This window comes from Xylanibacter rarus, from assembly GCF_001275135.1.
Classification (GTDB): domain Bacteria; phylum Bacteroidota; class Bacteroidia; order Bacteroidales; family Bacteroidaceae; genus Prevotella; species Prevotella rara.
Window position 1 is genome coordinate 1 of record NZ_LFQU01000018.1, and the last position, 57,671, is coordinate 57,671.

55 protein-coding genes, 1 tRNA gene and 1 pseudogene (1 of these 57 running past the window's edge) are annotated in these 57,671 nt (G+C 46.9%); 41 read left to right on the forward strand and 16 right to left on the reverse strand.

The features are described 5' to 3' along the window. Nucleotides 1–82: 82 nt before the first annotated feature. Nucleotides 83–155 (reverse strand) — tRNA-Lys (locus ACU52_RS09510). Nucleotides 156–571: 416 nt separating this feature from the next. Here ACU52_RS09510 and ACU52_RS09515 point away from each other — a divergent pair. Further along, nucleotides 572–1,990, forward strand: coding sequence for a glycoside hydrolase family 28 protein (locus tag ACU52_RS09515; RefSeq protein WP_021854776.1), 1,419 nt, complete (start codon nucleotides 572–574; stop codon nucleotides 1,988–1,990). Nucleotides 1,991–2,419: 429 nt separating this feature from the next. Here the strand turns inward: ACU52_RS09515 and ACU52_RS09520 are convergent, their stop codons facing one another. Continuing rightward, nucleotides 2,420–3,820, reverse strand: coding sequence for an undecaprenyl-phosphate glucose phosphotransferase (locus ACU52_RS09520; RefSeq protein WP_082335238.1), 1,401 nt, complete (start codon nucleotides 3,818–3,820; stop codon nucleotides 2,420–2,422). Nucleotides 3,821–4,056: 236 nt separating this feature from the next. Here ACU52_RS09520 and ACU52_RS09530 point away from each other — a divergent pair, with 236 nt between their 5' ends. Further along, complete coding sequence (locus ACU52_RS09530) at nucleotides 4,057–5,400, forward strand: NAD(P)-dependent oxidoreductase (RefSeq protein ID WP_021854780.1); 1,344 nt, start codon at nucleotides 4,057–4,059, stop codon at nucleotides 5,398–5,400. A gap of 154 nt (nucleotides 5,401–5,554) precedes the next feature. Here ACU52_RS09530 and ACU52_RS09535 read toward each other — a convergent pair whose 3' ends face one another. Further along, a complete protein-coding gene (locus ACU52_RS09535; RefSeq protein WP_053398676.1) occupies nucleotides 5,555–6,001 on the reverse strand; it encodes a DUF4186 domain-containing protein in 447 nt (148 codons plus the stop codon). 300 nt (nucleotides 6,002–6,301) lie between these two features. Here ACU52_RS09535 and ACU52_RS09540 point away from each other — a divergent pair, with 300 nt between their 5' ends. Continuing rightward, nucleotides 6,302–7,177 (forward strand): mechanosensitive ion channel family protein, encoded by an 876-nt coding sequence (locus ACU52_RS09540; protein WP_021854783.1) that lies wholly within the window; start codon nucleotides 6,302–6,304, stop codon nucleotides 7,175–7,177. Between the two features lie 300 nt (nucleotides 7,178–7,477). On the opposite strand, the gene ACU52_RS09545 is transcribed toward ACU52_RS09540, so the two are convergent. Next, nucleotides 7,478–7,660 (reverse strand): hypothetical protein, encoded by a 183-nt coding sequence (locus tag ACU52_RS09545; protein ID WP_053398644.1) that lies wholly within the window; start codon nucleotides 7,658–7,660, stop codon nucleotides 7,478–7,480. 176 nt (nucleotides 7,661–7,836) lie between these two features. On the opposite strand from ACU52_RS09545, the gene ACU52_RS09550 reads away from it, so the two are divergent. The 3 genes from ACU52_RS09550 to ftsH all read left to right on the forward strand — a co-directional run bounded on the left by ACU52_RS09550 (nucleotide 7,837) and on the right by ftsH (nucleotide 13,067). Next, complete coding sequence (locus ACU52_RS09550; RefSeq protein ID WP_053398645.1) at nucleotides 7,837–8,232, forward strand: MarR family winged helix-turn-helix transcriptional regulator; 396 nt, start codon at nucleotides 7,837–7,839, stop codon at nucleotides 8,230–8,232. Between the two features lie 15 nt (nucleotides 8,233–8,247). Beyond that, a complete protein-coding gene (locus tag ACU52_RS09555; protein WP_053398646.1) occupies nucleotides 8,248–10,704 on the forward strand; it encodes an FAD-dependent oxidoreductase in 2,457 nt (818 codons plus the stop codon). A 494-nt stretch (nucleotides 10,705–11,198) separates the two neighbouring features. Further along, nucleotides 11,199–13,067, forward strand: a complete 1,869-nt coding sequence (gene ftsH, locus ACU52_RS09560; RefSeq protein WP_053398647.1) for an ATP-dependent zinc metalloprotease FtsH — start codon at nucleotides 11,199–11,201, stop codon at nucleotides 13,065–13,067. Between the two features lie 6 nt (nucleotides 13,068–13,073). Here the strand turns inward: ftsH and ACU52_RS09565 are convergent, their stop codons facing one another. Continuing rightward, a complete protein-coding gene (locus ACU52_RS09565; protein WP_053398648.1) occupies nucleotides 13,074–13,907 on the reverse strand; it encodes an AraC family transcriptional regulator in 834 nt (277 codons plus the stop codon). Between the two features lie 371 nt (nucleotides 13,908–14,278). Here ACU52_RS09565 and ACU52_RS09570 point away from each other — a divergent pair, with 371 nt between their 5' ends. Then, a complete protein-coding gene (locus ACU52_RS09570; protein ID WP_053398649.1) occupies nucleotides 14,279–15,316 on the forward strand; it encodes a sugar kinase in 1,038 nt (345 codons plus the stop codon). Nucleotides 15,317–15,704: 388 nt separating this feature from the next. Then, entirely contained in the window at nucleotides 15,705–16,319 is a 615-nt protein-coding gene (locus tag ACU52_RS09575; RefSeq protein ID WP_053398650.1) for a TetR/AcrR family transcriptional regulator, read from the forward strand. Between the two features lie 498 nt (nucleotides 16,320–16,817). Here ACU52_RS09575 and fucP read toward each other — a convergent pair whose 3' ends face one another. The 3 genes from fucP to ACU52_RS09590 form a co-directional block, all read right to left on the reverse strand. Then, on the reverse strand, nucleotides 16,818–18,134 hold the full coding sequence (gene fucP, locus ACU52_RS09580) for an L-fucose:H+ symporter permease (RefSeq protein WP_021854792.1): 1,317 nt from the start codon (nucleotides 18,132–18,134) through the stop codon (nucleotides 16,818–16,820). Nucleotides 18,135–18,497: 363 nt separating this feature from the next. After that, entirely contained in the window at nucleotides 18,498–19,175 is a 678-nt protein-coding gene (locus tag ACU52_RS09585) for an AlkZ-related protein (RefSeq protein WP_053398651.1), read from the reverse strand. Further along, nucleotides 19,172–19,888 (reverse strand): DUF169 domain-containing protein, encoded by a 717-nt coding sequence (locus ACU52_RS09590; protein ID WP_053398677.1) that lies wholly within the window; start codon nucleotides 19,886–19,888, stop codon nucleotides 19,172–19,174. The genes ACU52_RS09585 and ACU52_RS09590 overlap by 4 nt, the downstream gene beginning before the upstream one ends. A 271-nt stretch (nucleotides 19,889–20,159) precedes the next feature. Here ACU52_RS09590 and ACU52_RS09595 point away from each other — a divergent pair, with 271 nt between their 5' ends. The 5 genes and pseudogenes from ACU52_RS09595 (at nucleotide 20,160) to ACU52_RS09610 (ending at nucleotide 22,486) form a co-directional block, all read left to right on the forward strand. Next, nucleotides 20,160–20,597: a hypothetical protein gene (locus ACU52_RS09595; protein WP_053398652.1), complete on the forward strand. Its 438-nt coding sequence runs from the start codon at nucleotides 20,160–20,162 to the stop codon at nucleotides 20,595–20,597. Between the two features lie 21 nt (nucleotides 20,598–20,618). Next, on the forward strand, nucleotides 20,619–21,044 hold the full coding sequence (locus ACU52_RS14770; protein ID WP_082335239.1) for a DUF2867 domain-containing protein: 426 nt from the start codon (nucleotides 20,619–20,621) through the stop codon (nucleotides 21,042–21,044). Continuing rightward, a pseudogene (locus tag ACU52_RS09600) lies at nucleotides 21,017–21,257 on the forward strand (TraQ conjugal transfer family protein); the annotation flags it as partial. The gene ACU52_RS14770 and the pseudogene ACU52_RS09600, both read left to right, overlap by 28 nt. Nucleotides 21,258–21,363: 106 nt before the next feature. Beyond that, a complete protein-coding gene (locus tag ACU52_RS09605; RefSeq protein ID WP_053398653.1) occupies nucleotides 21,364–21,762 on the forward strand; it encodes a hypothetical protein in 399 nt (132 codons plus the stop codon). Then, nucleotides 21,755–22,486, forward strand: coding sequence for a hypothetical protein (locus tag ACU52_RS09610; protein ID WP_053398654.1), 732 nt, complete (start codon nucleotides 21,755–21,757; stop codon nucleotides 22,484–22,486). The genes ACU52_RS09605 and ACU52_RS09610 overlap by 8 nt, the downstream gene beginning before the upstream one ends. Before the next feature lie 128 nt (nucleotides 22,487–22,614). Here the strand turns inward: ACU52_RS09610 and ACU52_RS09615 are convergent, their stop codons facing one another. The 3 genes from ACU52_RS09615 to ACU52_RS09625 all read right to left on the reverse strand — a co-directional run bounded on the left by ACU52_RS09615 (nucleotide 22,615) and on the right by ACU52_RS09625 (nucleotide 24,621). After that, nucleotides 22,615–22,890 carry a hypothetical protein gene (locus tag ACU52_RS09615; protein ID WP_053398655.1) on the reverse strand — a complete coding sequence of 92 codons (276 nt, stop codon included), beginning with the start codon at nucleotides 22,888–22,890 and terminating at the stop codon, nucleotides 22,615–22,617. Between the two features lie 2 nt (nucleotides 22,891–22,892). Further along, on the reverse strand, nucleotides 22,893–23,528 hold the full coding sequence (locus tag ACU52_RS09620) for a hypothetical protein (RefSeq protein ID WP_053398656.1): 636 nt from the start codon (nucleotides 23,526–23,528) through the stop codon (nucleotides 22,893–22,895). A gap of 637 nt (nucleotides 23,529–24,165) precedes the next feature. Then, a complete protein-coding gene (locus ACU52_RS09625; RefSeq protein WP_053398657.1) occupies nucleotides 24,166–24,621 on the reverse strand; it encodes a GNAT family N-acetyltransferase in 456 nt (151 codons plus the stop codon). 425 nt (nucleotides 24,622–25,046) lie between these two features. Here ACU52_RS09625 and ACU52_RS09630 point away from each other — a divergent pair, with 425 nt between their 5' ends. The 11 genes from ACU52_RS09630 to ACU52_RS09685 all read left to right on the forward strand — a co-directional run bounded on the left by ACU52_RS09630 (nucleotide 25,047) and on the right by ACU52_RS09685 (nucleotide 34,631). Beyond that, complete coding sequence (locus tag ACU52_RS09630; protein WP_004309995.1) at nucleotides 25,047–25,661, forward strand: TetR/AcrR family transcriptional regulator; 615 nt, start codon at nucleotides 25,047–25,049, stop codon at nucleotides 25,659–25,661. Between the two features lie 97 nt (nucleotides 25,662–25,758). Further along, nucleotides 25,759–26,865, forward strand: coding sequence for a tyrosine-type recombinase/integrase (locus ACU52_RS09635; protein WP_004309994.1), 1,107 nt, complete (start codon nucleotides 25,759–25,761; stop codon nucleotides 26,863–26,865). A 77-nt stretch (nucleotides 26,866–26,942) separates the two neighbouring features. Then, on the forward strand, nucleotides 26,943–27,533 hold the full coding sequence (locus ACU52_RS09640) for a T6SS immunity protein Tdi1 domain-containing protein (RefSeq protein ID WP_004309992.1): 591 nt from the start codon (nucleotides 26,943–26,945) through the stop codon (nucleotides 27,531–27,533). Between the two features lie 81 nt (nucleotides 27,534–27,614). Beyond that, complete coding sequence (locus ACU52_RS09645; protein ID WP_032535954.1) at nucleotides 27,615–27,947, forward strand: hypothetical protein; 333 nt, start codon at nucleotides 27,615–27,617, stop codon at nucleotides 27,945–27,947. A 79-nt stretch (nucleotides 27,948–28,026) separates the two neighbouring features. Beyond that, nucleotides 28,027–28,419, forward strand: a complete 393-nt coding sequence (locus tag ACU52_RS15900; RefSeq protein WP_010803471.1) for a hypothetical protein — start codon at nucleotides 28,027–28,029, stop codon at nucleotides 28,417–28,419. Between the two features lie 524 nt (nucleotides 28,420–28,943). Then, nucleotides 28,944–29,402, forward strand: coding sequence for a hypothetical protein (locus tag ACU52_RS09660; RefSeq protein WP_004309989.1), 459 nt, complete (start codon nucleotides 28,944–28,946; stop codon nucleotides 29,400–29,402). Nucleotides 29,403–29,430: 28 nt separating this feature from the next. Beyond that, nucleotides 29,431–30,273, forward strand: a complete 843-nt coding sequence (locus ACU52_RS09665; protein ID WP_053398678.1) for a helix-turn-helix domain-containing protein — start codon at nucleotides 29,431–29,433, stop codon at nucleotides 30,271–30,273. 31 nt (nucleotides 30,274–30,304) lie between these two features. Then, entirely contained in the window at nucleotides 30,305–31,207 is a 903-nt protein-coding gene (locus tag ACU52_RS09670) for an RteC domain-containing protein (protein WP_004309987.1), read from the forward strand. A gap of 104 nt (nucleotides 31,208–31,311) precedes the next feature. Continuing rightward, nucleotides 31,312–31,671: a helix-turn-helix domain-containing protein gene (locus tag ACU52_RS09675; RefSeq protein ID WP_004309986.1), complete on the forward strand. Its 360-nt coding sequence runs from the start codon at nucleotides 31,312–31,314 to the stop codon at nucleotides 31,669–31,671. Then, a complete protein-coding gene (locus tag ACU52_RS09680) occupies nucleotides 31,634–33,706 on the forward strand; it encodes a bifunctional DNA primase/helicase (protein WP_053398658.1) in 2,073 nt (690 codons plus the stop codon). The genes ACU52_RS09675 and ACU52_RS09680 overlap by 38 nt, the downstream gene beginning before the upstream one ends. A gap of 406 nt (nucleotides 33,707–34,112) precedes the next feature. Further along, a complete protein-coding gene (locus ACU52_RS09685) occupies nucleotides 34,113–34,631 on the forward strand; it encodes a dihydrofolate reductase family protein (protein ID WP_004309984.1) in 519 nt (172 codons plus the stop codon). 96 nt (nucleotides 34,632–34,727) lie between these two features. On the opposite strand, the gene ACU52_RS09690 is transcribed toward ACU52_RS09685, so the two are convergent. Beyond that, nucleotides 34,728–36,815: a type IA DNA topoisomerase gene (locus tag ACU52_RS09690; protein ID WP_004309983.1), complete on the reverse strand. Its 2,088-nt coding sequence runs from the start codon at nucleotides 36,813–36,815 to the stop codon at nucleotides 34,728–34,730. A gap of 25 nt (nucleotides 36,816–36,840) precedes the next feature. Next, on the reverse strand, nucleotides 36,841–38,157 hold the full coding sequence (locus tag ACU52_RS09695; protein WP_004309982.1) for a DUF3945 domain-containing protein: 1,317 nt from the start codon (nucleotides 38,155–38,157) through the stop codon (nucleotides 36,841–36,843). A gap of 944 nt (nucleotides 38,158–39,101) precedes the next feature. On the opposite strand from ACU52_RS09695, the gene ACU52_RS09705 reads away from it, so the two are divergent. The 4 genes from ACU52_RS09705 to ACU52_RS09730 all read left to right on the forward strand — a co-directional run bounded on the left by ACU52_RS09705 (nucleotide 39,102) and on the right by ACU52_RS09730 (nucleotide 42,967). Continuing rightward, the gene (locus tag ACU52_RS09705; protein WP_004309980.1) at nucleotides 39,102–39,728 is read left to right on the forward strand and encodes a Crp/Fnr family transcriptional regulator; all 627 of its coding nucleotides are present in this window, start codon (nucleotides 39,102–39,104) and stop codon (nucleotides 39,726–39,728) included. 154 nt (nucleotides 39,729–39,882) lie between these two features. Continuing rightward, the gene (locus ACU52_RS09710; protein WP_004309979.1) at nucleotides 39,883–40,293 is read left to right on the forward strand and encodes a hypothetical protein; all 411 of its coding nucleotides are present in this window, start codon (nucleotides 39,883–39,885) and stop codon (nucleotides 40,291–40,293) included. Between the two features lie 946 nt (nucleotides 40,294–41,239). Continuing rightward, nucleotides 41,240–41,941, forward strand: coding sequence for a DUF6088 family protein (locus ACU52_RS09725; protein WP_004309978.1), 702 nt, complete (start codon nucleotides 41,240–41,242; stop codon nucleotides 41,939–41,941). A 9-nt stretch (nucleotides 41,942–41,950) separates the two neighbouring features. Continuing rightward, nucleotides 41,951–42,967, forward strand: coding sequence for a nucleotidyl transferase AbiEii/AbiGii toxin family protein (locus tag ACU52_RS09730; RefSeq protein WP_004309977.1), 1,017 nt, complete (start codon nucleotides 41,951–41,953; stop codon nucleotides 42,965–42,967). A 43-nt stretch (nucleotides 42,968–43,010) separates the two neighbouring features. On the opposite strand, the gene mobC is transcribed toward ACU52_RS09730, so the two are convergent. The 3 genes from mobC to mobA are packed head-to-tail and all read right to left on the reverse strand — an operon-like array spanning nucleotide 43,011 to nucleotide 46,714. Further along, complete coding sequence (gene mobC, locus ACU52_RS09735) at nucleotides 43,011–45,020, reverse strand: conjugal transfer protein MobC (protein ID WP_007478174.1); 2,010 nt, start codon at nucleotides 45,018–45,020, stop codon at nucleotides 43,011–43,013. An 18-nt stretch (nucleotides 45,021–45,038) separates the two neighbouring features. Then, complete coding sequence (gene mobB / locus ACU52_RS09740) at nucleotides 45,039–46,307, reverse strand: conjugal transfer protein MobB (protein ID WP_007566686.1); 1,269 nt, start codon at nucleotides 46,305–46,307, stop codon at nucleotides 45,039–45,041. Next, nucleotides 46,292–46,714, reverse strand: a complete 423-nt coding sequence (mobA, locus tag ACU52_RS09745; protein ID WP_004309974.1) for a conjugal transfer protein MobA — start codon at nucleotides 46,712–46,714, stop codon at nucleotides 46,292–46,294. The genes mobB and mobA overlap by 16 nt, the downstream gene beginning before the upstream one ends. A 561-nt stretch (nucleotides 46,715–47,275) precedes the next feature. Here mobA and ACU52_RS09750 point away from each other — a divergent pair. From ACU52_RS09750 to ACU52_RS09810, 13 genes are all read left to right on the forward strand, one after another. Beyond that, nucleotides 47,276–48,058, forward strand: coding sequence for a ParA family protein (locus tag ACU52_RS09750; protein ID WP_028728951.1), 783 nt, complete (start codon nucleotides 47,276–47,278; stop codon nucleotides 48,056–48,058). Between the two features lies 1 nt (nucleotide 48,059). Next, nucleotides 48,060–48,488 (forward strand): DUF3408 domain-containing protein, encoded by a 429-nt coding sequence (locus tag ACU52_RS09755; RefSeq protein ID WP_007478184.1) that lies wholly within the window; start codon nucleotides 48,060–48,062, stop codon nucleotides 48,486–48,488. Between the two features lie 2 nt (nucleotides 48,489–48,490). Next, nucleotides 48,491–49,120 (forward strand): hypothetical protein, encoded by a 630-nt coding sequence (locus ACU52_RS09760; RefSeq protein ID WP_007478186.1) that lies wholly within the window; start codon nucleotides 48,491–48,493, stop codon nucleotides 49,118–49,120. Between the two features lie 170 nt (nucleotides 49,121–49,290). Beyond that, nucleotides 49,291–49,587, forward strand: coding sequence for a DUF4134 domain-containing protein (locus ACU52_RS09765; protein ID WP_004308755.1), 297 nt, complete (start codon nucleotides 49,291–49,293; stop codon nucleotides 49,585–49,587). Nucleotides 49,588–49,597: 10 nt separating this feature from the next. Next, complete coding sequence (locus ACU52_RS09770) at nucleotides 49,598–49,960, forward strand: DUF4133 domain-containing protein (RefSeq protein WP_053398659.1); 363 nt, start codon at nucleotides 49,598–49,600, stop codon at nucleotides 49,958–49,960. Further along, entirely contained in the window at nucleotides 49,957–52,470 is a 2,514-nt protein-coding gene (locus ACU52_RS09775) for a TraG family conjugative transposon ATPase (RefSeq protein ID WP_007566701.1), read from the forward strand. The genes ACU52_RS09770 and ACU52_RS09775 overlap by 4 nt, the downstream gene beginning before the upstream one ends. A gap of 11 nt (nucleotides 52,471–52,481) precedes the next feature. Beyond that, nucleotides 52,482–53,108 (forward strand): DUF4141 domain-containing protein, encoded by a 627-nt coding sequence (locus tag ACU52_RS09780; protein ID WP_007566703.1) that lies wholly within the window; start codon nucleotides 52,482–52,484, stop codon nucleotides 53,106–53,108. Nucleotides 53,109–53,127: 19 nt separating this feature from the next. Continuing rightward, on the forward strand, nucleotides 53,128–54,123 hold the full coding sequence (traJ, locus tag ACU52_RS09785) for a conjugative transposon protein TraJ (RefSeq protein ID WP_007845741.1): 996 nt from the start codon (nucleotides 53,128–53,130) through the stop codon (nucleotides 54,121–54,123). A gap of 20 nt (nucleotides 54,124–54,143) precedes the next feature. Beyond that, nucleotides 54,144–54,767, forward strand: a complete 624-nt coding sequence (gene traK / locus ACU52_RS09790; protein ID WP_004308760.1) for a conjugative transposon protein TraK — start codon at nucleotides 54,144–54,146, stop codon at nucleotides 54,765–54,767. Nucleotides 54,768–54,771: 4 nt separating this feature from the next. Further along, a complete protein-coding gene (locus ACU52_RS09795) occupies nucleotides 54,772–55,068 on the forward strand; it encodes a TraL conjugative transposon family protein (protein WP_007845742.1) in 297 nt (98 codons plus the stop codon). After that, nucleotides 55,046–56,377: a conjugative transposon protein TraM gene (gene traM, locus ACU52_RS09800; RefSeq protein ID WP_016662216.1), complete on the forward strand. Its 1,332-nt coding sequence runs from the start codon at nucleotides 55,046–55,048 to the stop codon at nucleotides 56,375–56,377. Before ACU52_RS09795 ends, traM begins: the two co-directional genes overlap by 23 nt. Before the next feature lie 33 nt (nucleotides 56,378–56,410). Next, nucleotides 56,411–57,346: a conjugative transposon protein TraN gene (traN, locus tag ACU52_RS09805; protein WP_053398660.1), complete on the forward strand. Its 936-nt coding sequence runs from the start codon at nucleotides 56,411–56,413 to the stop codon at nucleotides 57,344–57,346. Nucleotides 57,347–57,349: 3 nt separating this feature from the next. Beyond that, nucleotides 57,350–57,671 carry the 5' portion of a conjugal transfer protein TraO gene (locus tag ACU52_RS09810; protein ID WP_007845747.1) on the forward strand. The gene runs 260 nt beyond the window's last position, so the window shows 322 of its 582 coding nt (coding positions 1–322); the start codon lies at nucleotides 57,350–57,352; the stop codon falls past the right edge of the window.

The window sequence follows — 57,671 nt, forward strand, 5'->3', positions numbered from 1 at the left end:
ACTATTTATCGGATTAGCCGTTTTTAAACAAAAACACAATATGCACAAACAAAAAAAAGAGACACTCGAAAGTGTCTCTTTGTACGCCTGCAGGGGCTCGAACCCTGGACCCTCTGATTAAGAGTCAGATGCTCTACCAACTGAGCTACAAGCGCGTCCCTAACAACTGATTGGTGTTTGTTTCTCAATTGCGAGTGCAAAGGTAGGCATTATTTTTGTTACCACCAAATTTTTCAGCAACTTTTTTTACAAAAATTTTATTTTTGCCCAAAATCTCCCTATTTTGCCCATAATTTACCCGTAAAAACACATGGACAATATTTTATGTAAAATTTAAAAACACATAAAATTATCATGTTAGAATATTTATTATTTGGAAATGTCTCCAACTTGCATTACATTTGCAAAAAATTTACCGCAAACTATAAAAATAATCAAACGACATCAACGTATATACATAATTATTTGAACAGCCCATACATGAACGGGGACAAAACACCCGGACATGAACATATTAAATAAATTGGAATATTAAATACTAAAGTAAAAATAAACTTATTAACTAATCAAAATGAAAAAAGTTTTATCTCTATGCGTAGCATTTATGCTTGCATTAAACTTTGCCCAGGCAAGTGACTACGACACTTATTACCAAAACCTTCCGGTTGAAATGCCTAAAGCAACTGCACCGGTCATACCGGCAAACACCGTTAATCTTAAAGACTTCGGAGGCGTAGGAGACGGCGTAACTCTTAATACAGAAGCTTTCAGAAAAGCAATAAGCGCACTGAACAAGCAGGGAGGAGGCCATCTTGTGGTGCCTGCCGGAATATGGCTGACGGGAATGATTTCGCTTAAGGACAACATTGATCTGCACATAGAGAAAAACGCCATAATAATGGCTTCACCCGAAAAGAGTCTGTTTATAAAAGAAGAAAACGGCAAGAAAGACGACAAATGCACTCCACTGATAAGCGCAAGCAAGCGTAAGAACATCAGCATAACCGGCGAAGGCGTAATCGACGGCAACGGCGCATTCTGGCGTCCTGTAAAGCGTTCTAAAGTAAGCGACGCCGAGTGGAAAGAGTTTCTCTATATGGGAGGCACAGAGACAGAAGGAGGCAAACTGTGGTTTCCGTTCAACCTCAAGCATTACGAAAACATAGCAGCCACACCCGAGGCACAGGAAAAGATGCGCACACACCTCATCAGAATAACTGACTGCGAGAATGTGCTCGTAAAAGACGTTACACTTCAGAACTCGCCCAAATTCCACCTCATCCCTACACGCTGCAACAACGTGATAGTTGACAACGTTACAATAAGATGCCCGTGGAACGCCCAGAACGGCGACGCTCTCGACATCAGCAGCTGCAAGAATGTCCTGATTGTCAACAACACCATCGACGCCGGAGACGACGGAATATGCATGAAGGCGGGAGCCGGAGAGTCTGGTCTCAAATATGGACCATGTGAGAACATTCTCATTGAGAACAATGCGGTGTTCCATGCTCATGGCGGTTTTGTCATAGGCTCCGAATTCACCGGAGGCATAAAGAACATTGTTGTACGCAACAACCGCTTCAGCGGCACTGACACAGGTCTGCGCTTCAAGAGCGGCATAGGACGCGGCGGAAAGGTTGAAGGGCTGTATATCAGCGACATCTTCATGACGGACATCAAAGATGAAGCCATTGTATTTGAGTGCACTTATATCGACAAGAAATACAGCGTAAAAGAAGACAAGGCTGAAACAGCCACCTACACCGACGCACCTTTTGCACCTGACTTTGGAGACATACATATATCAAACGTCGTATGCCGAAACACAAAAACAGCCATTTCGGCACACGGACTACCGGGCTTGAAGTGCGTACATGACGTTACAATAGACAACTGTACATTCTTCTACACGAAAAAAGATAAGGACTTTGACAATAACGTTGACGTAAAAATCACGAACACAAAGTTCCTTACCTATGATAAATAATAAATAGAGGGTTAAATTTTGCAAGGGAGAAAGCGGTGTAAAAACTGTTTTCTCCTTTTTTATTAACGCAGATCTGCTAAAAATGTAAGCACCAAGATTAAGCAGGAAACGACAACAGTACTATTATTTCGGAATTATATCTCCATACGCAAAAAACAATCACAGAAAGACAACCATAAAACATGATAATCAAGAATATGGACACAGCGTCATAGCTACAATCAGGTATAATTTATCCAAACGCATTATCCCTCATCTCCAAACAAGAAAAATCCGCGAGAAGGACGCCACTGCTCCACAGACAAACGAATTTATCACATCTATCATAAAATCAAGATACATCTAATACTTCAACAACAAACGGGGATGCGTCCCAAATCGACATCCCCGTTTATATATAGCCTAAATGCAATCAGCACTACTATCCTTCTAATAAGCCTTTTCATCACCATGAATGGCATCAGAAACGGTTTTTAATATTATCTGAATATCGAGCCAGAAACTCCAGTGCTCAATATACCAAATATCCTTTTCCACACGACGCTTCATGTCATCCACAGTCTTTGTCTCTCCCCTCTCACCATGAGTCTGAGCCCATCCTGTTATACCGGGCTTTACGTAATGGCGTATCATATAGTCTGATATAAGTTGGGAATAATAGTCGGTGTGAGCAAGCATATGCGGACGCGGACCGACAATGCTCATGTTTCCTTTAAGTACATTTATAAACTGAGGCAGCTCATCAATGTTGGTATGACGCATCAGCAAGCCCCATTTAGTCACTCTCGGGTCATCCTTGACAGCCTGTACTTTATCAGAATCCTTGTTTACCTTCATGCTCCTGAACTTATAGCACACGAAGTCCTTTCCGTCATATCCGGTACGTTTCTGCTTAAAGAACAACGGTCCGGGCATCGTTATCTTTGACACTATCGCCACAATTATCAATATTATCGGGAACAATGTGCATATAAACAGCAGCGAAACCACAAAGTCGAATACACGTTTCTGTATCCTGTTGCGCATATCCTTCAGCGGTTCGTTATACTGCGACATGACATAAATGTCGCCAAACTCCATAACCTTCGCACTGCGGAATTCTCCGTAAGATATGGTAGGCACATAATATGTTCTGATCATATGCTTTTCACAAAGCCTCATCAGAGCCTTATATTCTTTCAGTTTATCCGGCATTACGCCGATATAGAGTTCGTCAACATGATTATTCTCTATAAAAGGCAGCAGTTCGCTCTCCTCTCCCAGATAAGCAAGTTCCTCACCTGTAGAGCTGTTTGTCATTGAGTCAGAATCTGTTTTGATAAAATATCCCAAAAGATTGTATCCGTTCCAGACGTTAGTCATCACGTCAGCAATTTTCTGTTCCATTTGTCCTGTACCAAGTATTATGGTATCAACTCTGTTCCGGCCAACACTTCGCTTATGCTTAATGTATGTTCTAAGTAAAAGTCGCTCAATACTTGTAACAAGAAAAACAAGTAGAGATATTTCGATACAATAAGCAAGCCCCGGTACGGAAAATCCCATGATACCCAACACTGCCGCATACAGCACTATGAATATAGCTGATGTACGTGAAGTATTGCTGAGCACTTTTGCCGGCTGAGCCTGTCTGTGATGCAGGCTTATGGTAACAATCTGCAATGCAACAACATATGAGACATTTGCCATTAACAAATCAGCCACAAATTCTCCGCTCGTATCTGCTCCTGAAAACAGCGTGAACAACAAGAATACTACATTAAATGTAAGCCAGTCGATAACTGACAAGAGAATACCTAATTTAAATGTTTTGTCAAATGCAGAGATCATAGTCTAATATTGTTTTTATATAAAATATACGTCTTTCGCCGATTTACACAACCACCATATAAGACGCAAATAAATAATATTTACCAAAAAAATTGCACGCAAAGATACTAAATTTTATTTTGTAAAAACATTTTATGATGACTTTTTTCATTTTCGTCACACTATTTTTTTATTTAAGTCAAAAATTACACTATCTTTGCAAATAATTTTACAATACTCAAACTACTTTAAAGCAAATGGAAGAACAAAAAGAGTTATTTCACGAGGTAAACGAGAGCTATACCATGCTCGAAGCCATAAACGAAGCCAAGCGCTGTCTTCACTGCAAAGTTCCGCAGTGCAAGAAAGGATGCCCCATAAGCCACGACATTCCCGACTGGATTCACGAGCTTTCGAAAGGTAATCTCGGTAACGCCATGAAGATAATCAACGACAAGAGTAACCTGCCGGCTGTATGCGGACGTGTATGCCCGCACGAGAAGCAGTGCGAGGGACATTGCGTACTGAGCAAGAAAGGACAGGCGATACATATTGGCAAGCTGGAAAGATTCATAGCCGACTTCGACGGCGGCATGGGCCTGATACGCGAGAACCTGCAGCCAAAGACACGCGGACGCATAGCCGTAATCGGTTCTGGACCAGCCGGACTTACCATTGCCGGCGACCTGGCACGCAAAGGTTTCAACGTTGAGATATTCGAGATGGAACCCGAACCAGGCGGCGTTCTCATGTTCGGCATCCCTGAATACCGACTGCCGAAGGAGATAGTAAGACGCGAAATCAAAAAGATTGAAGAACTTGGAGTGGTGTTCCACTGCAACACCACTGTTGGAACCGACATAAACATCGACCAGCTCTTTGAACGTGGCTTCGACGCCATATTCATGGGCACTGGTACAGTAAAGCCGAAGAAACCGGATATTCCCGGACGAAACCTCAAAGGCGTACGTCAGGCTGTATACTTCTTAAGAAAGGTGAGTCTATACAACGAAGGAAACATTGCGCGCGAAGACGTGCCCATACAAGAAGGCGACCGTGTGTTTGTCATCGGCTGCGGCAACACAGCCATGGACGGTGCCCGCACGGCCATCCGCATGGGTGCAAAGGATGTCGAGATTGTTTATCACCGCACGGTGAACGAGATGAGCGCCCTTCGCTCCGAATACGAAGAAGCTGTCGAAGAGGGTGTCAAGTTTAACTGGCAGTCAAAGATTGTGGAGATTCTCGACAAGGACGGCATTCTCAACGGCGTAGTCATAGAGCACAACGGCGAGCGCCGCACAGAAAAGGCCGACAAGGTGCTCATGGCCATCGGCTCCGTGCCCGCCAGCCGCGTAGTGTCGACCACCAAGGGCATTGAGGTTGACGAAAGCGGATACGTGCTAACACGCGAGACTCCATGCGGAATGACGAGCCGCAAGGGTGTGTTTGCGGGAGGCGACGTTGTAAACCGCCCCTCGACCGTCGTACTTGCCATGCGCGACGCCAAAAACGTTGCCGACGGCATAGCTCAGTATGTAGACGCCATCAAGCTCCTCGAGGCAATAAACGCCAAGGACTGGGCCGGCGACAAGAACTAAGACAATAGTTAATGCCTTATAAGTTTTTTGAGGTTTAGGGATAACATCATGCAGACAGCCTGTCTGCACTTAAACGTTTCGTAGCGGAACGTTATATCGAAAATGACGGCATAAAGCACACCGCAGAAAATCTTCCGGTGTAGTCTTTATGCCGTTATAATTGTCTGGATATCCAGGTCAGCAGCAAAGCCACTACATACTCCTGCTCAGCGGCCTTAAGTTCACGCCCCGACTCAATGCCGTGCCATTTTGACAGGCAGCCCCGGCAGCAGCATCCTGTTGCGTGTTGTGCCACGAACACGGGATGTCCTTTCATCGGTGTCTGCTTTCCGTCGTTTGGTATAACGGCCGGTGCAAGTCTTTTTCTTATTATGTCAGCTGCATGCATGCCAATGCGCCCAAGTCCCTTCTCCGTTACATAATCCTTCATCTCATCATTCAGCCGGAAGCGCCGCCTGAAGTCCGACTTCGCCAACCGCCCGAACACTTCATCAAAATTGTATTTACTCAGGTCTATGGCCGGCATGCAAGGCTCAAAATCGTCATCGCCAAACAGACTTCCTTCCACAGGCTTTCTTCCATTATTAGTACGTTTTCTCATTTCAAATGTTTTTCTGCCGACAGCCATCTACATCACATTCTGCCGGCAAGCACAAAGATACGACAAAAAATCAGAATATCCTCTAACCTGCAAGACATAAAGCTACGCGAAATGGCCGTGCTGCATAAAATGTGTAAATAAAGGTAGCACATTTTATGCATATTATTTCATCTTTTATATTTTTATTTCTTATCTTTGCATATACCAAGCTTCAACATGCAGTCGGGGCCACATATCCGGCAGCAATGTGCAAAGGCTGGACATGACACATCATTATAAATAAAACTAAATCATAACGCCATGAATATCAATGAAATGCTAAACATGGAAGTCTTCGGACTGTCAATCCGCTGGATTGTCGTGTTCTTAATCAAGGGTTTCTTAATTTACGTGTTCGTGCGCATACTCAATGCGTTCATCAAGTATCTGTTCAACCGTTCGCAGAGAAAGCGCGGCCGCATTGTCTTCGACGAGACAAAGATAAGCTTTATACGCCAGATAATCACCACCGCCGTATACATCATAGGTGTGGCTGCATTTCTGTCGCTCATTCCGGGCATGGAGAAGGTCAGCAACTCAATCCTCGCCAGTGCCGGTATCATGGCCATGGCCGTCGGCCTTGCTTCTCAGGAGGCCTTGTCTAACATCGTAGGCGGACTGTTCATCATCTTTTCGCGTCCGTTTAAGGTGGGCGACTTTATCCAGGTTGACAACGTCATCGTTGGAACAGTCAAGGAGATTACGCTCCGCCATACGGTAATACAGAACGCCGAAAACCGCATGATTCTCATTCCGAACAACAAGATCAACTCAAGCACCATCGTCAATTCGTCTTATGGCGAAACCACCACGTGCTCTTTTATAGAAGTCGGCGTGTCTTACACCACTGACCTCGGCCATGCCATCGACGTGATGAGAGACGAGATTATGAAGCACCCGATGCTCATAGACCATCGCACCGACGAGGAGAAAGCCAACAATGTGCCGCAGGTTGTCATACGCGTTATCAATCTTGGCGACTCTGCCATAACGCTGCGTGCATGGGCGTGGGCGTCTACCACGGGCAACGCCTTTGCCATGAAGTGCGACCTGCTGAGGGCTATCAAGGAGCGTTTCGACGTCGAGAAGATAGAGATTCCGTATCCTTACTATAACCAGATTATCATGAAGGCATAATGGCCATGCCCTTGCGGTATGATGCGGACAAGACGCGCCGCACCAGTAGGCAATCAAACAAATAAAATTTTTCTTTAAAAACTCATAACTCGTCACATTCGTATGTAAGTCATTTATTTTCAAACACATACAGTGTGACGAGTTGTTTTTCCAACTCATCACACAACTCTTCTTCCTGCCTTATTTCTGATATGTATCCTTTTGCATCCTGAAAGACGGCATATTACAATGCAAAAGGACACCTTTCACAATCCGTTTTGCGGTCTTTCATCCGTGGCGTCGTTTTCATAGCCATTATACCTATTCATGCAGCCTAATGCATAACCTTCGTCCATGCTCATATCCGCATGCCTCAAGCATCTTTATGCCCAGCTTCTGCTGACTTGAACGCACAACACAATTGCCTGCCCTACTGCTCACTGGCAATATCACCGCATGGCTCATGACATACACACGTCCGCCTATTACAGATTTATTTTCCATTGGAAAGTGTTAAAAGACAGGCCTTTTAGCAAATAAATGTTACAAAACAAATTATTTTCTATCGGAAATTATCTTTATAACAAACAAATATCTATATTTGCAATGTTTTCCAATGGAAATAATATAAGGATTAAAAAATCTTTCACCATAATATGTAACGGCAAAATAATATCGACATGAACAACAACTGCATCTGCAAGATAAGAAAGATATACCGCTGTATAAGCGAGTTTGAACTACAGCTACAGAAGGCCTTCGGCCTCAACTTCAACGAGGCCATGCTGCTCTGCGTGCTGTCTGAAAAAGAGAAGATGCTTTCGGGCGAGATAGCCGACGAACTTCAACTCTCGCGCTCAAACGCATCCAAGGTGATTGCATCGCTCGAGAAGGAGGCTTACATAAGGCGCAACGTGTGCCCACACGACAGCCGCTGCATGAGTTTCCACCTCACCAAGAAGGGCCGCGAACTTATCGACCGCATACACTGCTCGCAGTTTTCGCTGCCCGAAGAGCTGCGCCTGATAGCCGAAAGCATGACCGAAAAAGAAATAACAACAAACAATAATAATTAAAACAAGCACACTGACATGAGACACATCATCATTGGCGGAGTTGCCGGTGGAGCCACCGCAGCCGCACGCATTCGCAGGGCCGACGAAAAGGCCGAGATAATATTGGTTGAAAAGGGGCCGCACATTTCATATGCCAACTGCGGACTGCCCTACTACATCGGCGGCACTATTGCCGACAAGAACAAGCTGTTTGTGCAGACACCCGAGTCGTTCGGACGCCGCTTCAACGTCGACGTGCGCGTCAACACCGAGGCCATAAGCATCGACACTAAGGCCAAGACCGTAACGCTGCGCCGCCCCGACGGCTCTGTTATTGACGAGCATTACGACCGCCTGCTGCTCTCGCCCGGCTCGTCGCCCGTCAGACCTCCGTTCCCCGGCATCGACACCGAGGGCATATTCACCCTGCGCAACGTTGAAGACACATTCCGCATAAAAGACTATCTTACGCAGCACAGCGTAAAGAGCGCCGTTGTTGTAGGCGGAGGATTCATCGGACTCGAGATGGCAGAGAATCTCAGTCATGCCGGTGCCCGCGTGTCTATTGTCGAGATGGCTCCGCAGGTAATGGCACCGGTCGACTTCAGCATAGCTTCTCATGTCCACCGCGAACTGCTCAGTCAGGGTGTTTCGCTTCATCTCAACACAGCCGTTGAGCGCTTCGAGAAGGACAACGGACGCATACGCGTGTTCTTCAAGTCGGGCAAGAGCATTGTAACCGACCTCGTGCTGCTCTCCATCGGCGTAAGCCCCAATACGGCGCTTGCCAAGAGTGCCGGCATAGAGCTTGGCGCGCGTGGCATCAAGGTAGACAAATATCTCGAGACATCGGCCAAGGGCGTATATGCCGTAGGCGATGCCATAGAATATCCGCATCCAGAATATGGCGAGCCGTGGCTCAACTATCTTGCCGGACCGGCTAACCGTCAGGGACGCATCGTGGCCGACAACATGGTGTTTAGCAATACAACCGAATATGAAGGAGCCATCGGTACGTCTATTGCTAAAGTGTTTGATGTAGTTGTAGGTTCTACGGGCCTTCCTGCAAAGCGCCTGAAGCAACTCGGCATCAAATATCAGAGCAGCACTACAACAAGCATGTCTCATGCCGAATATTACCCCGGTGCGTTCTTCATCACCACCAAGCTCACCTTCAATCCTGAAGACGGCACGCTCTACGGCGCGCAGTGCGTAGGACACGAAGGCGTAGACAAGCGCATCGACCAGCTGGCCATAATCATCAAACACAAGGGCACCATCTACGACCTTATCCGCCTTGAGCAGGCTTATGCTCCTCCGTTCTCGTCGGCCAAGGATCCGATAGCCATTGCTGGCTACACCGCCGCCAACATCATATCCGGCAAGATGCCTGTTATCTACTGGCGCGACATCGACGGTCTCGACCGCAGCAAGGTTCAGATTATCGACACCCGTACACCTTCCGAATTCAGCCTCGGCACAATCAGCGGGGCCGTCAACATTCCCGTAGACGACATCCGCGAGCGCATGGGCGAGATAGACAAGAGCAAGCCCGTAGTAACGTTCTGCGCCGTAGGTCTCAGAGGCTACATCGCCGCACGCATACTTATGGCCAACGGCTACGAAGTGCGCAACCTTTCGGGCGGCTACAAGACTTATCAGCTGGCCACACAAGACCTTCAGTGTGCCGACGGCAACGATGACAACGACGATTCTTCTTGTTCGTGCAGTTGCACTCCGGGCAGTCAATGCAGCGACAGCCGTGCAACGCTTACCATTGATGCCTGCGGACTGCAGTGCCCCGGTCCGATACTTAAGCTGAAACAGGCCACCGACGACATGCAGCCCGGTGAGACTATAGAGGTAAAGGCCACCGACCCCGGTTTCCCGTCAGACGCAAAGGCGTGGTGTAAGTCAACGGGCAACGCCTTCCTTTCGGCTTCGTGCACCGACGGCTGTCACACCGTCCTCATCAGGAAGCAGCAAGCTGACGACAAGCCTGCCGCCGCATGCGCTCCTGCCGGCAAGAACAAGACCCTTATATGCTTCAGCGATAACCTCGACCGCGCCATAGCCACATTCATTCTTGCCAACGGCGCAGCCGCCACAGGCAGCAAAGTGTCTATCTTCTTCACCTTCTGGGGCCTCAACGTCATAAAGAAGAAGCACGGCCCGGCCGTAAAGAAGACTCTCACCGAGAAGATGTTTGCCCACATGCTCCCCAAGAGCAGCAACAGTCTTGCCCTGTCAAAGATGAACATGATGGGCATGGGCAGCAAAATGATACGCGGAATAATGAAAAAGAAGAATATCGACTCACTCGAGTCGCTCATCCGTCAGGCAATGGACAACGGCGTCGAGTTTATAGCATGCCAGATGACAATGGACATGATGGGCATAAAGAAGGAGGAACTGCTCGACGGCGTAACCGTGGGCGGCGTAGCCTCTTACATGCAGAAGGCTGAAGAAGCAGGCGTCAACCTCTTCATCTAGACATAACAACAGCATCCGGGGCCACGCCGGCCGTAGCCCTGAATGCACTGTAACATCATATCATCCGAAGCTAACAGCACAAGGCAACATGCCTCAGCCACGTCCGGCTCTGTCAGCTTCGGATTTTTTATGTCATCAAGACATGCCTTATAACCTAACAACGTCGGCCATATGTCCGCATTTGTCTTACTTTTAAAAGTACATTTATATTCTCAACACACTCTCTGTTTTCTATTTTCATCTTGCCATTTACCACTTATCTAAACAACCCGACACAGTTTCGAGAAAACAGGCTGCAAAACATTCCACATAAAACTACAATCCTTATTGATTCCAATATCTGGTTTTGGTTTAACACTCAACAAATTCCAGACATACATCAACAAACCTTCATACGCCTCATTTATGTGAAATATTGCACATTTTTTATTCTTTTCCGGTAACGGTTCATGCAGCGCATGTATTTATCTTTGCAACCGGAAAAAACAGTTTTTATGAAGAAGACAAACACTCAGAACCAGAAAAAGACAAATCCATACTACGGACTTCTGTGGGGCTTTCTGCTTGTGCTGTTTCTCAACGGCCTTATATTCCCTAAATTCGGACGTGGCCGCATAATCGAAACCGACTACGGCACTTTTGTCGGAAAGGTGGACAGCGGAAAGGTGAAGGACGTTATGATTAAGAGCAGCCACATCTACTTCACGGCGAAAGAAACCGACGGCAAGACAATAACTTATCAGACAGGTGAGATTAACGACCCAAAATTGGTAGACAGGCTGCTGTCTGCCAAGAGTCCTAACAAGTCGGGCAAGATTTCTTTCAATGAAATTATACCTCAGGAAAACTCCCCTCTGCTCAACTTCCTGCTCATGTGGATTCTCCCCGGCATCATATTCTATCTCATATGGCGACAGGCCGCCAGAAGCATCAGAAGCAGGATGGGCGACGGCGGCAACTTCATGTCGTTCGGCAACGGAGGAGCCAAGATATATGCCGATGCTGACATAAAGACAACTTTCGCTGATGTTGCCGGACAAGACGAGGCAAAAGACACTCTGAAGGAAATCGTCGATTTTCTTCATAATCCGCGTAAATATGTCGAAATCGGAGCATCGCTGCCCAAAGGAGCGCTGCTTGTAGGACCTCCCGGAACAGGCAAGACACTCATAGCACGTGCTGTGGCCGGTGAGGCAAAAGTGCCTTTCTTCGCCATATCCGGATCAGAGTTTGTTCAGATGTTCGTAGGCATGGGTGCAGCAAAGGTGCGAGATCTGTTCAAGCAGGCCAACGAGAAGGCACCATGCATAATATTCATTGACGAGATTGACGCTATAGGAAAAAGACGCGACAGCGGTTTCTCGAGCAACGACGAGCGCGAACAGACTCTCAACCAGCTGCTTACGGAAATGGACGGATTCGACGGAAAGCGGGGTGTGGTAATCCTTGCTGCCACCAACAGGCCCGAAACTCTCGACAAGGCGCTGCTGCGTCCGGGCCGCTTCGACCGGCGCATACAGATGGAATTGCCCGACCTTGAAGGCAGGAAGGCCATACTTAAGGTGCATCTGGCTAATGTAAGACACGAGGAAATAGACCTCGACATTGTTGCAAGAGCCACTGCCGGCTCGTCAGGTGCCGAACTGGCAAACATCGTCAACGAGGCTGCACTGCGTGCCGTGCGCATGGGCCGCAAGCGTGTAACAACGTCTGATCTTGAAGAAAGCGTAGAAACAGTAATTGCCGGAGCACAGAAGAAGAACAAGGTGATATCTGCCGACGAAAAGAAAATCATAGCTTATCATGAAATAGGACATGCGCTGGTGGCTGCAATGCAGACAAACTCGGCTCCGGTTCACAAAATAACGATAATACCGCGCACGTCGGGCGCCCTGGGCTACACTATGCAGGTAGATGAAGGCGAACAGGTGCTGCTGAGCAAAGAAAACATATTCAACCGCATCGTGACGCTCACCGGAGGACGTGCTGCCGAGGAAACAGTCATGAATACCGTCACAACAGGTGCGTCTAACGACATTGAGCAAGCTACGAAACTGGCCCGTGCCATGGTTACCCGATACGGAATGAGCAACCAATATGACATGATGGCGCTCGAAACCGTCAGCAACGCATATCTTGGCGGCGACTCTTCGCTGACATGTTCGGCTGATACGGCAGCCGAAATAGACCGCGAGGTGCTGAAACTGATTAAGAAAGCCCATCAAAAGGCAAAAGAAATAATAACCGGCAACATGACAATAATGCACGAGGCTGCTGGCTTCCTGATAGAAAAAGAAACCATAACGGGCGACGAATTCATGCAAATTGTCAGAAAGCATACAAACGCCAAGAAACTGCAATAATCATAATTAGTCTTTCCTGTACGCCAAAGGAGTTGTCAGCGTGTGCTGCCTGAAAAACCTGACAAATGAAGACGGACTTGCAAAATGCAGTTTTTCTGATATCTGCTGTATTGTCATTTCCGTTGTACACAGATAGCGTTTGGCCTCGGCCAGTACAATCTCGTTTATCCATTTCTGTACGGAACACCCGCTGACGCTCCTTACGGCAACAGAAAGATACTTTGGACTTACACATAGCTTGTCGGCATAAAAAGCCACGCTACGTTCTGATTCGAAATGGCTGAAAAGCAGTTCAAAGAAGTTTCCTGCCAAAGCTTCTTGTCTCGACAGCGTTTTCTTTATGTCATGGCCGCTGCCTTCAAAGAGATCAGACAATATCAGTGCTGCCGAGCATACCAGCGACATCATTATGTCTTCGCCCTTGCCCGCAGTATAGTCATGCCTCATCATAATGTCGCACAGCGCCCCGAGATCAGCGGTCCACTCTCCACCGTCGACACAGGGATTTGACGCCGTGTTCCTCAATGAGTCAAAATTAGGCGACAACGGCAATTTACAGACAATGTCAATAGGAACAAAAATCAGTCTTACGTCGATATCTGCTGAATATGACACGGCTGAGAACAAATGCTTTGGCAAAACGGCAAACACCTTGCCGGGCACCACATCAAACACTGTTCCGTTTATCCTCACCGACGCCTCGCCCCGAAGGCAGACGCCGAAAATAAAGCCGTCGAACAGCAAGGCCTGCCTCTCACAGTCCTCAGCAAAGACCTCATTAAGTCCCAGAACAGAACATTCTCTATGGCTTAAGCTGTCGTTCTGAATTATTATCTCCATAAACAAAAAATTATAGTCAACTGTCTGCCTGTCTATACCCTGCAAAAATACAAAGAATAACGATAACCGCAGAAATTATTTACTTAACAAAAAATAATGGCTGTTTTATTGTCCGGCTATAAGAAACTAACTTACGTCGCCCTTCATTCCGCATAATCCGCCTTATGGGCAGAGGGCTTTCTAAAAGCATTTTGTCATAAATATTCTAAACATTCACATTATTTTCACATTCATCCGCTATGGCAACAAACAAAAATAGCTATCTTTACATCTTGAAAACAGCAGTCTGCTTTTTAGACAAACGTGCAAAGAGATAAACAAACTACAACACCACTTGCCTGAAGAAACAGACAGGACAAACAAAAATTGACATGAGACAGAAAATAGTTACGTTTGGTGAAATTATGCTGCGCATGACACGTCCGGAGAAGCTGCGCATCATACAGGGAAGCACATGGGACGGATATTTCGGAGGCAGCGAGGCCAATGTTGCCGTGTCGCTGGCCATGCTAGGCGATGATGTCGAATATGTTACACGCCTGCCCGACAACAAATTAGGTCAGGCTTGCCTTAACGAACTCAGAAAATACAACGTAGGCACTCGCTTTGTAACCCGCGGCGGCATACGTCTCGGCACCTACTATTATGAGAATGCGGCAGCCATGCGCGGCTCGAGCGTAGTTTACGACCGTGCCGACTCGTCAATGACCACCGTTGCCAAAGGCACAATCAACTGGGCTGACGCATTTGCCGATGCATCCGTCTTCCATTGGTCGGGCATATCCTGCGCCCTGTCACAAAGCGCTGCCGACGTTACCGAAGAGGCCGTGTGCGAAGCAGAAAGACAGGGCCTTGCAATATCTTTCGACATAAACTACCGCAAGAATCTGTGGAAATACGGCAAGAGCGCTCACGACATTCTGCTGCCGCTGGCCAAGAAATGCGACATAATGTTCGGCACCGAAGGCGAATGGCAACTTCTCACGGGCATCACTCCGCCGAAATTTACTGCCACGTCGCCAGCTTTCACCTTCGACATCCAAAGCCATAAAGAGTTTTTCAGCAAGGCAAAAGACATGTTCCCCAAGTGCCGCAAGATGATTCTTGCCCTGCGCAACACCCTTTCGGCCAACCATCACATACTGTCAGGCGTTCTCTGGTCAGACGGCAACATCTATCCTGCACGCATCTACGACATAGACAACGTCATCGACCCTATGGGTGCAGGCGACGCCTTCATAGCCGCATACATTCATGCCCTGCTGAAGTTTGGCGACGACAGCCCGAAGGACATCAACTTCGCCCTCACCGCATCTGCCATCAAGAACAGCATACCCGGCGACTTCAACCTCACCACCGAGGAGGAAATAACAGAAGTGTACGAGAATGCAGGAAAAAGCATCGGATAAATAAGAACGGAGCATAACAGAGAGGTTCTGACAGGACATATACCTGACGGCAGGTTTGCCTGCATAAAAGGAATTGTATAACAATCCTGTTATCCACATCACGAATATGCCGCCTATTTAGCACATGCAAAAGGCCTGAAATATAAAAGCATACCTTTTGCATTGTAATTTGCCGTCTTTTAGCTCATAAAAAGCGGCAAATTGCACGCTAAAAGGGCATGTTTTACAACGGCGTCGTTAAGTATCTGATAATAAGACAAATAGCATACATGCAACAATGCATGGCCAAAGACATTCCTTATCGGCCATTTGCTCCATAAAAAGCATCACAACATACAGCTGAAAAGTAAAAAATATTGTATCTTCGCAGCTGAAAACAAAAACGATTATGATAACAAACCGCGAAGAAGTGATAGACAAGGCTTTTAGGGTTTTCCTGAAAATGAACTACGAAAAGGCAAGCATCAGCACACTGGCGAAGGCTTGCGGACTTGCAAAGACCGGAATAGTGTATTATTTTCCGCATAAACTTGACCTGTTTGTTGCCGTGGCCGACAAGTTCTTCATACAACTGCAGAACCCCGTAAACAAGTTTGACCAGCCGGCAGACACACTGGCGGAATTTATAGATCAGTATGTGGCTGGAGTGTCGAAGGCAATGAACGGAATTGTAAGTCTTGTGAACGACGGCAACAACCCATACGACTGCTGCCCGAACTTCTATTATATCCACTTTCTTTCGCAGGTCCGCATGTATTATCCCGGCATAAGACAGAAGATTGAAGACATCTTCAGCAAGGACTATGAGATGTGGTCAACGGTGATACAGAGGTCTAAGGACAAGGGCGAGATAAGGAGCGACGTGGACGTTACGACAACGGCACGGATGTTCAGGCAGGTATTCTACGGCATATCATACGAACACGCCTTCCTTAACGGCCTCGACACCAATGAACTTAAAGAAAACTTCAAATATCTGTATTCGCTGCTGACACGAAAGTGAAAGCCCCACCAAACCTCCCCCGTGGGGAGGCTTTTGTTTCTCGGTAGTTAGAGTAGTTAAAGGAGCATTTTCTAAGTGAAAAGTGAAGAGTGAAAAATCCAAATGCTTTGAGGACTTCTGTCGCAAGCACTACGTTGCTATTGTGCCGGCTGATTTGCAATCTGCCGGTAGATATTATCAGGATTTTCAATCCGCTTAAAATACCGCATGTTTAAATGAAGTCTACATGATGTAATAGCAAATAGGAAGTAATCGGATTAAAAAATCCTTATACTCACTTCCGGCGGAGCACAGATCCGCCGGCACAATAGCAAACGTAGTGCGTCTTACGAAAGTGAAAAGTTAAAAGTGAAAAACGAAAATCCAAATGTATTGTGGTTTCTACTTGTAGCACTATGCAATTGGATTTTTCACTCTTCACTTTTAATTTTTCATTTCCGTCAGACGTTTTTCACTTTTAATTTTTAGTTGTTAATTGCGCATTGTTTTTTTCTGTTTTTACGAACGAGAAGCGATGCGCGAATAAGAGCGCACGCCATACCATATTATCACGAGGAAACAGATTAGCGGCAGCACAAACGACACGTTGACAGCCGGCAACCCCATAACATATCCCTGATCGATGATAAGAGCCTGCAACGGAGGCAGAACGCTTCCGCCAAGTATGGCCATGATAAGTCCGGCGGCACCAAACTTGGCCGACTCGCCCAATCCATATAAGGCTATTCCGTAGATCGTGGGGAACATCAGTGACATGCAGGCAGAAACGCCGACAAGACAGTAAAGACCATAGATGTTCTGCATGAATATCACTCCTATAAGCAGAAATACAGCCACCACGGCCAACGTGGCAAGCATGGCGCCGGCATTGAAGAACTTTAGGAAGAACGTGCAGATGAAGCGGCTGCAGCAGAAGATTACCATGGCTATGATGTTGTAATGCTGCGACATCACCTCGGCGTCTTTCTCCGACATACCTGTCTGCATGAGCAGATGAGTACCATACTGTATGATAAACGTCCAGCACATAATCTGCGCACCGACATAAAAGAACTGGGCTATCACTCCCTCACGATAATGAGGCAGGCGGAAGATGTGCCTGATGGTAGACATGAAGTTGCCGTCCTGCTTCTCTGCGTTTTTCGGCATGCGCACAATCATCAGCAGAAAGACCATAAAGAGAATCACCACGCCTATTATCACGTAAGGCTGTATGAGAATGCTCAGGTCGGAGTCTCTCACCACGGCATACTCGGCCTCGCTGAGCTGCTCGCGTGCATCGGAGTCAAGCGGATTGAGGCGCGCCTGAATGAAGTTCATTGCTACATACATACCCAGCAGCGACCCGATGGGATTGAACGACTGGGCAAGGTTAAGACGCCTTGTAGCCGTCTCTTCGGTGCCCATCGACAAAATGTAAGGGTTGCAGCTCGTCTCAAGGAACGACAGGCCGCAGGTAAGTATGAAGTAGGCCAGCAGGAACGAATAATAGCAGCCTGTGTACTTGGCCGGGAAGAACATAAACGCGCCTACGGCATAAAGCAGCAGCCCCATGAGCACGCCTGCCTTATAAGAATATTTGCGTATGAAGATGGCAGCGGGAAATGCCATTGCAAAATAGCCGCCATAGAAGGCCACCTGAACCAGAGCGCCGTCAGTGACGCTCATTCTGAATATCTTTGAAAAGGCCTTTACCATCGGGTTTGTTATGTCGTTGGCAAAGCCCCACAGGGCAAAACATGACGTAATCAGTATGAACGGAACAACATAGCTTATCCCGTCTTTCTTCAAAAGATGTTGTTTTTCGGTTTTCATATTAGTTACAATGTTTAAGCATATATCTGTCCGAAGGTCGTGCAGGGCGACGGTCGGCCTTGTTGGCATCAAAGGCATTTAATCACAGTCATTACCGCTCAGATGTATGAAGCCGCCATACATCTGAGCATGTGCATGCAGCCTGATGAATGCATCTTTCGCCATCAACACTTGTGTTCTCATATTTTTTGTCGTCAGTAGCATGTTTCGTGCATGCGCAATGCAAATGTACAATAATTTACGCTACAGACAAAATCATGACTGCGTTTTGTTCACTTTTAGCTGATACATGACGCCGCCTGGCAACATAAGCAGGATAAGCTACGGAGAGCATACAGCCCCGGCAGACGCATTCGGCAGATGTCATGACTTTATCCCGAGCAGACTGTTATAAGTCTTTTCAGGCATATACGGCAATATTTTTCTGAAATGATCAAGCAGCCTATCGTATGACTCCTGTGGTGTGCGGTCAGGGCTACATGCCTCTCGCCCAAACAGACTTTCGGGCGTTGTCAGCAGCGACCATCCCCAACCATATTCACGCCCATGTCTGTCGCGCGGATAGATAAAGTCTTCGGTTACAATATAGCAGCCCATTTCCAGTCGTGTCAAGTAGGCATCGAAACGGCTGCGCATCTTCGGCCCCGTAAATCCGCATGCAGCGCGCAGTTCGCGTGTGATAAGGCTCCCTTCGCTTTTCAGCGTGGCGAGAACGGCCTCCTCTACGCTACCCTCCTCGGGATAAGGATAAAGGCTGCGGCGATAATTGCAGAAGTCAGGCCACCACTCACTGCTTACGAACGCGGCTTTATGCTTGAAGAACTTGCCATAGGCGCAACGGCTCTCACGCAGCACAGAGCCTTTCCACTCCCACAAAGGCCATTCCCATCCTCCGTCAGGCAGGCGTGTGTACTGACATTCTTCGTCTACAGCATCTTCTGCCGACCAGCCGTCAATGCCCATGCGGAGCAAAGGCAGAAAACCTATATCGTTGATATAGTCGACAAGTTCCGGACAGGTGTGTATAAGCTCTTGTCTCATTTCCCAATCTCCCCGTTAATACGTTTTCTTACTATCAAGCATGCTTTCTGAAATAGCGCCGACTGCTCCATCGTCTGCATCATTTCATTAAAGCGGTGCATCGGAATAACAAATGTCAGTTCGTTGGCAGGAACAAGCGGACGGGCTGACGGGTCTAACATTCCGATAAAGCAGCTGCGCCCCTGTTTTCTGTTCTCATTTACGGCAAATGTCACTATGCTGCAGCATCCTGAAGCAAAGCGTGTGCATACGGCATCGTCGGCATCATTGTCGTAGAAAGCCCAGCTGCACAAGCCTGAAAGCACATCGGGTGTGGCAAAAAACAGTATGCCTTCTGCGTCATCTAAAGAAGCGAGCTTATCCATACGCACAAAGTTGAGATACGGCTTTTCTGTCAGACTGATACCCAGACGGCTAACATACGTCTTAACCTGTTCGGGCGTCTGCTTATAGTGTTCCTGTTCCGAAACAAAGCGCGGTATGCGTTCCTGCATCGGTGCAAACCGTGTATACAGACTTCCGCCGCCACACAGCACATTGTCAACGCTCAACGTCAGCGCCTGACCGTCGCACACCTTGCGTATCGCCCCAATCATGCAGCGCGGTATCTTCCTTATCTTCTCAACAGGCGTGTCACTATATCCAAAGGCCACAGGCAACGGTACGCCATCGCCAAACGCCTCTCTGTATCTCTGCAAGAATTTCTGTATCATAAGCATCAAACATTAACTCTCCCCAAAGTTATAAGTTTAATGCGAAATTTGATAAGTGAAAGGCAAAAAAGATGCAAGAAAGTAATATATTTTGCTATTGCGAATAACAGCTTCGCGACTCAGAAAAGACTAAAGGAATAGAATATGCAAGTTCAAAGGTTAATCAAAAGATAAATTTTATATTAAAACGGACAATGTAAAAATACTTCTATCAACTTATCCATTTATTATTTCATTTTCGTACCTTTGTATCCTTACTTACGTTATCATCATGGAATTGTCTGATTGGTTTAAAGGATTTGAAAAAGGATTAGCCCGGCTATCAACTGAACAGCGAAAGGCCTTTTTTGCAGAATGCGGAAGCAACTGTGTTAAATGTGGTACACTGCAAGTTTATAAAGATCTATATGACAGCGCAAGTGGCGATATAGACCTTTTCTTTCATAATGCAGACAAATTGCCGGGAGTTAAATGTGAAACAATTGAGAAAGGTGCAGCCTACTATTTGTATTTCACAGAATGTACTTGTGCGCTTCACAAAAAAGGTTATGTATCAACGCCTTTGCTTTGCGAATGTTCAAGGCAAAGCATCCTTTATGTTCTACATACATTATGGAACAACAAAACCTTCTCTGTAACGCTTTGCGGCTCGATTCTGCAAGGAGAGCAGAATTGCAAAATTAAAATTGAAGTAAAAGAACAAGTCTGAAACTCACAAATTAAAACGATAATGGAAGCTGATTATACTGACTCTTATACGGCAATAGTAAAAAATTCTCATAGAATAAATGCTAAAGAATTATTTAACCTAATGTTTGTTCATCACCCTAAACCTATACAATATTTACTCAAGCTGCGCGACCAAATGGTAAAACCTTTTGGTATTAAAAGAAGTGGCGGATTCACAGAGTTAATAAAAGAAGAGGACGAAGATAAACTAATCTTTGGAAAATCCGACAAACATTTAGACTTTCATGTATTGTTGCAATGCGATACTCCCGATACACTGAAAAACTCTCAACTCATTAGAATAACGACATTTGTAAAATATCATAATTCTTTAGGCAAAATATATTTCTTTGTCATCCGTCCTTTCCACATCTTTATTTGCAAATGGCTATTGAAACGGGCAACTGCCAGCCTACAAACTACCTGATACGCTATTTTTTGGCTTACAGCAAAGAAAAACAGGAAATGGATAACGGTACAATGTTCCTACCCAATGACCTGTACCCGCTGGAGAAAGAAACGTTCCGGATCTACTACACATCGGCATCGACCGACCTGCAAACGATAGACATATATAATATCGACTGTTTCGGGCAGGTACCAACTTTCGTTCTCGTTTAATAATGATAACTGTATATGAAGAATAGCATCAAAAAATTCCTAAATGTTTTGTACTTAAGACTCTTTTTTATAACTTCGCAACATCATATAAAATATTAGAAACGTATTTATTAGATAATTCATGAATGAAAATAGAATTTGATATATCCGACGATAAAATTGTCAACTTTAGCTTAGGAGCTAGAAATGAACTTGTACATCAATCCCAGCGTATTGTTAGTGATATTGTGGACGAGGCTAGTCGTATAGAAGCTAGTCGGCGTATTTATGATACCAGTTCAGAAGTTACACAATCAAATGTAAAAGAGGCTGCCAATCAGCCACGAATGATGGTTGTAAAGAAAAAAACATTGTGGACTAAAGTTGTCCAAATAGCATCATTTATATCATCTATAATTATGGGTAGTTTACTTGATACGGATAAATTTAAAGATACTAACCATGTAACATGGTTCATTATAATGACATTTATTGCTATTGGGACAACTATATATTTGACTTTTAATCAGGATAATAATGGATAATATACAGAATAAACTTACAGACGCAGCAAAATCGGCTCTTAATCAGTCTGTGCAAGAAATAACAGAAATGATATTAGAAAAAGCAAAACAGAATGCTTGTTCTCATAAGACCGAAGATGAAATATCTTTACATGATATATTGAAAGCGAAACAAGAAATATTATCAAATAAACATTCTGAAATCACAAAAGAATATCGTAGACGAAGAATATATTTGATGATTTCTATGATGGGAATGGTATATGCCGTTTTTGGTATTATGTTCTATATTTATCAGAACAACACGTATGATATTACCAAAGACATTGGACTTGTAATTGCGGCATTAGGAACATTTATGACTATAATAGGGTTTATCTATGCTCAATTAACAAATACAAAGAGCCAAGAAATAATTGTCAGAACTGATATAGCAGACAATAATAGTTTGGAATTTGAAATTGTTAGGAAGTGGCGTACTATCGAACAATTAAGTACAACACTGATGTTAAAAGATGGGATTCCTAGCGACAGAGCAAAGTCTATAAATTTTATAGTGGAATTTCTTTCTCAACAATTGGTTAATGTTATCAACATTCTTGATTTAAAAGAGTTGTTAATCGCAAGAAATGCCATTGTTCACAAAGGTAAAACTTTTTCCAAATCAGAATTGGAAGAAAATTTATTAGTTGCTAATAAAATTATAATTGAATTAGAGAAAAGAATACATTTAAAGACACTATAAAATATTTTGGACCGTGTCATTTATATGTATTAAAAGAACAATAAGTCATATTATTAAAAGGGGACTTATTGTTCTTTTATTTTCTTAAAGCGTAAAAGATAACTCGGCATTATAGCTATTTTTAATGGCTAAATTATCTTTTTTATTATAGCAGATATCTTATCTGCAACTTCACCTCCATTTTGAATAATTCTTAAAATTGCTTCATTCTTATCTGTCGCATTATTTATTTCCTTTTCTAGTTCATTTATAATATCTTCACTTACACTAGAATTACGCAACTCGACAATAATATTATCAAATAAAAGTTTACCCATTACTTTTTCTTTTTCTGTGGCAGTCTTAGCGTCTGCAGTTATTGCTGCTTTTTTTATCGCTTTTTCCAATTCTTTAATATCTATCATTTTTAGTCGTTTTTACTTGTTAAACCATTTACTTTGTCTTCTATTTCTTGAATTCCATTTTTTATTTTATTTAATTGGATATCTATTTTATTCAAAGACGAACTATTTATAGAATCCAATTTTTCTATAGGCAAGATTTTATCAATAAAATTTCTATAATTTTCCTGCAAATCTGAAGCGGATTTGGTATTTTTTAATATTATAGAATTCATTCTCAATGATAAATCATACTGCTGATTGAATGTTTCTATTATAGAATCCCTTACAGTATGGATTGATTTTAATCCCAAATCCTTTCGTTGTTTATATTCATTTAAACACAAATTTGTTATACTTTGTATTAATCTCATCCTATATTGAAGACTATCAGTTTCAACTGCTTCATTCCAGGCTTTAATAATAATAGAGTCACTAAAAGTTGCTTGTATATGTTGAGGATACCAAACATTATCTAAATAATTAATAAAGTTATTCTCTTTCTCTTTGTATACAGTTGTTATAAGGTTATTATTAGCCTCTTTTAATACAGATATTTGATGTTCTAGCAAAATAGACATTTCAGCAGTTTCCTTTGGAATACTGACACATGAAGATACCAAAATAAGACAACAAGAAAATAATACAATTTTAATATTCATACTCTAAATAATAATTGTGACAACGCTTTTTACTTCTTTATATTGAAATAAGCAAATTCTGTGCCAAAGCAACTCATTGTCATAAAAAAGACAAAAAGAAAGGGATGGATTTTTGCTACTTTTTGTGCCGTTTGAAGCTCACTATAAAAAGTAGTGGGCGGAAATTCCGCCCACCTTCATTCTATAAACTTGAGATATTTAAGAGGTCAGAACTCATCGGATTTTCTTCCCCATGTCCAATCGGACTCATACTATCATCTTCTCACCAATATGGGGAGTCAAATACAACTTTTGCGTCCAGAGAATACTTGCAATATTCGATTTCCGTGATAGGACTTTTAAACATCATACCGGTGAACATACCAATGAAACCTCAATAGTTTCAATGGCCTTATTCTTCAACGATTCGTTTATACATTCTATTACATACCTTTTTCTCTACATAATTTTGTCACACATAGGCATAAGCCCAACAAAGTGATTACATTAAACAGACTGCGGAAAACAACTTCCTAACCACCTTCATGATGAAGTTGGGCTAATATTCTTTGAAAGTACGGCTAGTGCCGAATTGGTTGCATACAATATAATCATTATATCCACTTTCTGACCAGCCTAACTTTTCTAAAAACTACAACTATCTACTTTTACTGATTTTTAAGTAGATCATATCTTTTAATTGTTTACCATCTTCAAAAATCGGATGATCATAATTATCAATGAAAAAATTGGGTATCCGATGTGAATACACAAATCCGCAATTCTTGTAGAAGGATATGGTTATAGGAGAGTCTCCAGTTCCGACAAGCATTGTATGACATTGAGTTTTATAATGTTCAAGAAGAAAGGATATCAACTTCTTTCCATAGCCCTGACGCTGGAATTGTGGATAGACTGCAATGTTTTTAATTTCGTAGACACCTGCGCCTTCTTCTGTTATAACGCATGAAGCTTTAACCTCATTGTTATCAGACAATACAAACATATCCCCACGTTCAAGATAGCGATCAATCATGGACTCTTGCTCATCAGCAAGGAGCAGCAGATCCAGATATTGCTTTTTATTATGAAAGACTGGATATATATTTATCATATTCAGTTTCTACAATCACGTTATATTTAATACATTGCTAATAATCACAAACAAAAGATGCGAATCACAAATGTGATTCGCATCTTTGCAAGTGGCGGAGAGAGAGGGTTTTGAACCTATAACTCTAACCGCTTATATGTCAGCTACTTTGCTTTCAAAATTTCAAATAGGTAACGAAACAGTAACGATTTTTAATCGTTAAGCCTGTCCAACTTTGACCGTGTTTGTCTGCCTAACTTTCGGGTTCAAAGATACTGCATTCTTTTGAAACTCGCAAATATCTGATAATAAATATTTTTGGGTTAGTGCAAGGTGCAAGCTATATATATAAATATATACTTGCACCTTGCACTAAAAAAAAGCACTGGGGTACAAATGGTTAAAACAAAATCCGTATCTTCGTAACCGATTAAAAACAAACGTGTATGATAATAACTAACCGTGAAGAAGTAATAGATAAAGCATTTGGGGTATTTGTCAGGATGAACTACGAGAAAGCAAGCATCATCACGCTTGCCAAAGCCTGCGGGGTGACAAAAACGGGTATCGTTTATTATTTTCCGCATAAGCTGGATTTATTCATGGCTGTGGCAGACAAATACGTGCTAAAAATGCACGAACCGGGAAACAAGTTTGCCACTCCTGCCGATACGTTGGCAGAGTTCATCGGGCAATACGTGGCAGGGGTAGCCGCTTCCATGAAAAGGATTGTTGAACTGATTGGCGACAATGGCGACCCGCATGATTGTAGCTCCAGCTTCTACTACTTTCATTTCCTGTCACAAGTGCGTACGTACTATCCGGGCATCAGGCAGAAAATCGAAAGAGTATTTAGCCATGACCATGACCTGTGGGCGAAAGTCGTGCAGAAAGCAAAAGAAAGCGGGGAAATCAGAAGTGACACGGACGTGAAGAAAACGGCTACCATGTTCCGGCAAATGTTTTTAGGACTGTCATACGAACAAGCATTCCTGAACGGTTTGAACGTGGACGAACTGGCAGAAAACTTTCGCTATATCTATTCGCTGCTTAAAGCCTGATACAGTTTTGTTTTTTTAACCTCTATTATTTTTGAACGTATGTTCAAAATGTGGCATTTTTGTTCTATCTTTGGAGCATGAAGCAAAATTCAGCGACATGGATAAGGTTCAGAAACAAAGAGGAAGCATCGTGCTGCACAAAGAAACAAGGGACGGTGCAGACTACATACGGATAGAATATGCGAGCAGTCAGGCTGTCGCCCAACTGCTCGCCCAAGACACAGGCATGGAAATGGCTGGCAACGGCTCTGCATACATAGCGTCAGCCGCTTTCAGCCTGCCGGATTTCTACGACCGCTATTCACCCCACGCCTATATTGATTACAGCCGGGTTTACGTGCGGCATCCCAAACCTAAAAGGGAATACACACTGCCGAAAGGCTACCTCGAACTGCTGGAACAGAAGCGTTACAGCCCCTCGACCGTCAAAACATACCGTGCCTATTTCAGCGACTTCATGGAATATCACAAGGGACGGAACATCGACCGCCTGAAAGTGCCGGACATCAACAAGTACATACTCTATCTTGTGAACGAGAAGAAAATCTCGGTGTCGCAACAGAATATGCGCATCAATGCTATCAAGTTCTATTACGAGCAGGTGAAAGGCGGCAAACGGCAATACTACGGCGGTATCACCCGTGCCAAAGAGTACAAGAGCCTGCCCGAAGTGTTGAGCAAGAATGAAATTAAGCGCATCCTTGCACAAATTTCCAACATCAAGCATCACTGCATGATTTCGTTGGTTTACTCTGCCGGACTTAGAAGAAGCGAATTGCTTAACCTGACCCCGCAGGACATCAACAGTGAAACAATGTCGGTTCGCATCATGGGCAAGGGGAAGAAATGCCGTTATTCGCTCCTTTCGCCCAAGTTGCTGGAAGAACTACGGCACTACTTCCGGGAATATCGCCCACAAAAATGGTTGTTTGAGGGCGAAACACCCGGAGAACAATATTCGGCAAGTGCATTGGTGAAAGTGCTGAAAGAAGCCGCACATCGTGCTGGCATCAAACACCGTGTACACGTACACATGCTGCGCCACTCCTTTGCCACACACTTGCTGGAACAGGGAACAGACCTGCACACGATACAGGAATTGCTGGGACACAACGACATCAAGACCACAACCATTTATCTTCATGTGTCAAGTGCCCATAAAGCAAAAATCCCTAATCCCCTTGATACACTGGATAATCCGTGAGGTGCAGTTATAGAAGTGTAGGAACGACACCATAAGGTGCGGTTATAAATAAATTATCAACCATAAAACGTAGAAATATGTACGAAGAATTTTTAGAAAAAAGCCTCAATAGCAAGAGGCAAGCAGTAGATGATACTTTTATTGCTAAATATGCTGATTTGTCTTATCCCGAACTGAATACTTTATGGCAGGAGGTCGGGTTAGGAAGTTTTTGTAATGGGCTGTTTAAGCTCATCAATCCATCCGATTATCAGGATGTGATAAACTCCTGTTTTGAAAAGGAGGATGACCAATCATTTCTACCATTCATGTGTACGGCTTTCGGCGATCTCTTTGCCTATGTAAAGAATCCGAGACTGAATAATTACGTCGTTTATCTGAATGTCAGATACGGAACATATTTAATACTTCCTGCCAATCTTCGTGCGATTTTTAATAAGGTAATGGTAAATGAAAGTTTCTTGAAAGGCTGGTTTGATTTAGAAAATTATCCTATAATACAAGAAAAACTCGGAACTCCAGATTATGACGAGTGTTTTGGATATTCTCTACTTTTGGCTTTGGGAGGAAGTGAAGATATTGAAAACATCAAGATAGTCAAGACTATTCCGTACATTGACATTTGTACCCAAACAATCGGCGAATTTGAAATTGCAGATAAATGGTGAATATAGAATAGGTTGATAACAACGCAGGATAACGGCAAGCCGTTCCCTGCTGAACCATTATGAACAATTAGAGTACACGATATGAGAAATGAAATTTTACAGTTGAAAGATTTGGGTCGTATGCCTAATGAAAGCATCAATGATACAGAGAGTATTGATGAATTAGTAAATACTTATGATGCCTTATTAGAACAAATACAACTTCCCATATCATTTGATGAAGCTATGGTGTTGGTACAAATCTTTCCTGAAAATGCTTTTTATGATTTGCAGTGGAGTTTATTAAAACTTGTAGAGTCTGTTTGCGTTGATGATGAGAATAAGTATATTCAGTTAATAAACTCTTGCCCAAGCCAAGAATGGCGGGACACTCTAAATGCTCGCTATGCAAATTATAAAAGGCACAAGGGGTAAAGTAAGTTCATAACAAGCCGGGATAACGGACTAACGCCGTTCCCCGCCAAGCCATTACTAACAATACGAATAACTCTTTATGACAAAATTCATTTTAGATGCGATGTATTATCAGATATTCATATTTAATAGGGATAAATTTATATTGGAAAATCCACATGAGCGGACGATACAGATAATATGTGGAATATTATTTCTTCCTGTTATAGTATTGACGTATCTACTGATAAAGGAGAATTTCAATTATAAAACCCCTTTTGTGTTTTTTATCATAATCTATGTTTTACTATACAAGACATTCTGTTCGTATTATATCAAAAGGAAAAAAGGTATGGAAATTATAAGGAGTAAACCTCTAATATTTAATAGCCAAAAGATTTCTTCCTTCATATCATGGATGATTTATCCCATTTTGGTTGTATTACTTTATTTTATAATAACACATCGTCATTGGCTAAAAATTATACAATAAAGATTTAATAAGTTAGTAACAACGAAAGATAGCATCTGACGATGCTCCTTTCTAACCAATAGCGTACATATATGAATAATGTAACAAGAGTAAGAATTGTATATGAATGTAGCATAATAGGTGTTGTTTTGCTGACATTCTTAAAAGGTATGTTCCCATACATGGGAGCATGGTGGCGAGTAGCCCTTATTACTTCACTTGTAGGATTGTGGTTTTCACTATCTTATCTGAAACGGTATAATTATAAATGGGGGTTCAATTACATAGGAAATCATTTATACATTAACCTCTTATTGAAAGTACAGAAGTGGTTTCAGAACGCTACAATCATAGCCTTATTGATACCTGTATTCTTAAAAGACCTCTTGTATAATCAATATTGCTTAGTAGCATATATATTGCTTGTAGGTATGTTCTTGGGCGTGAAGCTGGCTACTTACACAGTAGAGTACGCTATATATAAAAGTAAATTCATTGGTAACAAGGAAAGATAACCCCTGAACGCTTTCCCTCACCAAACCATTATGAATAAAGGAATAAAAAAGACAGATAACTATTTTGAACGAGTGAAGCAGCGTGCAAACCGGACGAATTACAGATACTATTTTTTTGACTACCTATATTTCAAGGGAGAGGTTTGGGGCAAGAAGATAGGACGGATGTCAGGTTTTATACTGCTGTTTTGGTATTGGTGGTGGATAGTAGTTCTGCCCGGTAACTTTCTCCTGATTAACAATGTACCGCAATGGTCGTCCTTACATCTTGGCTATTTAGGTGCAATGTTTTTGTTTATTTGTGTATTTATTCTTGCACGATACAGGAAAGCCCGTGTACAGGCATTGTTGAACCGCTACCGCCGCTCTAAGCATATCAGCGCATTACAGGCATATTTTCTGTTCCTGCTGCCCTTTGTACTTTTCTTCTTAGAAACATGGCTGTTCGATGAATGGGGTTGGACGGATTGCGTGAGGTGGAACAAATGATATGTCATTCATATATAAAACATCAGATATGGAACAACGGATTACATCACTATTGCTGCCCGCTCCCGAAGCGGAACTGGAAGCGTCCTGCAAGGAACTGGACGAAAAGGTAACATGGCTGCTGCACAACAGCCGGAAAATGGACAACTACTTGGAACTTGAACCGTTCAGCAAGGACGGGCGGCTGTGCGCCCACGTGTGCGACACGCTCAAAAGCCTGCCGGAAACGCCGACACTGGCGGCGTACAAGGACTACAAGACAATCATCATTCTGCTGGGTATGTCCACCACACATTACGCCATACTGGACGAACTGGCGGAACAGCACCGCAAGCGGGACGACATACCCGAACTGACCGCCTACTGCGATGCGCTCCACTGGATGCGACCGGGACGGCAGTACCTATGCAACGTGTACAACACGGTATGCCACGCTTTCCACCTGCTGCGGAGAAACCCGGTAAGGGACAACCGCCTGCTGGTGACGGAAAAGGAGCTGTGCCACGCCGAACGGATGCTGCCGGAACTGGGCAGGCAGACGTTCACCGAAATGGTACGTCTGAAAGGCTACATGGTCTATGATGCCGAGCAACTGGCGGATAAATGCGGCATGGAATACGGCTCGTTCCGGCGAAAGGTAAAGAAAATGACCGGGTACACGGCTAAAGAATGGGTGATAAAGGAACGGGTAAAGGACGTGGAACACTACCTGATGAACACAAACCTCACGCTTACCGAAGTGGCGTTCACCACCGGGTTCGCATCGACATCGAACTTGAACGACTTCTGCAAGGCTTACTTGCTGGACACACCGGGCGAGATACGCAGAAAAGCGCAGGAAACAAGAAAATGCACAGTTACAAGAACGTAATGTGAAAAATCAAGAATAAAACAGATTTTTTATGCCCGTAACTTTGTGCTTCATAAAAGATAAGCACAAGGTTATGGAACATAAGATACCGTTGGAAACATACTTCGCCGGACTGCTTCAAAAAGTGGAATGGCAGATACAGGAATACGAGGACACCGCAGCGGACACGCTGACGCTCTGCCGCCTGTGCGTGGACTACCTGCAAGAGATACTGGGCGAACTCAAAACCTTTATAATCTCCTACCCGTTCGCCAGCACGGAAGAAGAAATACACTTCTTCAAGGAACTGAAACCGCTTTTAGCAAGCAAAATCATCTATTACAACACCGTTTACAAGATAGAGGTGCGCTTTCCCAGCGGCAGCGAGGACGTGCAGCGGGACTACCTGCTGTCGGAAACCGACCGGATTTCAAAGTCGTTCCAGCGGAACTTGGCGTTCTACCAGTACCACCGCACGAAAGCCACCTACTTGGACAGGCAGTATTTCATGCGTGGGAAGCCTGACATACAAATCATTGTGGACAGTTTCTATTACGAAACAGACCCACAGTTCAGCACCAGTCACGACTTCAAGGTAGCCAAGATTTTAGCCAACGAACTGCTGGAAATATACCTCACCAACCGACTGCACGAACTGGAACGCCGGGAACAGCGCAAGCGGGTGAAGAACGGCTTCACAGGAAAGGTGCTACGCTGGACGGGGACGAAAAGGGCGTTGGTGGAGCTTGTCTATGCACTGGACGCCTGCGGCTGTCTGAACAAGGGAACGGTTGATATTAAGGAGATTGTAGCCTATTTTGAATACGTTTTCGACATCGACCTCGGCGACTTCTACCATACCTACATGGAACTCAAAGCCAAGACCAAAGACCGCACAGGCTTCCTCTCCACCCTGAAAGACAGGTTGCTGCTGCGCATGAGGGAACAGGATTAGGCAACCGTTCTTTAACAAAATTTATTTCGCCACAGGTGGGTTCGCCTGTGGCGTTTTATTTTTCAGGACACCCGAACTTTGCGGCAAATCAATTAGTTACCATTATGGAAATAATAACATTCGAGTCCAAAGCCTACAAGGAACTGGACAACAAAATTACTGCCATTGCCGATTACATATTCAATCATGTAGAAAAGGCAAAACAAAGTGAAGAAGATATGTGGGTGGACAGCTACGAGGTCTGCACGTTCCTGAAAATAAGCGAAAAGACCCTGCAACGCCTGCGGGTATCGGGGACTATCGCCTATTCCAACATCAGGGGACGTTATTTCTACAAGGTCAGCGAGATACGCCGGATGCTGGAAGAACGTTTGATTAGGAGCAACAAAGAGAACATCGACAACCTGATAACCAACCACCAACTGTATGCTAAGGAAAGAGGAAATCTTAGAAAGAACAAGTAACGGGCTGGCGGTATTCAAACACTACCTGCCCGGAAACTGGCGCATAGGTCGCAACTTCCTTAACCCGCTGTACGAGGACAGCAAGGCTTCCTGCAACATCTACTTCGACCGCCGGGGCGGTATCTACAAGATGAAAGACTTCGGCAACGACAGTTACAGCGGCGACTGCTTCTTCCTCGTGGGGCAGTTAAAGGGGCTGGACTGCAACCGGGCGGCTGACTTCGTGGAGATACTGGAAATCATTGACCGGGATTTGGGCTTGGGGCTGGCTTCCGGCACTCCGGTTTCCGTTCCCCCGGCAACCGTCCGCCGGGCAGAGCCGGACAAACCCGAAGAAAAGCCCGAAAAGCCCGTCAAGCCCTACCAGTTCCGGGAACAGAAATTTCCGCTTGCCGAACTGGTGTACTGGCAACAGTACGGCATCACGCCCGAACTGCTGGAACATTACAAGGTCTGCTCGCTCCGGGAATACAACAGCGAAACGGCAGAGGGCAAACCGTACACCTACACTTCATCGGTGGCAGAACCCATGTACGGCTACAAGGGCAAACAGTACATCAAGCTGCACCGCCCGTTCTCCACGCCCCGCTTCCTCTATGGCGGCAGCTTCGGCGAAAACTACTGTTTCGGGCTGGAGCAACTGCCCGCCAAAGGCGACACGCTATTCATCACGGGCGGCGAGAAAGACGTGCTTTCGCTGGCGGCGCATGGTTTTCACGCTATCTGCTTCAACAGCGAAACGGTGACGATACCGCCAACGCTGGTTTATCGGCTGACGTTCCGCTTCAAGCACATCGTCCTGCTCTTTGACATGGACAAGACGGGCAGGGAAAGCTCACGCAAGCAGGAAAAACTATTGGAAGAATTTGGCGTGAAACGCCTGCTGCTCCCGCTTCCGGGAACGAAAGAGGAAAAGGACATATCCGACTACTTCAAAGCCGGGAACACCCGTGAAGATTTCCTGAAACTGTTTATCGAATTTTTAGACAACCTGTATAGCGACACATTGATTATGCTTAAATCGTGCGAGATAGATTTCAACAACCCGCCCGCCAAAGCGCAAGAGATTATTTCGGCGGGTGACGTTCCGTTAGGAACACAAGGCAACCTGTTCGGCATCACCGGGGGCGAGGGAACGGGAAAGAGCAATTATGTAGCCGCAATCGTGGCGGGCTGCATCTGCCCGGCTGGTGCGGACATAGATACGCTGGGCATACAGATAACCGCCAACGGCAGGCACAAGGCGGTCTTGCTATATGACACCGAACAGTCGGAAGTGCAACTGTTCAAGAATGTAAGCAACCTGCTGGCACGTGCCAAACAGCCGGACAAACCCGATGAGCTGAAAGCGTTCTGCCTGACGGGTATGTCACGCAAGGAACGCCTGAACGCCATTGTGCAGAGCATGGATAAGTTTTACTACCAGTACGGCGGCATCCAGTTGGTCGTCATTGACGGCATCGCCGACCTTGTTAAGAGTGCCAACGATGAAGCGGAAAGCGTGGCGGTAATAGATGAACTTTATCGGTTGGCGGGCATCTACAACACCTGTATTCTTTGTGTGCTACACTTTGTACCGAACGGCTTGAAACTGCGGGGACATTTGGGCAGCGAGTTGCAGCGTAAGGCGGCTACAATCCTTTCGATAGAGAAAGACGAAGAACCCGCCCAGTCGGTCGTGAAAGCCCTGAAAGTAAGGGACGGAAGCCCGCTGGACGTTCCTCTGATGCTCTTTGCTTGGGACGAGGAAGCCGGGATGCACGTGTACAAGGGCGAGAAGCCCCGTGAGGAAAAGGAGAAGCGCAAGGAAAGGGAACTGGTGAATGTCGCACGTGACATCTTCGGGCGGCAGACACGCATCACCTACATAGACCTTTGCGAGCAGTTGCAGCAGGTCTTGGACATCAAGGAACGCACCGCAAAGAGCTATATCCGCTTCATGCGGGAAAGGGACATCATCACCAAAGACACGGCGAACCAAAGCTGTTTTGTCATCGGTTCATATAATCTTCGATGGAACACAAGTTGTCCATAAGCGTATGGATAAAACTTGTGTAATTCATGTGCTTGTGTCCTGCCCTGTTGTGAAACACGGCAGGATTTTTTCTGTTTGCACGTGAAAATTCAGGGTATTTGCTTAACTTTGCAGAAGTTACACGAAAAAAGTAACGGCAGTTGGACGGCGGTTGCCGGAATATTGCCTTTATATATAACATATACGTTCGCCGAACGTCCCAAAGTAGAAAACTGGCACTTTTCAAAATGTGGGGATATTCAGCGCAGGATATGCTATGCGTTTGTCATAGCGTGGCTGCACTGTTTCCACATTTGGGTATGCCAGTACCTCTACTTTGAAACAGCGTCATGCCACGCTTTCTTTTTGGGGTGGCGGCTAACGTGCCAAGACAGTAGGGATTTATATCACTTTAATACCTGACAATATGGAACAAATCAAAGCGCACATCGCCGTATCGCTGGACGGGCATACCGCCACGCCGGACTATGAACTGGACTGGTTGCCTGATAAAGTAAAAGCTATCATCGGCAAATACTATTTGGATGCGGATTGCCTGCTTATGGGGGCGAACACCTATAACTACATCTTTGAACACTGGGGCGGGTGGCCGCACAAAAGCAAGCGGTCTTTTGTGGTGTCACACTACGACACCAACGTGACGCCGGACTGCGGCGTGGAGTTCCTGACCGAAGAACCGCTGCAAAGGGTCTATGAACTGAAACAGAAAACCGACATATTGGTAGTTGGCGGCGGCAAGCTGCTTACTTCATTGATTAAAGCCGGATTGCTGGACAGCCTGACTATCTACACCGTCCCAGTCATGGCGGGCAAAGGCATCGGCTTTATCGGGGAAACATTCGGCTCACATTGGAAACTCTCGGAAAGCAGGGTGCTGGATAACGGGGTGGTCTGTTCGACCTACCTGTTTGGCGGGAGCGTATAAAAAATGCGCCCGGTTCCCGCCGGGCGCAACCACTAAAATTTCAATTATTATAAGTTGTAAAACCTATCACAATGAAATTTCAGTGGCAAAGATAGGCTATTTCTTCGGTTTCGCTTTCTTTTCGGGAAATGAAAAACCGATATTGAACTGTTCGTCCAGCACAAGCGAAGCATCGAAAGCCTTGCCGTTCTTGCCCTTGAAGCCCTTGATTAGCCCTGTCTTGCGTTTCGTCGCCAGCTCGACAATCTGCTTGTCGGAAAGCTGCTTGTCGCACTTGTTGCGGAATATGGTAAGCGTGCAGTCCACGTTGGAACACTTCGCCACTTTCGGGTAGAACAGGATGCGCCCGTTATTGCATTTGGGGCAGGAACAAGTTTCGCCATTGGCGATAGATAACTGCACCGATAGCAATTCCGCCGTGATTTGAGCGGCGTACACCTCAATGCCCTTTCGGAACATGTCGGCATCCATGCTGCCCGCTTCTATCTTGGCAAGGGCGGTTTCCCACATGCCCGTCATTTCGACATCGGCAATCTTCTTGTCCCTGACAATCCTGTAAACGGCAAGCCCCTTGTCGGTGGGTACAAGGTTCTTCTTCTCACGCACGATGTACTGGCGGGCGAACAGCGTTTCGATAATCGCCGCACGGGTGGCGGGTGTGCCTATCCCGGCATCTTTCAGGCTGGCTTTCAGTTCGGCATCTTCCAGTTCCTTTCCGGCGTTCTCCATTGCCGCAAGCAGGCTGCTTTCCGTGTGCAGCGGTTTCGGCTTGGTCTGCTTTTCGAGCAGATCCACGCCGGAGAGTGGCAAATATTCTCCCTCTTGGAGTGGCGGCAGGCTGGCGGCTTCTTCATCCCCGCCCGTTTCCTGCTCGCCGAACACGGCACGCCACCCGGCTTCTTTCATCACAGACCCTTTCACCGTGAAGTCGGTATCTCCCCCTGACAGCAAGGCGGTGGTAACGTCTTTCACGCACTTGCCCGAAAAGGCTTCCAGCATACGCCCGGCTACCAGCTCGTAAACCGCCCGCTCGTCTTTGGAAAGTTCGCCGGGCAGGTTCTCGGTAATGATTAAGGCGTGGTGGTCGGTCACTTTGCTATCGTTCACGCTGCGGCGGTTCAGTGCCGCACCGTCCAGCCCGGCGGCATACCCGGCAAAGCGGGGGTATTGCCCCAGCAGGGCGACACGTTCCGGCATTTCATCGAAAACGTCCTCCGGGATATAGCGGCTTCCAGTTCGGGGGTAGGACATCACTTTCTTTTCATACAGGCTTTGCGCTATGGAAAGCGTCTTGTCAGCCGAGAAGTTCAGCTTCGTGTTCGCTTCCTTTTGCAGCGTGGTAAGGTCGTACAAAAGCGGCGGTTCTTGACAGGCTTCTTTCCTCTCAACGGATTTAACCACAAGTTGCCCGGCATCCTTTACCCGTTGCAGGGCGGCTATGGCTTCGGGCTGCTGTTCCCACTTGGCGGTCGATTGGGCGGTGAAACTTATTTCCCCGCTGGCGGTCGCCGCTTTGAGTTGCCAAAACTTGGCGGGTACGAAATTCTTGTTCTCCAAATAGCGGCTGCATATCATCACGAGCGTGGGTGTCTGCACCCTGCCCAGTGAGAACACCCCCTGCCCGGCGGCAACGCTCAACGCTTGGGTGGCGTTTATCCCTATCAGCCAGTCCGCTTCGCTGCGGGACTTGGCAGAAAGGTAGAGGTTATCGTAATATTCGCCCGGCTGCAAGTTATCCAGCCCCTCACGGATTGCCTTGTCGGTAAGGCTGCTTATCCACAGACGCACAAATGGTTTCCGACAGTTCAGGTAATGGAAGATATAGCGGAAGATTAGCTCACCCTCACGCCCGGCATCGGTGGCGACAATAATCTTGTCGCACTGGTCGAAAACTTCCTTTATCACTTTCAACTGTTTCAGCACGCCGGGGTCTGCCTTGTAGCCTTTCTCCGCTTTCACCTGACGGGGAATTAGCTGGAAATCGGGCGGCAGTATGGGCAGGCTCTCCCTGCGGAAGTTCGCCACGCCGTAGGCTTCCGGCATGGCAAGCTGGATTAAGTGGCCGAACGCCCATGTCACCATATACCCGTTGCCGGAAAGATAACCGTCATTACGCCCGGTCGCACCGATGATGCGGGCGATGTCCTTTGCCACGCTGGGCTTCTCTGCTATCAATGCAATCATAATTCTTTACTTTTTAAGGTGGGTACTACATTTTCATTCCTCTGGACTTCTTGGGCTTGTCCGCTTTCAGGCTCTTGTCCTGCGCTTTCTCCTGCTTCTCTTTCTGCTTGGCGGTGGGCTTGTCCTGACCCTGTTTCAGCGGCTCTTTGCCCTGCTTGGTGGCTTCGTTGGTCTTGCCCCCCGAATTGACCGCTACCTGCGTCCGGCTCTCGGCGGCGGGGGTAACGTCTTTCGGCTGCACCTTGTCGGGGGATTTGCCCTGTGCGCCGGGCTGTACATGACCGTTGAACTCAACGCCCTTGCCGTCCTTTAGCCCGGCTACCTGCTGCTCTGCGGGCTGCTGTCCCTGCTGCAAGAACTGGACGGCGGCACGGGGCAGGAACTCCAAGCCACGCTCCACCGCACTGACCTGCAAATAGGCACTGCGCTTCGTGCCGTCCCTGAATTGCAGGTTTTCCATTTTCACCGCTTGCCCGGCTTCAAAGGCGGCTTTCTGCTCCGGGCTGACTTGCACGTTACAGATTGTATCGGGGCATTTCCACTTGTCAGCCCGCATATACTCCAGTTCGTGCGTGTACCTGTCCCGGCTGACGAACACGGGGATTTGCTCGCCGCTTTTCGGGTCTTTGATTTCAGCGATGCCGCCCAAGTTGCCAGTGCCTTGCAAGTTGCCCTGTTCCTGCTTGGTGAACCCGTGTTCATGGAACGGGCGTTGCAACAGTTTCTCGTCCTGCTGCACGCCGTGCAGCTTGGGGACTACCGTGCCGTCCTTAGCCTGATAGAAAGAGAGCTTGACATCGGTAGGTTTGAGGTAGAAGCCGCCCACCGTCCCCGAAACGGTGTAGGTGTTGCGGGACTTGTAGCCACGCATCACCCGGTCGAAGTCCTTCGTGTTTTTCAGGGTGTCGGCGGTGATGCCGACTTTTTTCAGGTTCTCCCAGTCGATTTTTGACGGGTCGAAGCGGTAGCCCTGCTTGAACTCGTGGAAGTCGGGCTTCGGAACTCGAAGCATTTCAGCCCGCTTGTTGCCCTCCGGTGTAGGGTTGCGGTGGTTGTCCTCGATTGCCTTTGCGTCCCGCTCCGCTTCGGAAGCCTTGACGCTGAACAGTTCCAGCCCGGAAGTGTCCTGATACTTGCGGTAGAAGTTGGAAATGAAGTTGCTGAACACATCGCTGTTCTTGTCCACCTGCATGAACTCGCCGCCGTGTGTCGGCGGCACGGTCTGCAAATTGCCCTCCTTGTCGATACCCTTAACGGCACTCACCTTGCCCTGCTGTTTATCCAAGACCAGCAGCACGTCTTTTTCCTGCCCCTCTGCGGGCGGGGTCATTCTGTTTGCCATAAATAATTGGAATTTTAGTGGTTACGGGAATAGTCCCGCCCAAAGGTAGCGACTAAATATGCTATATTTGGACGGGCGGCAAGGGCTGTCCGAATTTGTCCTGCGGTGTCCCGATTTGTCCGGGTGGGATGAAATTCCGCAACCATTGGTTGCAGAATTGAAAAGGGCATAAAAAAAGAGAGTGAATGATTTCACTCTCTTTCGATGAACCCTTTGTGAACCCTTTGGTCGTTTTTTGAAATAGCTAAAACTCAAGTAATTTGCATATTTTGCAAAAGAAAATCATTCGAGTATGAACCATATGTGAACCCTTTAATGGATTAGCGGGGAACACTGTTTAAGCGTCATCGCGCTTCGTTAGTAATCTGTTATTGCACTCGTTTCAAATCCCCGATAGATTGGAGTGACATTTCTATGTAGGGAATAGTTTTTAGAATATGGATGTTATCTATTGCTTCTTTACCACCCAATGCCAATGCCGATACAAGACATGGAGATTATAGAATAAAAATAATTCATCTTTCTTATTATCAGTCATTTGAATATTTTCTGTTTTTCTCTATTTTTGCCATTTTCTGTTATTCAGTACACTTTGAAATATCATTTTCTTTTGTACCTTTGCATCCGCAGAAAACAAAAGAAAATCAACTATTTAGTGTAATTACCCGGTTACGGCACCTAAATCGAGATAAAACCTCTAAACAATGGCAATGTTAGAAAATAAAACGAAAGAAAACCCCAAGCTGGAGCAAAATAAGCTCTCGGACGGTAGAATAAGCCTTTACTTAGAGTATTATTTCCTCCTCAAATTATTAAAAGTAATACTGTCAAAAAGAAATACCTTTTATTCTTACTCTTTTCGCCAGTACTTATATCTTGCAGTCAACAGAAAAAAGTTTAGTACGGTTTGGATATATAGACAAAAAACAGACTAAACTCCAAACATGGAAATTCAGATATTTTTTATACATTTCTCTTATATACAAATGATAGCCGAATTCAATTCATATATGAGTAACATAGACATAGACTTCTTCAAGGAGTTGTGTCTGAAACATGGAGAGTTACGACATTATAAAAAGAATGAGTTTATTCTCCATGAAGGTGATGCCTGTTCTTTCTTCGGGTTTATCTTATCAGGCGTAGTCAAATACAGTTGCACCAACCGGACAGAAAACAAGCCGTATAATGTCGGTTTTTCCTTTCCAAATGAATTTATAGCCGATTATCCCACTTGCTTATATGGCATGAAATCAGAATTGAATATACAGGCGATAATCCCGTGCGAGATTTACATCTGTTCTTCTACATTCTTACAGCAAAAATTCAAGGAAAATAATGAAAACCAACGGATAGCCCGTATCGCAGCCGAACAGATGTTTTTCCAATCATATTCACGTTATTTGGATTTATTCAGATTCACACCGGAAGAGCGTTACCTCCAACTTTTAAAAAAATGCCCTGCAATCCTTCAAATGGTATCACTAAAAGAAATAGCATCCTACCTTAAAATTACACCCATACACATGAGCCGAATCAGACGCAAGCAAAGTTTTGACAACAAAAAATAAACATAGGTTTAGAAATTTACATTCATAACAATATTCCAAGAGTATCTTAATCTGCCAAAGAATTCTTCTTTTTATCTTTGTCTTATCTTTGGTTGGTTCAACGAAGAGACAAAATAAAGATTGAATGAGTTAAACAAGAGATTAAAAAAAGAATATGAAAACAAAAGAAATTCTTGGAATACTTATGCTATTCCTCTGTACATTCAGCTTTATAAGCTGCGACGATGATAATGAACAGACAAATGAATTAACCCCCGAAGCACTTTATCAGACTTCATGGCGTGGAACAGGGCATTGTGAGGCTTGGACAGTACAAAATATGGGGGTCGGTATGCAATTTGTAGATACTCGGAAAGGGAAAGTAAATTGGGAAGGTTACGATGAAATTGATATTACTTATACAATAGAAGGGAAATATATCACATTTAATAGCAATGCTTTATATTTGGGTGGAGCCCCTTGGATTATCAAAAGCTATACCCAAAAACATATAACCATTATACAGAATGAAATTAGTCCAGATAAAGAGAAAGTAGCTACAATTGAATTAGAGAAAATAGATTAAACTGAATCATGGGAACATTAAGTTGCATAAATGTATGCTACAACAGAACAATGAGAACCGTGAGATTTGCAAATTGAGCAAAGAAAGTCATAAATACCTTGTAAATAAAGGAAAAAATGCAGATTCATCTAATATTCCTTTATGTGCTATTATCGGGCTGGTCTATGGGCTGAAACACAAGGAAAAGAGATTCACCTTGTTCTTTTGTATAGGATTGGTTATTGGGTTAGGATGAGCAATTTATATGCTACTGCTAATAAGGTCAATGTAAATCAAAGGAATATGAAACTGAAATATATATTGAATGCTATACTATTTGTTTTGGCATTATCTTTTTTGTCTATGTGTATATTTAAGACTACAGAGTTAAGTTTAAAATGTATGCAATTTGCTGTATCTATCTCTTGTATAGGAGCAATGTTTTCTACAAAAAGATATAGATACATATTTGCATCTATTGCTTTAATCATTATAGGAATATCTTTTTCACTTTAAATGTCCATAATAACGATAATGATTTGATTATTGAATGGTATAATAATAGTCCAGTCTACAGATAGCGACTAAAAACGGGGGCAAGGGATGCCCGAATTTGTCCTGCGGAGCTTGAAATTATCCGGGTGCGGTAAATCTCCAACTGTTGGTTGGAGATTTAAAACGGGTACAGACCGAAGTTAATCGCTTGCTTTAAACGAGCCATTTGTGAGCCATTTGTATATATTGTTTTCGGCTTATAATCAACAGTTTTACAAAAATCGCATTATACTTGTGAGCCATTTGTGAAGCGTTTATGAAGCGTATGGCAAGCCTTTGATTGAGTTTCCGTTATTCTCCTATTATCAGGTGACACGACAAAAAGAAAACATCTTCGGCAAAATCTTTGTTATGTTTTTGCAGGTGATTACATAATATACTATCTTTGCATATAGAAACAAAGGACATAAATATGGCTTCATTCAGAAAAGAGATACTTGGGCAGATTGAACGGATAGATACCGGGCGTATATTCACGTTCCGGGATTTATCGTTTGAAACGGAAAAGACCGCCAATGTTGCGGTGCTACTTTCCGAACAGAGCCGCAAAGGGGTACTGGTACGGGTTGAAAAGGGGGCGTACTACCGTCCCAAGAAATCAGTGCTGGGGCTGGGAAAGCTGCCTGTCTATCAGGATGAACAGTTCCGCTACCTGACTGAAAAACTGAACGGCTATATCACGGGGGCTTACATCTATAACAAAATGGGGCTGACCGAACAGGTAGCCACAACCATAACGATAGCCACTCCTAACCCGGTTCGCCGTTTCCGTTTCAAGAACTTGGATATAGAGTGCGTGAAAGCCTACTGCATGGTCTATCCGGATGAAAGCCTTGTCCCGTACTTGCGGCTGCTCGATGCGATAAAGGATATGAAGCGCATACCCGGAACAACCGGGCAGGACATCTACAACCGGGTCAAAAGCCAATATTTCAACGGGTACAGCCTGCCGGAACTGGAAAAAATCGTATCTTTGGCGAAAAGTTACCCGCCACGTGTCAGAAAGGTGGTGGCGGATATACTGGGCGACATCAGACAAACCGTATTGCAAACGGAAATGGCAAAGACCATTCTTCCCACGACACGGTTCAACTTGGATTATAAAACAGCATAGGACAGAAATATGAATTTACATTCGGACAAGGAAGCGTTCAAGGAAATCATCGCACTGGCGGCTGACCATTTCGGCTACGAGCAGTCGCACGTGGAAAAGGATTACTGGGTATCGAAGATACTGCGGGATATTTCCATGTCCGAATATGCGGATAAGACCTACTTCAAAGGCGGAACTTCACTTTCCAAAGCCTACGGGCTGATAGAACGTTTCTCGGAAGATTTGGACTTGTTCGTGTTCACGGGTGATAAAGGTGCGTCCAAGCAGGCAGAAAAGACATTGAACAAGAAACTTTCCAAATACATAGCCGAACTCAATAGTGACATATACAAGGAAGATTTGTCGGAAACGGGCGGTAATTACCGTAAACTGTATTTCTCGTATGACAATGTATTTCAAGGCGTGGGACTGAAAGAACATTTGGAAGTAGAGATAAAATCCTGTGACCTGCCGGACAAAAAACTGATGTTCTACCCGGCGGACAAGCGGGTTATCAAACCGATTGTGACCGCCTTTCTTGAAAGCATCGGGCAAGAGGAACTGATAAGCACCTACGGGCTGGAAAGTTTTGAAACGCAGTGTATCAACCCCCGAAAGACTATCTGCGACAAGGTTTCAAGGCTGGTAAAGCTGTCTTACAATGAGGATGCAGCCGCACTGTTGGCAAAGCATATCCGTGACGTTTACGACTTGTCGGCACTCTACCACAATCAGGAATATAACGATTACCTACATTCGGAAGATTTCTTGGATGCCATGTACCGGGTGACGATAGAGGACGGACTAAATAAAAACTCCCGTTCGCACTTGTCGCTGGCTGATGCACCGATATTCAAGGATGCCGAAGCGGTCATGGCGTTACCCGAAGTGGCTACGGCGTACACTACCGATTTGAAGAAACTGACTTTCGACAAAAGCAAGATGCCGCCGATAGGCAAGGCTGTGGAAGCATTGAAGAACCTGCACGAAATATTAGTGCGTTTTGAAGCCTACCGCACCAAAAAGCAAAATGAAGAACAACCGTAAAGCTACATCGGCTGTTCTTCACTCCATACATTATTATATATAGCTATTCTTCCTCCTTAATCAAGTGGCATAACTCCGGGTCGTTCTTAATCCGGGTTATCTCGTCCTCGACTATCTGCCTGACTTCCTGACGGATGCGGTCATAGTTGGCTTGTATCTCCTCCTGCATCCGGTCGTTGCCGTCCTTGTCGGTGAAGTCGATAATCTGCGGCAACTTCACGTAATGGGCGGTTTCCCGCTTCACCTTTTCGTTGTCCACCACGATTTCGCAGTGGAAAATCTTCTGCTCTATCCGTTCATCGAAGTTGTCCGCCACAGCACCCACGAACATACCTTGCGTGAGGTTGGATATTTTGCTGGCGGGTATCAGGCTGTCCATTTGGGTGCTTATCGAGGTGGATTTTTCCCGTTGGTTTATCGTCATGCTCTGCCGTTTCTGCAACACCTTTCCGAAACGCTCGGAAAGGATTTTCGCCGTTTCACCGACTACTTGACCGCTGAACACGTTACCCACAGTATTTTGGATAACCCGGCTTTCCTTGTCCCCGTAATCACGGGTAAGCTGGCTGTAATCCTGAAAGCCTAACAGAACCGCAACCTTGTTGCTTCGGGCGGTGGCAATCAAATTATCCAACCCCCGAAAATATATAGTTGGTAATTCATCTATTATCACCGAACTTTTAAGCTGACCTTTCTTGTTTATCAGCTTCACGATACGGGAATTATATAATCCCAGTGCTGCCGAGTAGATATTTTGGCGGTCAGGATTGTTGCCGACAACCAGTATTTTAGGCTCTTTCGGGTTGTTGATGTCAAGTGAAAAATCATCGCCCGTCATTACCCAGTAAAGGGCGGGTGAAATCATCCTTGAAAGCGGGATTTTTGCACTGGCAATCTGCCCCTGCAACTGTTCAACTGCCGAACTTTCCCAAGCGTCCACGAACGGGGAAAGGTAATTTTCCAGTTCGGGATAACTGCGCAAAATCGTGAATACATCAGCGTATTTCTTGTTCAACAGTTCTATGGCATGGGGAAACGTGCAATACCTGCCGCCTTGATAGATGCGCAAATACCAAATAATGGCTGCAAGCAGGATAATCGGGCTTTCCACGAAGAAGTCGCCCTGCTTGCTTATCCAGCTTCGATTGAGGTTAAGCATAATCGTGTAGCTGGCTTCATAAGCATCCGCAATGTCCGACATGAAGCTGGCGTTTATAGGGTTACATCGGTGGCTCTTGCGTGGGTCGTCAAAGTTGATAACGTAAAATTTCGGCTTGACCTTGTAGCCGTCCAAGTGGTTAAGCAAATGATTGTAAGCGATTTCCGAAAGGTCAGGAAACTTATAATCATACAGGTAGAGCGCAAAACCTTTCTCGATTTGCTGTTTTATGTAATTATTTACTACTGCGTATGACTTCCCGCTGCCCGGCGTTCCTAACACGATGCTCGCACGAAAAACGTTTACAACGTTAATATAGCCATTGTTCCACTTCTTCTTATAGTAGAACCGGGTAGGCAGATTTACAGAATACTCGTTCTCGATAAGCCTTGTTTCCTGCTGGAAACTTTCGTTCTCGGTATTAAAGACATCATCCATGAGGTTGTTTTTCAATAACCGGGACATCCACGTACCCGCCATGAGCATACAGATATAGCCCGCCGACAGCGTGGCGATATAAAACACAGTGTCCGCCGTATGTGGCAGCGGAAGTTCCAGCAGCCACCAGTTCAGGAAAAACAACACGACACCCGCCGCAAGGCTGCAATGTATCTTCGCCCACGTTATCTTTTCCTCTTTCACGCCCTTAGTGCCGATACACGACAGGGCGAGGAACACCACCGAAAATAGTTTTGTCCATAAGATAGACGAGAACAGCCCGGTGGTGCGCTGGAAGTTCCACAGTATCTTGTCTATCACCTCAAACGTCACTCCCCATTCTTTCAGGGTGGAGTAACAGAACCAGTACACGTTTATTCCCACGAATAGAATACTGACAGCCCGCATAAAGTCCATGACCCTTGCAAGCCCTCTCAAATCATCTTCCTGTTGCATGATTGTAATGTTTTTAAGTTAGTTGATGCGCCTTGTGCGCTTCTTTTTCTTCTTTCTCTTTTGGCGGTCGGTGTCCTGCGGCTCGTCACCGCCTGATGCACCGCCGCCCAGCAAACCGCCGAAAGCACCCAGCACGGAAGCCATGCCCGAAACGATGTCGGCTTTCGGCGTGAAGCCCGGCTGTTCCTGATGCGTGGGCTGGTCTTGCTGCGGTGCTGCCACTTCGGACTGGTGTATCTTTCCGGTTTCGCCCGAAAAACGTTCGTTGAACACGTTCGCCGAATACTCCTTACCCAAGCGTGAACCGTTCAGCACCACCCGGCTGTCGTGGTCGATGAACGTAACGCCATAGATGCGCCCGTTGTCGTTCTGACGGAATACCACATCAATGCCCTGCTTCTTTAGCTGTCGTTCCAGTTCCTTGCGGCTGCGGGCGGTCTGCATGGCAGTGGCTACAATCTTCCGGGTGCGCTCTTTCAGTTTCCCGTTCTTAATTGCTTCGCCCGATTTCTCCATTCTGCGCTGCACCGCTTCATAACCTACCGACTTGCCGATGCGGGAAGCCTTTACCGGGTTGCCCACCTTTTCGCCCTTGTCGTTCATGGCGGAATAGACAATGCCCTGATAGGGCTTGCCGTTTATCTCGCCTTTGACTTCCTCGGCGCACACGTTGTAAGCGGCAAGCAAAGCCTTGTACTCCCCGAACGACTGGAAGCGGTAGCCATAGCAAGCCGCTTTCACGGTGTTGCCGATTTGGTGCTTCACGTCCCCGGCGGCATAGTCCACCTTTTTAAGTTCGGGGCGTTCGGCACGTTCCTTTCGTTCTGCCGGGTGCAGGTTGTATTTCTGCTCCAGTTCACGGGTGATTTGCTTGCTGCGCCGATGCTCGAACTTGTCATTCAGCGGCTTGCCGTTCTCGTCCACCCGCAACCCCACGATGTGGATATGGTGGCGGTCGATGTCGGTATGCTTGTACACCAGATAAGGCTGGTCGCCATAGCCCAACTTCCGCATATACTCTTTGGCGATGTCGGAAAGCTGCCGGTCGGTCAGCACGTCTTCCGGGTGCGGGTTTATGGAAATATGAAGTATCGGCTTCTTGGTGGATAGCTGGACGGGCATCTGCATTTCAAAGCTGCGCATACACTCGCCGATAGAGAAATTCCCGTCCTCGCCCAACAGCATCCGGTTGGAGAAAAGCACCTTTGCTTCCCCGCTGTCCACCTTGTTTTGGTTGTATGCCAGTGCGCCGAACATATTGCCGCCCGTGCTTATTTTGGCAACCATAGTTCCCTGCACTCGTTTGTCAGGTCGATAACCTGACGGTTCAACACAGCCAGTTCGGTGGTCGCTTTCTCCAGTTTATAGAGAAAAGCCAGTGCCTTTTTCTCCGAAAAGTTACTATTCAGAGCCTTTACCACTTGGTTGTAATTGACCGCAACCGCCCGGAACTGGGCATAAAATTCGGTCAGCCGGGCGCAATATTCTACTGCCGATTTGTCCACTTTCACCACCCGGAACGGCTCGCCGAACAGCCGGGCGGCGATGAAACGGGACTTGCTCGTGACGCCCGACTGCTCCCATTGCGAGAGGAAGCGGGCATTCTCCCGGTCGTTCAGGTAAAGGACATGGCGATGCTTCGCCGGGTCTGCGAGGGCGGGGCGACCGCCCTTGTTGGTTCTTCTTGTTTCCATGCTTCTTTGGATTAAAAAATTACGACTTCGGAGTGATTTTTACCCCCGACAGGGGCAAGGCGTTTTCAGGCACGGAAAACGGTTCTATGTGCCATAGAACACACCTTGCTATTTTCTGACGAAAATCGAAATCCGTCACGGACGGATTGGGGTTAGCGTGGAACGGTAAGCCCAGCCATTCACCAGCCCTGTTTTACACCTGCGCCCCCTGCGGTTCGTTACTCCGCTGCAAAGTAACGGTGATTTATAATGCTGTAAAATAGGTGGTTGGTGGACAAAACGGGACAGCGCAGGACAAATCGGGACAAGGTTTTCAGGGGACGTTTTTTCTCCCTTTTTTTGCATCGGATTTCAATATTGAAAGCAAGATTGAAAGAAATATTCCAATCAGGAAAGAATGATTGAAAGCAGGATTTCAATAAAACATGATTGCAGGATTTCAATATTTCAAGAAAGAATGAAAGCAGGAAAACAAGATTGAAATAAAACAGTCTTTCAATATTTCAAGATTGCAATATGGAAAGAATGATTGAAAGCAATAAACAAATCTATCAACCAATAATGAACGGAAGCAATATGGAAAACGAGAAAACACCCCTTTATGTCGCCTTTTCCACACAAAAGGGCGGGGTCGGCAAAACCACCTTTACCGTGCTGGCGGCGAGTTACCTATACTACCTCAAAGGCTACAATGTGGCGGTGGTCGATTGCGACTACCCCCAGCACTCCATTGCCGGGATGCGCAAGCGGGATGCCGAGCAGGTCGGGGCGGATGAAGATTACAAGCGCATGGCGTATGAACAGTTCACCCGGCTGGGGAAGAAAGCCTACCCGGTACTGTGCAGTTCGCCCGAAAAGGCGATTGCAACGGCTGACGGATATATAGCCGCCGGACACGTGCCGGATATAGTGTTTTTCGACCTGCCCGGCACGGTGAACAGCGAGGGCGTGATAAACTCCCTTGCGGGCATGGACTACATTTTCACCCCCATTTCAGCCGACAAGGTGGTGCTGGAAAGCAGCCTGTCGTTCGCAATGGCTATCCAAAAGCTATTAGTGAAGAATGAAGCCTGCCGACTTGCAGGGCTGTACCTCTTTTGGAACATGGTGGACGGTAGGGAGAAAACAGACCTTTACACCGCCTACGACAAGACCATTAAGGAACTGGAACTGCCGCTGATGAAAACCTTTATCCCCGATACCAAACGCTACAAAAAGGAACTGGTGGCGGATAAAAAGGCGGTGTTCCGCTCCACGCTCTTTCCCGCCAGCCGCCCGTTGGTAAGGGGAAGCAACTTGGAAGAACTGATAACCGAAATAGTGTACTACATCAAATTAAAATGATATGGCAAAGCAAAGCGGCGGGATGCCGAAGATAGACGAGGATTTTATGCGGGAACTTATCTCGCAGGGTGTACCCGCCAAGCGGGAGAGCCAGCCGGATGATGAACCGCAGCCCGGCAGCGAAACGGAAACCGCCCACGAGGGACGGCAGGCTGAAACAGTGCAAGTAGAGAAACCGACACCCCGCAAGCGCAAGGGCGGTTCGGGCGACTACCGGGAAACCTACTTTCAGAAAGTGGAACTGGCAGACCGACAGCCCTTGTACGTGAGCCGAACCACGCATGAGAAGCTGATGCGTATCGTGACGGTGATAGGCGGGCGAAAGGTGACGGTAAGCAGCTACGTGGAAAACATTCTGCTGCGCCACTTCGAGCAGTACCAAGACGAGATAAACACCCTGTACGAAAGCCACTTCCAAAAGCCTGTCTGACTATGGTAATCTATTGCATACTTACCGGGCTTTTGGTGTACTACATCGCCCTGTGGCTGTGGTATCGCTACACGGACAGCCGGACATCACCGGGCAAAACGGATGATGCGCCGCTTCCACGAAACGGGGTTTCAGGCTACACGCTGATAGGTGAAAGCCGATACAAGAGCGGACAATTTCAGACAGCGCAGGACAAATCGGGACACCTCCCGCAAGCGGCTGAAAATGATACTATTTTTGCGCCGCAGGCTGACGGACTGCCGGAAGAAACGCCCGGTTACGAGAATGACGAACCCGACTACGAGGACGAGGAAATAGCCGGGTACATGGACGGTGACGATGATACCGGGCGGGCTACGGGCGTGAGCTTTGACGAACTGGGCGAAGCGGTACGCACGGCGAACGCCGACAACCCCACCGAAACGGAACAGCGGCAAGCCGCCGGGACACTGGCAAGGATTGAGGGGACGAACCTCTACGATGCGGTGGTGGAGAACATCAACGGCGGGCTGGCAAAGGTGGCGGAACTGCTGGGACGCAACGAAGCGGAACTGGCTGCGGCTGCTGTCCCTGCCGAAGCTGGCAATAAAAGCAAGGAACACGAAGCGTTCGACATGAACGATTTCCTATAATATAATAATGTATAAGCCTGACAGCATGAAACAGCGTGATTACGGTTGATTGGCAACCTGAAAACCAAACAGACAAACGGGACTATCCCCGACCACTAAAATTTCAAATTATTCACCAGCCGGGAAAGGCGGACTATCCACCCGCCGCCCGGCATTAAAAACAAATCACAATGAGAAAGAAAATCTTCTTGTCGGCGGCTATACTTGCCGCCGTGGTAAGTGCCTACGCACAAGGAAACGGGCAGGCGGGCATCACCGAAGCCACGAACCTAATCACCGGGTATTTCGACCCCGGAACAAAACTGGTGTACGCAATCGGGGCGGTCTGCGGCTTGATTGGCGGGGTAAAAGTATATAACAAGTTTTCAAGCGGCGACCCCGACACCTCAAAGACCGCCGCCAGTTGGTTCGGGGCGTGCATCTTCCTGATTGTAGCCGCCACTATCCTGCGCTCGTTCTTCCTCTAAACCTGCGGCTATGTCTGACGAGTTGTTGAGGGCTAAGCCCGAAAAATATCAGGTAAACAGGGGTATCGGGAAGCCCGTGGAGTTCAAGGGGCTGAAAAGCCAGTACCTCTTTATCTTTTGCGGCGGCTTGCTCGCCGTCTTCGTGGTGTTCATCGTCCTGTTCATGGCGGGCGTGAACCAGTGGCTATGTATCGGTTTCATCGTGTCGGCTTCGCTGCTGCTCGTGTGGCAGACGTTCCGGCTCAACGCCAAGTACGGCACGCACGGGCTGATGAAAGCCGCCGCACGCAAACGGCATCCACACTTCATTATCAGCCGAAAGGCGATACCCCGATTATTCACCTACAAAAAAAGAAAGGAAGAAAGACCATGAGAAATATGTTAAAGGCTACCACGCTGGAAAGGAAATTCCCCCTTTTGGCGGTGGAGAACGGCTGCATCATTTCAAAGGATGCGGACATAACGGTGGCTTTCAGGGTGGAACTGCCCGAACTGTTCACCGTCACCAGTGCCGAGTACGAAGCCATACATTCGGCATGGTACAAGGCAATCAAGGTGCTGCCCGACTACTCCATAGTACACAAGCAGGACTTCTTCATCAAGGAGAACTACCAGCCCGACACGGAAAGGGACGAGCTTAGTTTTTTAAGCCGCTCCTTTGAACGGCACTTCAATGAACGCCCGTTCCTGAACCATTACTGCTACCTGTTCCTGACAAAGACGACAAGGGAGAGAAGCCGCCGACAGAGCGACTTCTCCACCCTATGCCGGGGCAGGATTGTACCGCAGGAGATAGCCGACAAGGAAGCGGCGGCAAAGTTCATCGAAGCGGTCGGGCAGTTTGAAAGGATTATGAACGACAGCGGGTTTGTCACCCTTACCCGGCTGGCGGCATCGGAAATCACCGGGCAGGACGGAAAGGCGGGCATCATCGAGAAATACTTCTCGCTATCGCAGACAGATACCACCTGCCTGAAAGACATCGGGCTGTACCCGGAAGAAATGCGTGTCGGGGACGACATACTGTGCCTGCACACGCTTTCGGACGTGGAAGATTTGCCCGGAAAGGTCGGGACGGACACACGGTTTGAGAAGCTGTCCACTGACCGGAGCGACTGCCGACTGTCATTCGCCGCCCCGGTGGGCGTGCTGTTGTCGTGCAACCACGTCTATAACCAGTTCATCTTCATAGACGACCACGCCGAAAACCTGAAGAACTTCGAGCAGACCGCCCGGAACATGCAATCGCTCTCCCGTTATTCCCGTGCCAACCAAGTGAACAAGGAATGGATAGACGAGTACCTGAACGAAGCGCACAGCAAGGGGCTTGTATCGGTGCGCTGCCACTGCAACGTCATGGCATGGAGTGACGACCGGGAAGAACTCAAACGCATACGCAACGATGTGGGAAGCCAGCTTGCGCTAATGGAGTGCAAGCCACGCCACAACACGGTCGATACGCCCACGCTCTTTTGGGCGGGCATACCCGGAAACGAAGCGGACTTCCCCGCAGAGGAAAGTTTCTACACGTTCTTGGGGCAGGCTCTCTGCCTGTTCGTGGAAGAAACGAACTACAAGAGTTCGCTTTCGCCGTTCGGCATCAAAATGGTGGACAGGGTGAGCGGTCGCCCGCTGCATATCGACATATCGGATTTGCCCATGAAGAAAGGCATCACGACCAACCGCAACAAGTTCATACTTGGGCCGAGCGGGTCGGGTAAGTCTTTCTTTACCAACCACATGGTGCGTCAGTATTACGAGCAGGGGGCGCACGTGCTGCTGGTAGATACGGGTAACAGTTACTTGGGGCTGTCCCAGCTTATCCACAACCGCACGCACGGCGAGGACGGGATTTATTTCACCTACACCAACGAGAACCCGATAGCGTTCAACCCGTTCTATGTCGAGGACGGGGTATTCGACATAGAGAAGAAAGAGAGCATCAAGACCCTTATACTCACCCTGTGGAAGCGGGATGATGAAGCCCCGAAGCGGTCGGAAGAAGTGGCGTTGTCAAACGCCGTGAGTGCCTATATCGAACTGACAGGCAAAGACCGTTCGGTAACGCCCTGCTTCAACACGTTCTACGAGTTTGTCCGGGATGATTACCGCCGACAGCTTGAACAGAAGAACGTCAGGGAAAAGGATTTTGACATAAACAATTTCCTGAACGTGCTTGAACCGTACTATCGTGGCGGTGAGTACGACTACCTGCTGAACTCCGACAAGGAACTGGATTTGTTGCACAAACGCTTCATTGTCTTTGAGTTGGACAACATCAAAGACCACAAGATTTTATTCCCGGTAACGACTATCATCATCATGGAAGCCTTTATAAACAAGATGCGCAAGTTAAAGGGAATAAGGAAGTTAATACTAATCGAGGAAGCGTGGAAAGCGATTGCATCGGCGAACATGGCGGACTATATCCGCTACCTCTACAAAACCGTCCGAAAATATTTCGGGGAAGCGATTGTAGTCACGCAAGAGATTGAGGATATTATTTCTTCCCCTATCGTGAAAGAGAGTATCATCAATAACTCGGACTGCAAAATCCTGTTAGACCAAAGAAAATATCTCAACAAGTTTGACAGCATACAGAACCTCTTGGGACTGACCGACAAGGAGCGTTCGCAGATATTGTCTATCAACATGGCGAACCACCCCGGACGGAAGTACAAGGAAGTTTTCTTCTCGCTGGGCGGCACGCAGTCGGCGGTGTACGCCACAGAAGTTTCATTGGAAGAATATTACACCTTCACGACAGAGGAAAGCGAGAAAATGGAACTGTTCGCACTTGCCGACAAGCTGGGCGGCAACCTTGAACTGGCTATCAAGAGGCTTGCAGAAAGCAAACGTAATCCCCAATCATCAACAACTTAAAAATCAGGAACATGAAAAGAACAATTCTCCTTATGGCGGTATGCCTTTGCTTCATCGGCAACGCATCCGCACAGTGGGTGGTGTCAGACCCCGGCAATTTGGCACAGGGCATCATCAACACCACCAAGCAGATAGTGCAGACTTCCACCACAGCCAAAAACACGCTGGACGGCTTCATGGAAGCGCAGAAGATTTTCCAGCAGGGAAAAGTCTATTACGATGCGCTCAAAGCGGTACACGATGTTGTCAAGGGCGGCATCAAGGTGAAGAAGTCCATTGAACTGGTGGCGGAAATATCCGAAATCTACGTGCGAAACTACCAGAACATGCTGGCTGACCCGAACTACACGCCGGATGAACTCACCGCCATTTCAGCCGGGTATGCCAAGCTGCTCTCCGAAAGTGCGGACGTGTTGCAGGACTTGAAGAATGTAGTGAACGTGACGGGTATGTCGCTGACGGATGCCGAAAGGCTGGCGGTAATCAACAACGCCTACAAAAGCCTGCTCAACTACCGCAACCTCGTGAACTACTACACCCGAAAGAACATATCCGTGTCCTACCTGCGGGCAAAGAAGAAGAACGACACAGACCGGGTGCTGGCTCTTTACGGCTCGGCGGATGAACGCTACTGGTAACATATAAATCGGTATGCCTATGTTATTAGCAGCGGTGGATTTTGACAACCTGCACCAAGTGTTGCGGGTGCTGTACGATGAAATGATGCCCTTGTGCAGCAACATGACGGGGGTAGCCAAAGGGATAGCCGGGCTGGGAGCTTTGTTCTATGTAGCCGCCAAAGTGTGGCAGTCGCTCGCACGTGCCGAACCCATAGACGTGTACCCGCTCCTGCGTCCCTTTGCGCTGGGGCTGTGCATCATGTTCTTTCCCACGTTCGTGCTGGGGACTATCAACACGGTGCTGTCGCCAGTGGTGAAAGGGTGCAACCAGCTTATGGAAACGCAGACTTTCGACATGAACGAGTACCGGGCGCAGAAAGACCGACTGGAATATGAAGCCCTGATGCGAAGCCCCGAAACGGCTTACCTCGCATCGGACGAGGAATTTGACCGACAACTGGAAGAACTGGGCTGGTCGCCCTCCGACATGGTGACCATGACGGGCATGTACATGGACAGGACGGCTTATAATATAAAGAAGTCCGTCCGGGACTGGTTCAGGGAGTTATTGGAAATGCTCTTTCAGGCGGCGGGGCTGATTATAGACACGCTGCGCACGTTCTTCCTAATCGTGTTAAGCATACTGGGTCCGCTGGCGTTTGCGATTTCCGTCTATGACGGTTTCCAAAGCACACTGACCCGGTGGATTTCACGCTATATCTCCATTTACCTGTGGCTGCCCGTGTCGGACTTGTTCAGCAGCGTGCTGGCACGCATACAAACCCTGATGCTCCAAAAAGACATCGAGCAGCTTTCAGACCCGGATTTCATCCCGGACGGGAGCAGCACCGTGTATATAATCTTTATGATTATCGGCATCGTGGGCTACTTCACCATTCCAACGGTGGCAAGCTGGATAGTGTCGGCTGGCGGTACGTCTGCCTATAACCGCAACGTGGCACGGGCTGGTTCAATCGCCGGGGCTGCGGTCGGTGCGGCAAGCGGGAAAGTAACCGGGAAACTACTCAAATAACCAACATCAATATTTAGTATATGGAATTTAAGTCATTAACGAACATCGAAACGAGTTTCCGGCAAATCCGGCTCTTTGCGCTGGTATTCATCTGCCTGTGCGCACTGGTGACGGGCTTTGCCGTGTGGAACTCGTACAGCTTCGCCGAGAAGCAGCGGCAGAAGATATACGTCCTTGACAACGGCAAAAGCCTGATGCTGGCACTCTCGCAGGACATGGCACAGAACAGACCCGTGGAAGCGAAGTCGCATGTGCGGCGTTTCCACGAACTTTTCTTCACCTTATCACCCGAAAAGGGGGCTATCGAAAGCAACATCAAACGCTCGTTGTTTCTCGCCGACAAGACCGCTTTCAACTATTACAAGGACTTGGCGGAAAAGGGCTACTACAACCGGGTGATTTCCGGAAACGTCACGCAGACGGTGGAGATTGACAGCGTGAAGTGCGACTTCGACCAGTACCCCTACAAGGTGAACACGTATGCCCGCCAGTTGATTGTCCGGGAAAGCAGCCTGACGGTGCGAAGCCTTGTCACCTCGTGCCGGTTGCTTAACGCCACACGGAGCGACAACAACCCGCACGGCTTCATCATCGAAGCGTTCACCATTACCGAGAACAAGGATTTGCAGACCATTAAAAGATAGCCTTATGGAGAGAAAACGAAACCACATCGAAAAGGTGCGGGACTGGGCGGACGACCGCCTGCGCCGGATGTGCGGACGGATTACGCCGGGCAAAAGGCTGGCGGTTATCCTCCTGATGTTCTTCTTTTTCGGCGGCTTGTCTATCTACATCACCGTTTCATCAATCTACAATATCGGGAAACGGGACGGGCAAAGGCTGCAAATAGAACACATCAGACAACTGCCGTTGCACGGCAATGACACAACCCAAAGTATCAACCCGTTAAACAGACCGCAATATGGAAGAAGTACAGAAGAATGAGAACGGCACGACCGCACAGCAGGCGGACGGGAAGCCGAAAAAGGAAAATAAGCCCAAACGGGAACTTACCCCGCAGCAGGTGCAGCAGCGCAGGAAAATGATAGTCTTCCCGCTGATGTTCCTTGCCTTTGCAGGGTGCATGTACCTGATATTCGCACCCTCCGGCAAAGAGGACGTGAATGTGGAAAGCGTGGGCGGCTTCAATGCCGACATACCCCTGCCCGCAGAGGACGGGATTATAGCCGACAAGCAAAAGGCTTACGAGCAGGCGGTGACAAGCCGCAAACAGCAGGACAAGATACAATCCTTGCAGGACTTCGGTTTCACGCTGGATGATGATACGGAAGAACCACAAGAGGAAATCAACCTGCTGCCGGAAGAAGATCCGAAGCCACAAAGGGGCGGCGGTGCTTCTTCAAGGGCGGCTTACCGGGACATCAACCGCCAGTTAAGCACGTTCTACGAAACGCCCCCTGTGGACGAGGAAAAAGAGGAATTGAAACGGCAGGTGGCGGAACTGACCGACCGACTGAAACAGCAGCAGAACGCCACGCCTACGGCTGACGACCAAATGGCACTCTTGGAAAAGTCCTACGAGCTGGCGGCAAAGTACATGAACGGGCAGGACGGACAAAGGGGGCAGATTGCCCAAATACCGACAGCCGGGCAGAACGGCGGCGGTATCGGCACTCCGGCTATTCCGGTGCAGGCTATCCGGGAAACGACCGTTTCGGGATTGCAGCAGCCCATGAGCGATGCCGACTTCATCCGGGCTTACAGCCAGCCACGAAACTACGGCTTCAACACGGCGGTAGGCACGGGGTACGCTATGGGAAAGAACACGGTAGCCGCCTGCATACACCAAGACCAAACGCTGGTGGACGGGCAGGCGGTGAAACTGCGGCTGCTCGAACCCATGCAGGCGGGAAATATCGTTGTGCCGAAGAATACCCTTGTGGCGGGGACGGCAAAGGTGCAGGGCGAACGGCTCGACATACTGGTGTCCTCGATTGAGTACGCTGGCAACATCATCCCGGTGGAACTCGCCGTGTTCGACACGGACGGGCAAAAGGGGCTTTCCGTCCCGTCCTCTATGGAGCAGGAAGCGTTCAACGAAGCTATGGCGAATATCGGAAGCGGGCTGGGTACAAGCATTTCCTTTGCCCAAAGTGCCGGGCAGCAGGTGGCTATGGACGTGACAAGGGGATTGCTGCAAGGAACGTCCGGCTACCTCGCCAAGAAGTTCCGAACCGTGAAAGTGAAGCTGAAAGCAGGCTATAAAGTCATGCTGTATGCCAAACAACAATAACCATTTTATCAACCGTTAAAATTTCAATTAGCAATGAAACAGATTTTTGGATTGTTCGCCCTCTTGCTGGGCGTGTGTGCGGCAAACGCACAAACCGCTGACACCGTGAAGTATGCGGCTGGCAACGACTTGTACCGGGGGATTACCCGGAAACTCCCGTACCGCCAAATGGTTACGCCCTACGGCGTGGAAGTGACCTTTGCCAAGACGGTGCATATCATCTTCCCCGCCGCCGTCCGCTATGTCGATTTGGGAAGCAACCACATCATAGCGGGCAAGGCGGACGGTGCGGAGAACGTAATCAGGGTGAAAGCCACGACAGAGGGCTTTCCGGGAGAAACGAACTTCTCCGTTATCTGCGAGGACGGCAGTTTCTTTTCGTTCAACGCCAAGTACGCCCGTGAACCGGAAATGCTCAACATCGAAATGAAGGACTTCTTGGAGAATGAAGATACGTCCGACTTCTCGCATACCCGGATGAACATCCATTTCCGGGAACTGGGGAATGAAAGCCCGCTGCTGGTGAAGCTGATAATGCAGAGCATCTACAAGAACAATGACCGGAAAGTGCGCCACTTGGGTAGCAAGCGTTTCGGCATACAGTTCTTAATCAAGGGGATTTACACCTATAACGGGATGCTCTACGTGCACACGCAGACAAAGAACAGTTCCAACGTGCCTTTCGACACGGACTTCATCAGGTTTAAGATAACCGATAAGAAAGTGCCCAAACGCACGGCTATTCAGGAAACGGTACTGGATGCGGTACGCAGCTACAACGAGGTGATAGAGATTGCCGGGAAATCGACCGTGCGCACGGTGTACGCCCTGCCGAAGTTCACCATTCCTGACGACAAGCTGCTGGTCGTGGAACTCTACGAGAAGAACGGCGGGCGGCATCAGACCATACGGGTGGAAAACGCCGACATCGTGAACGCAGAAGTGATTGACGAACTCAAAATCAAATAGGGAATGAAAAGACACATCTTTATAATGATGCTCTTTGCGCTGTGCCTGACCTCGTTTCAGGCACACGCACAAAGATACCTGCCGGGCATGAAAGGCTTGCAGGTCACGGCGGGCATGACTGACGGGGTGCATTGGAACGCTGGCAGTGATTTCGCCTACCACATCGGGGCGGCGTACAGCGTTTACACCAAGAACGCCAACCGCTGGGTGATTGGCGGCGAATACCTGCACAAGAAGTATGACTACAAGGATATGCAGATACCCGTAGAACAGTTCACCGCAGAGGGCGGCTATTACCTGAAATTCCTATCGGACAGACGAAAGA

Excerpts from the sequence above, each read along its gene's own strand:
- ACU52_RS09515 (WP_021854776.1), top strand. The coding sequence starts at position 572 with ATGAAAAAAGTTTTATCTCTATGCGTAGCATTTATGCTTGCATTAAAC.
- ACU52_RS09520 (WP_082335238.1), bottom strand. The coding sequence starts at position 3,820 with ATGATCTCTGCATTTGACAAAACATTTAAATTAGGTATTCTCTTGTCA.
- ACU52_RS09530 (WP_021854780.1), top strand. The coding sequence starts at position 4,057 with ATGGAAGAACAAAAAGAGTTATTTCACGAGGTAAACGAGAGCTATACC.
- ACU52_RS09535 (WP_053398676.1), bottom strand. The coding sequence starts at position 6,001 with ATGAGAAAACGTACTAATAATGGAAGAAAGCCTGTGGAAGGAAGTCTG.
- ACU52_RS09540 (WP_021854783.1), top strand. The coding sequence starts at position 6,302 with ATGAATATCAATGAAATGCTAAACATGGAAGTCTTCGGACTGTCAATC.
- ACU52_RS09545 (WP_053398644.1), bottom strand. The coding sequence starts at position 7,660 with ATGGAAAATAAATCTGTAATAGGCGGACGTGTGTATGTCATGAGCCAT.
- ACU52_RS09550 (WP_053398645.1), top strand. The coding sequence starts at position 7,837 with ATGAACAACAACTGCATCTGCAAGATAAGAAAGATATACCGCTGTATA.
- ACU52_RS09555 (WP_053398646.1), top strand. The coding sequence starts at position 8,248 with ATGAGACACATCATCATTGGCGGAGTTGCCGGTGGAGCCACCGCAGCC.
- ftsH (WP_053398647.1), top strand. The coding sequence starts at position 11,199 with ATGAAGAAGACAAACACTCAGAACCAGAAAAAGACAAATCCATACTAC.
- ACU52_RS09565 (WP_053398648.1), bottom strand. The coding sequence starts at position 13,907 with ATGGAGATAATAATTCAGAACGACAGCTTAAGCCATAGAGAATGTTCT.
- ACU52_RS09570 (WP_053398649.1), top strand. The coding sequence starts at position 14,279 with ATGAGACAGAAAATAGTTACGTTTGGTGAAATTATGCTGCGCATGACA.
- ACU52_RS09575 (WP_053398650.1), top strand. The coding sequence starts at position 15,705 with ATGATAACAAACCGCGAAGAAGTGATAGACAAGGCTTTTAGGGTTTTC.
- fucP (WP_021854792.1), bottom strand. The coding sequence starts at position 18,134 with ATGAAAACCGAAAAACAACATCTTTTGAAGAAAGACGGGATAAGCTAT.
- ACU52_RS09585 (WP_053398651.1), bottom strand. The coding sequence starts at position 19,175 with ATGAGACAAGAGCTTATACACACCTGTCCGGAACTTGTCGACTATATC.
- ACU52_RS09590 (WP_053398677.1), bottom strand. The coding sequence starts at position 19,888 with ATGATACAGAAATTCTTGCAGAGATACAGAGAGGCGTTTGGCGATGGC.
- ACU52_RS09595 (WP_053398652.1), top strand. The coding sequence starts at position 20,160 with ATGGAATTGTCTGATTGGTTTAAAGGATTTGAAAAAGGATTAGCCCGG.
- ACU52_RS14770 (WP_082335239.1), top strand. The coding sequence starts at position 20,619 with ATGGAAGCTGATTATACTGACTCTTATACGGCAATAGTAAAAAATTCT.
- ACU52_RS09605 (WP_053398653.1), top strand. The coding sequence starts at position 21,364 with ATGAAAATAGAATTTGATATATCCGACGATAAAATTGTCAACTTTAGC.
- ACU52_RS09610 (WP_053398654.1), top strand. The coding sequence starts at position 21,755 with ATGGATAATATACAGAATAAACTTACAGACGCAGCAAAATCGGCTCTT.
- ACU52_RS09615 (WP_053398655.1), bottom strand. The coding sequence starts at position 22,890 with ATGATAGATATTAAAGAATTGGAAAAAGCGATAAAAAAAGCAGCAATA.
- ACU52_RS09620 (WP_053398656.1), bottom strand. The coding sequence starts at position 23,528 with ATGAATATTAAAATTGTATTATTTTCTTGTTGTCTTATTTTGGTATCT.
- ACU52_RS09625 (WP_053398657.1), bottom strand. The coding sequence starts at position 24,621 with ATGATAAATATATATCCAGTCTTTCATAATAAAAAGCAATATCTGGAT.
- ACU52_RS09630 (WP_004309995.1), top strand. The coding sequence starts at position 25,047 with ATGATAATAACTAACCGTGAAGAAGTAATAGATAAAGCATTTGGGGTA.
- ACU52_RS09635 (WP_004309994.1), top strand. The coding sequence starts at position 25,759 with ATGGATAAGGTTCAGAAACAAAGAGGAAGCATCGTGCTGCACAAAGAA.
- ACU52_RS09640 (WP_004309992.1), top strand. The coding sequence starts at position 26,943 with ATGTACGAAGAATTTTTAGAAAAAAGCCTCAATAGCAAGAGGCAAGCA.
- ACU52_RS09645 (WP_032535954.1), top strand. The coding sequence starts at position 27,615 with ATGAGAAATGAAATTTTACAGTTGAAAGATTTGGGTCGTATGCCTAAT.
- ACU52_RS15900 (WP_010803471.1), top strand. The coding sequence starts at position 28,027 with ATGACAAAATTCATTTTAGATGCGATGTATTATCAGATATTCATATTT.
- ACU52_RS09660 (WP_004309989.1), top strand. The coding sequence starts at position 28,944 with ATGAATAAAGGAATAAAAAAGACAGATAACTATTTTGAACGAGTGAAG.
- ACU52_RS09665 (WP_053398678.1), top strand. The coding sequence starts at position 29,431 with ATGGAACAACGGATTACATCACTATTGCTGCCCGCTCCCGAAGCGGAA.
- ACU52_RS09670 (WP_004309987.1), top strand. The coding sequence starts at position 30,305 with ATGCCCGTAACTTTGTGCTTCATAAAAGATAAGCACAAGGTTATGGAA.
- ACU52_RS09675 (WP_004309986.1), top strand. The coding sequence starts at position 31,312 with ATGGAAATAATAACATTCGAGTCCAAAGCCTACAAGGAACTGGACAAC.
- ACU52_RS09680 (WP_053398658.1), top strand. The coding sequence starts at position 31,634 with ATGCTAAGGAAAGAGGAAATCTTAGAAAGAACAAGTAACGGGCTGGCG.
- ACU52_RS09685 (WP_004309984.1), top strand. The coding sequence starts at position 34,113 with ATGGAACAAATCAAAGCGCACATCGCCGTATCGCTGGACGGGCATACC.
- ACU52_RS09690 (WP_004309983.1), bottom strand. The coding sequence starts at position 36,815 with ATGATTGCATTGATAGCAGAGAAGCCCAGCGTGGCAAAGGACATCGCC.
- ACU52_RS09695 (WP_004309982.1), bottom strand. The coding sequence starts at position 38,157 with ATGGCAAACAGAATGACCCCGCCCGCAGAGGGGCAGGAAAAAGACGTG.
- ACU52_RS09705 (WP_004309980.1), top strand. The coding sequence starts at position 39,102 with ATGGAAATTCAGATATTTTTTATACATTTCTCTTATATACAAATGATA.
- ACU52_RS09710 (WP_004309979.1), top strand. The coding sequence starts at position 39,883 with ATGAAAACAAAAGAAATTCTTGGAATACTTATGCTATTCCTCTGTACA.
- ACU52_RS09725 (WP_004309978.1), top strand. The coding sequence starts at position 41,240 with ATGGCTTCATTCAGAAAAGAGATACTTGGGCAGATTGAACGGATAGAT.
- ACU52_RS09730 (WP_004309977.1), top strand. The coding sequence starts at position 41,951 with ATGAATTTACATTCGGACAAGGAAGCGTTCAAGGAAATCATCGCACTG.
- mobC (WP_007478174.1), bottom strand. The coding sequence starts at position 45,020 with ATGCAACAGGAAGATGATTTGAGAGGGCTTGCAAGGGTCATGGACTTT.
- mobB (WP_007566686.1), bottom strand. The coding sequence starts at position 46,307 with ATGGTTGCCAAAATAAGCACGGGCGGCAATATGTTCGGCGCACTGGCA.
- mobA (WP_004309974.1), bottom strand. The coding sequence starts at position 46,714 with ATGGAAACAAGAAGAACCAACAAGGGCGGTCGCCCCGCCCTCGCAGAC.
- ACU52_RS09750 (WP_028728951.1), top strand. The coding sequence starts at position 47,276 with ATGAACGGAAGCAATATGGAAAACGAGAAAACACCCCTTTATGTCGCC.
- ACU52_RS09755 (WP_007478184.1), top strand. The coding sequence starts at position 48,060 with ATGGCAAAGCAAAGCGGCGGGATGCCGAAGATAGACGAGGATTTTATG.
- ACU52_RS09760 (WP_007478186.1), top strand. The coding sequence starts at position 48,491 with ATGGTAATCTATTGCATACTTACCGGGCTTTTGGTGTACTACATCGCC.
- ACU52_RS09765 (WP_004308755.1), top strand. The coding sequence starts at position 49,291 with ATGAGAAAGAAAATCTTCTTGTCGGCGGCTATACTTGCCGCCGTGGTA.
- ACU52_RS09770 (WP_053398659.1), top strand. The coding sequence starts at position 49,598 with ATGTCTGACGAGTTGTTGAGGGCTAAGCCCGAAAAATATCAGGTAAAC.
- ACU52_RS09775 (WP_007566701.1), top strand. The coding sequence starts at position 49,957 with ATGAGAAATATGTTAAAGGCTACCACGCTGGAAAGGAAATTCCCCCTT.
- ACU52_RS09780 (WP_007566703.1), top strand. The coding sequence starts at position 52,482 with ATGAAAAGAACAATTCTCCTTATGGCGGTATGCCTTTGCTTCATCGGC.
- traJ (WP_007845741.1), top strand. The coding sequence starts at position 53,128 with ATGTTATTAGCAGCGGTGGATTTTGACAACCTGCACCAAGTGTTGCGG.
- traK (WP_004308760.1), top strand. The coding sequence starts at position 54,144 with ATGGAATTTAAGTCATTAACGAACATCGAAACGAGTTTCCGGCAAATC.
- ACU52_RS09795 (WP_007845742.1), top strand. The coding sequence starts at position 54,772 with ATGGAGAGAAAACGAAACCACATCGAAAAGGTGCGGGACTGGGCGGAC.
- traM (WP_016662216.1), top strand. The coding sequence starts at position 55,046 with ATGGAAGAAGTACAGAAGAATGAGAACGGCACGACCGCACAGCAGGCG.
- traN (WP_053398660.1), top strand. The coding sequence starts at position 56,411 with ATGAAACAGATTTTTGGATTGTTCGCCCTCTTGCTGGGCGTGTGTGCG.